The sequence below is a fragment of the Metabacillus arenae genome (assembly GCF_014773385.1).
Lineage (GTDB): Bacteria > Bacillota > Bacilli > Bacillales > Bacillaceae > Metabacillus_D > Metabacillus_D arenae.
Genome location: NZ_JACXAI010000004.1, coordinates 1 through 57,671, shown reverse-complemented (window position 1 = coordinate 57,671; position 57,671 = coordinate 1). Strand labels below are relative to the sequence as shown.

Annotated in this window: 42 protein-coding genes and 1 pseudogene (1 of these 43 running past the window's edge); 17 read left to right on the top strand and 26 right to left on the bottom strand. The window is 38.2% G+C overall.

The features are described from left to right. From IC621_RS04670 to IC621_RS04645, 6 genes are all read left to right on the top strand, one after another. On the top strand, nt 1–187 hold the final stretch of the coding sequence (locus IC621_RS04670; protein ID WP_191156246.1) for a transcriptional regulator GutM. Its footprint begins 239 nt before the window's first position; 187 of the gene's 426 nt are visible here — the last part of the coding sequence; its start codon lies off the left edge, out of view; the stop codon is at nt 185–187. Nucleotides 188–205: 18 nt separating this feature from the next. Continuing rightward, nucleotides 206–754, top strand: coding sequence for a PTS glucitol/sorbitol transporter subunit IIC (srlA, locus tag IC621_RS04665; RefSeq protein ID WP_191156244.1), 549 nt, complete (start codon nt 206–208; stop codon nt 752–754). 15 nt (nt 755–769) lie between these two features. Next, complete coding sequence (gene srlE / locus IC621_RS04660; protein ID WP_191156242.1) at nt 770–1,777, top strand: PTS glucitol/sorbitol transporter subunit IIB; 1,008 nt, start codon at nt 770–772, stop codon at nt 1,775–1,777. A gap of 35 nt (nt 1,778–1,812) precedes the next feature. Continuing rightward, nucleotides 1,813–2,178: a PTS glucitol/sorbitol transporter subunit IIA gene (locus tag IC621_RS04655; protein ID WP_191156240.1), complete on the top strand. Its 366-nt coding sequence runs from the start codon at nt 1,813–1,815 to the stop codon at nt 2,176–2,178. A gap of 17 nt (nt 2,179–2,195) precedes the next feature. Next, nucleotides 2,196–2,978, top strand: coding sequence for a sorbitol-6-phosphate dehydrogenase (gene srlD, locus IC621_RS04650; RefSeq protein WP_191156238.1), 783 nt, complete (start codon nt 2,196–2,198; stop codon nt 2,976–2,978). A gap of 178 nt (nt 2,979–3,156) precedes the next feature. Continuing rightward, complete coding sequence (locus IC621_RS04645) at nt 3,157–3,828, top strand: fructose-6-phosphate aldolase (protein ID WP_191156236.1); 672 nt, start codon at nt 3,157–3,159, stop codon at nt 3,826–3,828. A gap of 251 nt (nt 3,829–4,079) precedes the next feature. Here IC621_RS04645 and IC621_RS04640 read toward each other — a convergent pair whose 3' ends face one another. Beyond that, the gene (locus tag IC621_RS04640; protein WP_191156233.1) at nt 4,080–5,054 is read right to left on the bottom strand and encodes a Gfo/Idh/MocA family protein; all 975 of its coding nucleotides are present in this window, start codon (nt 5,052–5,054) and stop codon (nt 4,080–4,082) included. Next, nucleotides 5,051–6,076 carry a Gfo/Idh/MocA family protein gene (locus IC621_RS04635; RefSeq protein WP_191156231.1) on the bottom strand — a complete coding sequence of 342 codons (1,026 nt, stop codon included), beginning with the start codon at nt 6,074–6,076 and terminating at the stop codon, nt 5,051–5,053. Before IC621_RS04635 ends, IC621_RS04640 begins: the two co-directional genes overlap by 4 nt. Before the next feature lie 527 nt (nt 6,077–6,603). Here IC621_RS04635 and IC621_RS04630 point away from each other — a divergent pair. The 3 genes from IC621_RS04630 to IC621_RS04620 are packed head-to-tail and all read left to right on the top strand — an operon-like array spanning nt 6,604 to nt 7,516. Next, complete coding sequence (locus IC621_RS04630; protein ID WP_191156229.1) at nt 6,604–6,804, top strand: hypothetical protein; 201 nt, start codon at nt 6,604–6,606, stop codon at nt 6,802–6,804. Beyond that, nucleotides 6,805–7,005: a YwbE family protein gene (locus IC621_RS04625; RefSeq protein ID WP_191156227.1), complete on the top strand. Its 201-nt coding sequence runs from the start codon at nt 6,805–6,807 to the stop codon at nt 7,003–7,005. Between the two features lie 31 nt (nt 7,006–7,036). Beyond that, nucleotides 7,037–7,516, top strand: a complete 480-nt coding sequence (locus tag IC621_RS04620) for a hypothetical protein (protein ID WP_191156225.1) — start codon at nt 7,037–7,039, stop codon at nt 7,514–7,516. A 334-nt stretch (nt 7,517–7,850) separates the two neighbouring features. Here IC621_RS04620 and IC621_RS04615 read toward each other — a convergent pair whose 3' ends face one another. Next, nucleotides 7,851–8,303 (bottom strand): ASCH domain-containing protein, encoded by a 453-nt coding sequence (locus IC621_RS04615; RefSeq protein WP_191156223.1) that lies wholly within the window; start codon nt 8,301–8,303, stop codon nt 7,851–7,853. Between the two features lie 410 nt (nt 8,304–8,713). Between IC621_RS04615 and IC621_RS04610 the strand changes: the two genes are divergently transcribed. Continuing rightward, entirely contained in the window at nt 8,714–9,487 is a 774-nt protein-coding gene (locus tag IC621_RS04610; protein WP_191156221.1) for an SDR family oxidoreductase, read from the top strand. 593 nt (nt 9,488–10,080) lie between these two features. On the opposite strand, the gene IC621_RS04605 is transcribed toward IC621_RS04610, so the two are convergent. After that, nucleotides 10,081–13,122 (bottom strand): efflux RND transporter permease subunit, encoded by a 3,042-nt coding sequence (locus IC621_RS04605; protein ID WP_191156219.1) that lies wholly within the window; start codon nt 13,120–13,122, stop codon nt 10,081–10,083. A 129-nt stretch (nt 13,123–13,251) separates the two neighbouring features. Here IC621_RS04605 and IC621_RS04600 point away from each other — a divergent pair, with 129 nt between their 5' ends. Together IC621_RS04600 and IC621_RS04595 are read left to right on the top strand one after the other, a co-directional pair. Beyond that, nucleotides 13,252–13,593 carry a PadR family transcriptional regulator gene (locus IC621_RS04600; RefSeq protein WP_191156217.1) on the top strand — a complete coding sequence of 114 codons (342 nt, stop codon included), beginning with the start codon at nt 13,252–13,254 and terminating at the stop codon, nt 13,591–13,593. Nucleotides 13,594–13,600: 7 nt separating this feature from the next. After that, nucleotides 13,601–14,125, top strand: a complete 525-nt coding sequence (locus IC621_RS04595) for a hypothetical protein (protein ID WP_191156215.1) — start codon at nt 13,601–13,603, stop codon at nt 14,123–14,125. 69 nt (nt 14,126–14,194) lie between these two features. On the opposite strand, the gene IC621_RS04590 is transcribed toward IC621_RS04595, so the two are convergent. Genes IC621_RS04590 through IC621_RS04525 form a run of 14 tightly spaced genes read right to left on the bottom strand, consistent with a single transcriptional unit; the run spans nt 14,195 to nt 44,475 of the window. Further along, nucleotides 14,195–15,703, bottom strand: a complete 1,509-nt coding sequence (locus IC621_RS04590; RefSeq protein WP_224752319.1) for an aldehyde dehydrogenase family protein — start codon at nt 15,701–15,703, stop codon at nt 14,195–14,197. A 2-nt stretch (nt 15,704–15,705) separates the two neighbouring features. Further along, the gene (gabT, locus tag IC621_RS04585) at nt 15,706–17,073 is read right to left on the bottom strand and encodes a 4-aminobutyrate--2-oxoglutarate transaminase (RefSeq protein ID WP_191156213.1); all 1,368 of its coding nucleotides are present in this window, start codon (nt 17,071–17,073) and stop codon (nt 15,706–15,708) included. An 11-nt stretch (nt 17,074–17,084) separates the two neighbouring features. After that, on the bottom strand, nt 17,085–17,543 hold the full coding sequence (gene fabZ, locus IC621_RS04580) for a 3-hydroxyacyl-ACP dehydratase FabZ (RefSeq protein WP_191156211.1): 459 nt from the start codon (nt 17,541–17,543) through the stop codon (nt 17,085–17,087). A 22-nt stretch (nt 17,544–17,565) separates the two neighbouring features. Beyond that, nucleotides 17,566–18,792 carry a beta-ketoacyl synthase N-terminal-like domain-containing protein gene (locus tag IC621_RS04575; RefSeq protein ID WP_191156209.1) on the bottom strand — a complete coding sequence of 409 codons (1,227 nt, stop codon included), beginning with the start codon at nt 18,790–18,792 and terminating at the stop codon, nt 17,566–17,568. Next, on the bottom strand, nt 18,785–20,005 hold the full coding sequence (locus tag IC621_RS04570; protein WP_191156207.1) for a beta-ketoacyl-[acyl-carrier-protein] synthase family protein: 1,221 nt from the start codon (nt 20,003–20,005) through the stop codon (nt 18,785–18,787). The genes IC621_RS04575 and IC621_RS04570 overlap by 8 nt, the downstream gene beginning before the upstream one ends. Beyond that, on the bottom strand, nt 19,998–20,261 hold the full coding sequence (locus IC621_RS04565) for an acyl carrier protein (RefSeq protein WP_191156205.1): 264 nt from the start codon (nt 20,259–20,261) through the stop codon (nt 19,998–20,000). The genes IC621_RS04570 and IC621_RS04565 overlap by 8 nt, the downstream gene beginning before the upstream one ends. Nucleotides 20,262–20,315: 54 nt before the next feature. Beyond that, nucleotides 20,316–21,056 carry a 3-oxoacyl-ACP reductase FabG gene (gene fabG, locus IC621_RS04560; protein ID WP_191156203.1) on the bottom strand — a complete coding sequence of 247 codons (741 nt, stop codon included), beginning with the start codon at nt 21,054–21,056 and terminating at the stop codon, nt 20,316–20,318. A gap of 40 nt (nt 21,057–21,096) precedes the next feature. Continuing rightward, a complete protein-coding gene (locus IC621_RS04555; protein ID WP_191156200.1) occupies nt 21,097–21,312 on the bottom strand; it encodes an MbtH family protein in 216 nt (71 codons plus the stop codon). Between the two features lie 37 nt (nt 21,313–21,349). Further along, nucleotides 21,350–23,020, bottom strand: a complete 1,671-nt coding sequence (locus IC621_RS04550) for a cyclic peptide export ABC transporter (protein WP_191156193.1) — start codon at nt 23,018–23,020, stop codon at nt 21,350–21,352. Between the two features lie 55 nt (nt 23,021–23,075). After that, entirely contained in the window at nt 23,076–29,522 is a 6,447-nt protein-coding gene (locus IC621_RS04545; RefSeq protein ID WP_191156190.1) for a non-ribosomal peptide synthetase, read from the bottom strand. Nucleotides 29,523–29,536: 14 nt separating this feature from the next. Continuing rightward, complete coding sequence (locus tag IC621_RS04540; protein ID WP_191156189.1) at nt 29,537–32,707, bottom strand: amino acid adenylation domain-containing protein; 3,171 nt, start codon at nt 32,705–32,707, stop codon at nt 29,537–29,539. Nucleotides 32,708–32,727: 20 nt separating this feature from the next. After that, complete coding sequence (locus IC621_RS04535; RefSeq protein WP_191156187.1) at nt 32,728–33,750, bottom strand: TauD/TfdA family dioxygenase; 1,023 nt, start codon at nt 33,748–33,750, stop codon at nt 32,728–32,730. 18 nt (nt 33,751–33,768) lie between these two features. Beyond that, nucleotides 33,769–39,855 (bottom strand): non-ribosomal peptide synthetase, encoded by a 6,087-nt coding sequence (locus IC621_RS04530; protein ID WP_191156185.1) that lies wholly within the window; start codon nt 39,853–39,855, stop codon nt 33,769–33,771. A 15-nt stretch (nt 39,856–39,870) separates the two neighbouring features. Continuing rightward, nucleotides 39,871–44,475, bottom strand: coding sequence for a non-ribosomal peptide synthetase (locus IC621_RS04525; protein WP_191156183.1), 4,605 nt, complete (start codon nt 44,473–44,475; stop codon nt 39,871–39,873). Between the two features lie 435 nt (nt 44,476–44,910). Here IC621_RS04525 and IC621_RS04520 point away from each other — a divergent pair, with 435 nt between their 5' ends. Next, entirely contained in the window at nt 44,911–46,185 is a 1,275-nt protein-coding gene (locus IC621_RS04520; protein WP_191156181.1) for a tetratricopeptide repeat protein, read from the top strand. Nucleotides 46,186–46,544: 359 nt separating this feature from the next. Here IC621_RS04520 and IC621_RS04515 read toward each other — a convergent pair whose 3' ends face one another. Both IC621_RS04515 and IC621_RS04510 read right to left on the bottom strand, forming a co-directional pair. Beyond that, nucleotides 46,545–47,294, bottom strand: coding sequence for a thioesterase II family protein (locus tag IC621_RS04515; RefSeq protein WP_191156179.1), 750 nt, complete (start codon nt 47,292–47,294; stop codon nt 46,545–46,547). A 125-nt stretch (nt 47,295–47,419) separates the two neighbouring features. Continuing rightward, nucleotides 47,420–48,133 (bottom strand): 4'-phosphopantetheinyl transferase family protein, encoded by a 714-nt coding sequence (locus tag IC621_RS04510; protein WP_191156177.1) that lies wholly within the window; start codon nt 48,131–48,133, stop codon nt 47,420–47,422. 293 nt (nt 48,134–48,426) lie between these two features. Between IC621_RS04510 and IC621_RS04505 the strand changes: the two genes are divergently transcribed. The 3 genes from IC621_RS04505 to IC621_RS04495 all read left to right on the top strand — a co-directional run bounded on the left by IC621_RS04505 (nt 48,427) and on the right by IC621_RS04495 (nt 50,767). Beyond that, a complete protein-coding gene (locus tag IC621_RS04505; protein ID WP_191156175.1) occupies nt 48,427–48,621 on the top strand; it encodes a hypothetical protein in 195 nt (64 codons plus the stop codon). A gap of 45 nt (nt 48,622–48,666) precedes the next feature. Continuing rightward, on the top strand, nt 48,667–50,136 hold the full coding sequence (locus tag IC621_RS04500; RefSeq protein WP_191156173.1) for a phytoene desaturase family protein: 1,470 nt from the start codon (nt 48,667–48,669) through the stop codon (nt 50,134–50,136). A 304-nt stretch (nt 50,137–50,440) separates the two neighbouring features. After that, nucleotides 50,441–50,767: a DUF948 domain-containing protein gene (locus tag IC621_RS04495; RefSeq protein WP_191156172.1), complete on the top strand. Its 327-nt coding sequence runs from the start codon at nt 50,441–50,443 to the stop codon at nt 50,765–50,767. A gap of 44 nt (nt 50,768–50,811) precedes the next feature. On the opposite strand, the gene IC621_RS04490 is transcribed toward IC621_RS04495, so the two are convergent. From IC621_RS04490 to IC621_RS04465, 6 genes and pseudogenes are all read right to left on the bottom strand, one after another. After that, a complete protein-coding gene (locus IC621_RS04490; protein WP_396652972.1) occupies nt 50,812–50,946 on the bottom strand; it encodes an FbpB family small basic protein in 135 nt (44 codons plus the stop codon). Between the two features lie 330 nt (nt 50,947–51,276). Next, a complete protein-coding gene (gene gntK / locus IC621_RS04485) occupies nt 51,277–52,818 on the bottom strand; it encodes a gluconokinase (protein ID WP_191156546.1) in 1,542 nt (513 codons plus the stop codon). 180 nt (nt 52,819–52,998) lie between these two features. Further along, nucleotides 52,999–54,324: a GntP family permease gene (locus tag IC621_RS04480; RefSeq protein ID WP_191156170.1), complete on the bottom strand. Its 1,326-nt coding sequence runs from the start codon at nt 54,322–54,324 to the stop codon at nt 52,999–53,001. A gap of 496 nt (nt 54,325–54,820) precedes the next feature. Next, nucleotides 54,821–55,261, bottom strand: a pseudogene (locus IC621_RS04475) (transaldolase family protein); the annotation flags it as partial. Between the two features lie 52 nt (nt 55,262–55,313). Further along, nucleotides 55,314–56,207, bottom strand: coding sequence for a phosphogluconate dehydrogenase (NAD(+)-dependent, decarboxylating) (gene gnd / locus IC621_RS04470; RefSeq protein ID WP_191156169.1), 894 nt, complete (start codon nt 56,205–56,207; stop codon nt 55,314–55,316). Nucleotides 56,208–56,686: 479 nt separating this feature from the next. Beyond that, nucleotides 56,687–56,968, bottom strand: a complete 282-nt coding sequence (locus tag IC621_RS04465; RefSeq protein WP_191156168.1) for an amidohydrolase family protein — start codon at nt 56,966–56,968, stop codon at nt 56,687–56,689. 57 nt (nt 56,969–57,025) lie between these two features. Between IC621_RS04465 and IC621_RS04460 the strand changes: the two genes are divergently transcribed. After that, entirely contained in the window at nt 57,026–57,280 is a 255-nt protein-coding gene (locus IC621_RS04460; RefSeq protein WP_191156167.1) for an alpha/beta-type small acid-soluble spore protein, read from the top strand. Nucleotides 57,281–57,671: the final 391 nt, after the last annotated feature.

Sequence of the window (57,671 nt, the reverse complement as noted above, 5' to 3'; positions counted from 1 at the left end):
AAAGAAATTAAAAGGGTTTGAAGGCAAGAATTTGCTAAAGATCTCTGAAAATGAATTTAATAGGGTAGATAAGTTAACGAGTTTAGCTATTAAAGATGCGATGCGCAGCTACCACATTATTTCTCAAGGCGGGGAATTAAAACCAAAAAAGACCTGGATTGAAAGACTGATTCCTTCAAAGAATTAACAATTAGGGGTGAAAAAAATGGATACTATTATTCAGCTTGCTGAAGGTTTTATGAATTTGTTTCGCAGTGGCGGAGAAACATTCATGGGGTTTGTTACAGACATTATTCCCTTATTAATTATGTTACTTGTAGCCATGAACGCCATCACTCGACTAGTAGGTGAAAAACGAATCGAGAAGTTGGCAAAAAGTTCAGGGAAAAATCCGTTTACACGATATTTTATCCTCCCGGTCATTGGGACATTTGTGCTTGCCAATCCGATGACACTTTCATTGGGAAGATTCCTTCCTGAAAAGTATAAACCAAGTTATTATGCTGCAGCTTCCTATTCATGTCATACGCATAACGGGCTATTCCCCCATGTAAACCCAGGAGAACTATTTGTCTTCCTTGGAATCGCCTCAGGAATTACAGCATTAGGACTTGATTCTACGGAATTAGCACTAAGGTATTTTTTAGTTGGGATCGTAACAAATTTCTTTAGAGGCTGGATCACGGACTTCACAACTAGATATGTTGAGAAGCAACAAAAGGTGAAGTTAAGTGAAAATGTCAATCTTAAATAAAGGTGGTGAACTAAAATGAGTCAATCATTTCGTTCTGTAATTATTCATAAAGGCAGCGGGGGCTTTGGTGGTCCACTAGTCATTACTCCCACAGAGGAAAAAAATAAAATTGTTTATGTAACTGGAGGAAATAAGCCTGAATTTGCCGAAAGACTAGCGGAATTGACAGGTTGCGAGTTAGTTGATGGATTTAAAACTACAGTTCCCGAAAAAGAAATGGCCTGTGTCATTATCGATTGTGGAGGAACGCTGCGATGCGGTCTGTATCCACAAAAGAGAATTCCGACTATAAACATTATGCCTACTGGACAAAGCGGGCCGCTTGCAAAACATATTACAGAAGATATATATGTTTCTGGTGTAAAAGAAGAAAATATTAAACTTTATGAGGAGAAAGCGGAGAGCCAGCCTCAACAAGCAGATACCAAAAAAGAAATTGAAACGAAAAAACCTACTTACAGCACAACTGAAAAAATAAGTGAAACACGTAAACCACAAGGACTTATGGCCCGTATTGGTATGACGATGGGTTCGTTCGCAAATACCCTTTATCAAGCAGGACGTGACACAATTGATACCGTCATTAAAACAATTTTGCCTTTTATGGCCTTCGTAGCCATGTTAATAGGCGTTATAAATGAATCGGGAATCGGTGATCTTTTTGCAAAGATTTTATCACCTTTTGCTGGTTCAATATGGGGATTAATTTTAATCGCTTTAATTTGCTCTTTTCCACTGCTTTCTCCTTTCTTAGGACCTGGCGGCGTTATTGCCCAAGTAGTGGGAACATTGATTGGTGTTGAAATTGGCAAAGGAAATATCCCACCTAATCTAGCATTACCTGCACTGTTTGCAATTAATGCCCAAGCTGCTGCTGACTTTGTTCCAGTCGGATTGGGACTTGCAGAAGCGGAAGTTGAAACTGTAGAGGTAGGAGTACCATCCGTTCTTTATTCAAGATTTCTGACCGGAGCCCCGACCGTCTTTGTAGCATGGCTGGCAAGCTTCGGGCTATATGAGTAGCAAGACATAATCTAGTAAATAAGGAGATTTTACAAATGCAAACAATCTATGAAACGAAAGTTAATAAAATCGGTTCAATGGTGTCTGCTTTTCTTGAGGATAAAATGTTAATTTTATTTGGTGAAAATGCGCCGGCCGAATTAACAGACTATTGTCTGTCCATCAATGTCAAAGCCCTTGCTGATGATATTCACAATGGTGATGTATTAGTTTTAGGTGATAAAGAGTACAGAATTACGGCCGTTGGCAGTGCCGTGAAACAAAACCTTTCTTCACTTGGGCATATAACATTGAAGTTTGATGGGTCCGAATCACCCGAACTTCCAGGAACGTTATATTTAGAATCAAAAGACATTAAAGAAGTTGAAGAGGGAGATCTTCTACAAGTCGTTAGAAAATAAGAGAAAGGGTGTTAGAAATGACAGTTCAAGATAAAGTAGCGATCGTTGCAGGCGGAGGTCAAAGTTTAGGAGAGGCAATATCTCATCGACTTGCAGAAGAAGGATATCAAATTGTTGTAGTAGATATCAATCATGAAAGTGCAGATAAAGTTGCCAATGATGTAGAGAGTAAGTTCTCTAGAAAAACCCTGGCTGTGAAAGCAGATTTTACAAAAGAAGATGAAGTTGCAGAAATGGTTAAGAAAACGGTAGATAATTTTTCAAGAATCGACCTTCTTGTATATGTTGCAGGTGTAGCAAAGAGTACAAAAATCAATAATTTTGAATTGAAAGATTGGCAATTAACTATTGAAGTTAACCTTACTGGTTACTTCATAACAGCAAGAGAAGTTTCAAAAGTCATGATTGAGCAGGGAGAAGGCTCTATTATTCAAATTAACTCTAAGTCTGGAAAAGTTGGAAGTAAACATAACTCAGCATATTCTGCTTCTAAATTTGGCGGTGTTGGTCTAACTCAAAGTTTAGCACTTGATTTAGCAGAGCATAACATTCGCGTGAATTCTATCATGCCTGGTAATCTATTAAAATCACCTATGTTCCAAAGCTTAATACCGCAATATGCAAAAAAACTTAATATTCCTGAAGATCAAGTGGAACAAGTATACACAGATAAGGTGCCTTTAGGCCGTGGATGTACGTACGATGATATTGCAAATGCGGTGATTTTCTATGCTTCTGAAAAAGCATCGTACATGACTGGGCAATCCATCAACGTTACTGGCGGCCAGGTCATGCATTAATAAATGGAATCCATGTGAGATTTGCAGAAGCTATTCTCTCACATGGGTTATTTTACAGAAAACAATTATTTTTTTGTATTGCCCTTGATTATTCTAACTGACAAAAAGGTTGATGGGCTCGTCTTGCTTGTCACCGAAAGACAAGCGCCTTGTGCATTTCTTTTGAAGAGGTGAAAAAATGGAATTAATTATTGACTCTGCAAGTCTTGAAACGATAAAGAAACTCTGCAAGCAATTCCCCATTGATGGGGTAACAACAAATCCAAGTATCATTGTAAGAGAAGAAGGAAAACCATTCCTGCCTTTACTAAAAGAAATTCTTTCATTATTAGAGGATCATCAAACACTCCATGCTCAAGTTCTTGCAACGGATGTAGATGGAATCGTCGAGGAAGGTAAACTGATTAACCAAGAATTAGATGGTCGTGTGTTTGTTAAAGTACCCGCAACCGTTGATGGTATCCATGCAATAAAAGAATTAAAAAAACAAAAGATTAAAACAACAGCAACCACAGTTTATACACCATTACAAGCGTATATGGCAGCAAAAGCAGGTGCCTCCTATGTTGCTCCTTATGTAAACAGAATAGATAATTTAACCGGGAATGGTGTTGAAGTGGTCAAAAAGATTGCAGACTTATTTGAACGCCATCAAATAAATTGCAAAATCTTATCCGCAAGCTTTAAAAATATCCAACAAGTTCTCGATGTTGGCCTCATGGGGTCACACGCCATCACTGTCAGCCCGGATTTAATAGAATTGTTTGTACAGCACCCGGCAGCAGACAGGGCAGTAAATGATTTTAGAAATGCCTGGGAGAATGAATTTGGGAGTTTGTCGATTAAATAAATCATTTTATAAAGGCTGACTCATCTTGAGTCAGCCTTTATTTATACTATTAGGTCTTAATAATGGATAAATTCTTCACCCATGAGGTTCTAGAAAGGCAATAATACTTTTTCATCTCTCCTAATTGATAGAGTTTTTGAAATAATTGATGAGGTTTTTGAGATAATTGCAAGTGTTACTGAATTAATTGCTAGAGTTTTGAAAATAATTGCACATAACTATTTTGCTGCTTCGATCATTGACGAGAAACCTCACCTAATACGGACAGGTTCCTTTATAGTAGATGACTTATAAGCAGCCAATGCTACTTCTACCGCTTTCAGCCCATCATCCCCTGTTATAGATGGAGGTCTTTTCTGAATAACAGCATCAATAAAATCATCGATTAACCCCTTGTCCATATCGTCTCCCCAGTTAATATCATTGAGACCATTTGCATCTGAATAGACGTGGATATTTTGTTTAAAAACATCTACGTTTATCGTACCCTCTGTCCCAATAATATCCAGTGTTACATCTCCCCATGTAGGGTAATTTTTGTTCCTCGACCAACTGCAATCAAGGGTAGCATATACTCCATTATCAAATTCATATGTTAAAACCCCGGCATCATCTATATCATACTCAGAAAAATGCTGATCGATTTCGGCATATACTTCCACAATTTCTGATTGAAGATACCATCTCATGATGTCCACAACATGGACAGTATGATCCAAGACCGCACCTCCGCCTGACTTTTCTCGGTCGACAAACCAATCACCTGGGTTTCTTCCCCTGTTCGTACCGAGGATGGCTGCTATTCTGCCAATCGCTCCTTCATCTATTTTTTGTTTTGCACTTATTATCGCTGAATGAAACCTTACGGGGAACGCAGTTTGCAGGATTACGCCGTTTTCCTCTGCTTCCTCAATGATATTTCTGGCAGCTTCTATTGTAGTTGCAAGCGGTTTCTCACATAAAATGTGTTTCTTTGCTTTTGCTGAAGCAATAACATGTTCTTGATGCTTGTTATTTTCTGATGTCACAATAACTGCGTCAATATCCTGATTCAATAACTCCTCATAAGATGAAAAATAATCTGTTTGATATTGATGCGCTGCCTGCTTCCCTCTCGCCTGATTTTCATCTGCAATTCCAACAAGCGTTGCTTTTTTCGAATCCTTTACAGCTTGTGCATAGCTATGTGCATGCATATGAGCAAAGCTAATAATCCCTATTTTCATTGAATGCTCCCCCTCATCTCTTGTTTTTGAGCAGTATTCAAAGTAATGACCTTCCCTGTTTCAATTGATTTGAGTGCAGCAAGGGCAATTTCCATAGCCTTATAAGCATCATAACTGCTCACAATTGGTTCTTCGGACGTTTCAATGCAATGAATGAAATGGTTTAATTGCCTAAAATACGGAGTATTCTTTAATGGACTTTCTGGCACTTGGGCCTCTCCTGCTCTTTCCTTCACATTTCTTTTTACCGAGATAAGAGGCTGTTCTGCTAAACTGTCAAACTCAATAATTCCTTTAGATCCAGCTATTTCAAAAGATGTTTTAAAGCCCTCATGTGCCCAGCTGCCTTCAACATGGGCAATCACGCCGTTTTCAAATCTAAGCGTCACAACGGCATGATCTAATCGAGCCAATCCCCTGCCTAATAAGCTTTTAGCATACACACGCTTTACCTCTCCGAAGCACCACCTTAAATAATCGAAATCATGGATGATCATGTCCAAAACAAGTCCGCCGCTGTTTTGAAAGTCCGCGTACCAATCATTCACAGACAATGGAAATGCTCCTCCCCGAAACGTTCGGACAACTCCTGGCTTTCCGATATTACCATTCTCCAATACCTCTCTTGCTTTTTGATATTCTGGAAAAAAACGGACGACATGGGCAACAAACAGCATGACATTCTTTTCATTGCAGCAATCTATCATCTCTTTTGCGTCATCTAAGCTCCTTGACAGCGGCTTCTCGCAAATCACGTGCTTTCCGAGATTTGCAGCTTTTATAACAAACTCCTTATGTAAGCTAGTTGGAACGCAAACATCAACTACATCAATGGAACTTTCAGAATCCATCGCTTCCTCTAACGTTGGATATACCGGCAATCCCATTGGAGCTGCGATCAACTCTGCCGCATTTCTTTGGGCATCTACAATCCCAACAATTTTTACATTCTCCATCTCTTGATAAGCATTAGCATGAACCTTCCCCATTGTTCCTGCCCCAATCAATAAAACATGAATCATGATTGCTCTCCCCTTTGTTTCATTTTTCCGGATCATACCCTTTCACTTCTCAAAGCTTCATTCCGAATCGACTTAAACACATTAAATGAGAATCATAGGAAGGTGTTAAATTGTAAATTTCCATATCACTCCATTAACTGAGAAGTTAATGATAGATTAAAATACTTTTCAGAATATTACAAGTTTTAATCCTTTTAAAAAAATTAAAAAAACAAGCATATAACTAAAGGCAAAAGGCACTAGTTCCACGGGACAAGCGAAAGACGGGCCGAAAGTCTGTTCATCAATCATTTTAACGGATTTGCTTGTACCTCAGGCAGGCTGGGAGCTGAACAACCATAACACTCTTTTACACTTTAATTTGATTGAATTTTCTAGAAATCCGACTTTCTTATATCATTGTTTTTCTGATACCGCTAGTTCTACGCAATTATTTCCATGGCTTGATGTTTATTTAGTTTAATTCGACTATAATAAGGACTATATCGGTTCGATTAGTTACCTATAAAAAAAGGAGATCTAACAATATGTCTAATATAGAAAATAATAAGCAAGGCACTGAGCGGAAAAAAATCAGCTTACAAGAGGCCATTAAACAAAAGCTTGCAAGTAAACAGCAAAAGCAATCGACTGAAAAAGCATCTAACGATCTTGTAAAAACAACTAAAAGGCTAAAAAGCCAGCATACGAAAAAAACCAATAACCAACGGAAACGGACAGGCGTCTAAATGAATGGTCAGAATCGCGTTGATATTTCTCCCGGACTTAAGGTGAGAATTGTTTTAAAACAGGATCAAAAAACAGGCAAGCTAACAGCTGGTATTGTGAAAGATATTCTAACAAAATCAAGCTTCCATCCCCATGGCATTAAGGTAAGGCTTCAAGATGGGCAAGTAGGACGAGTCCAGGAAATCATTCAAAATCAATAAGAGTTCTATCAAATCAGAAAAGAGGCTGAAAATGTTAACGTTTGAAGAAAAGCTGCAAATTATAGAATCATTTCCTGAACTACAGCGTAAGGAAGTTTCCCTTGGAAGAGTCAACTTCCATTATGATGAAAGTATTTTTGACAAAAAAATCGTTGTCCAGCATCTTCACCCGAATGGCAACGGATTTGTCTATGCAGGCAACCTGCCAAGAATGGATAAAAACAATAAAGGATTTATTAATATTCGCGACTATTCAGAAGAAGCCCTTCGCTCCTTAATCAAGCAGGCCATTCATTCTCTCTCCCCACAATCAGATGCAGCTAAAGAGCTTGCTATTGTCGGCGATGGATATGAAGAACGCTGGATAAACGAAGAAAGGCAATCTCTCCTTCTCATTCATGAAGATGAGTGGTGGAATGTGTATGCAGGGTTGAACCTTGAAGAAGCATTCGGTTCTTATGACGAAGCAGAGGATTATTTGTTAGATGAGGGATTTACAAAACATAAGTAAAGCCTATGCTTTACGGAAAACAAGCATAAGCCAACCCGGCAAACGCTTTTGATGGATTGGCTTATGACATCTTGGCCCATTTTGCTATAGCTTGATAACGATACTGACTTTAATAAGTTAGTATTTTAAACTAGTATCTACCTATTAAAAAAGAAAGCCGAATCCCTTCTTTTTTAATAGGTAGATACTTTTTTATAATCTCCTGATCACGATCTAGCGTTGAAAAAATCTAAGTTATATTCAACAATAGCGCACAATTATGGAAGATCACTAGTTCCTCAATTAGCTGGTTTTGTTCATAATACTTTGGTATTTTCCATCTATAATCATTCATTTATTTCTTTACATCAATCAATTCAAATCGCTCACAAACTAACATCATATCCTCTGAAAATTCACGGCCTATTTTACTTAGCTCTGCCTTAAAATATTCTTCATGAACATTCTTCCAATAACGATATGTTCTATCTCCTTCTCCTTCTGCAATAGCAAAATCTTCAGGAACTTTGTTCATTGGCATTATTTCGACTTCTACGGTTTTAATGATTGCAACTGGCAGATCCTTGCTATTTAGAATGATGCTATATTCCCCAACAAACGGTACTTGTTCATTTTCCAACTCATAATTAATAAGTGATGAACATGTAGCTGTTTTTATACCATCAATCACTAATTGAGCTAAATAGTCAGGGTTAACTCCGAATTTCCAAGCACTGACAGACGTAGGCTTTTCTTTACTTTGATCCTCCCAATATTCGCCCCAATACCTTTTAGCTAACTGATTCATTATTTTGTCTCCTATACTTTTTAAACATATTGTAGCAAAAATTTATGAACTTCCTGAATAATCCACGCCATAAACGGTCAGATATTAACTAAAATTCACAATTACCGTTTTAATTATTATTTTTTGTAAAATTTCTCCTCCCTTGTTAAAATGAAAAGAGCGGAGATATTGAGAGGGGATAAAGATTCGAGATGTGGAAGAGCTTGTAATGATTAGAAATTGGATAGGCTAGTTTTTACTCTCATTTAAGAGGGTTTATTTGACTATCTATAATCATTCAAGGACTGCATTTTTGGATCAAAAACCCTTGTTAGAGGATGGATGTCTTTTTGTGTGTCTGTCTTTTTTGATGGGAATAATCATATCTCCTGTTGACCTATTTATGCGTCCTTCATTTGGAGGGATATTTAATGAACCAATTAAAAGAAAAAATTGCAATTATTACGGGTGTAAGCCGTCTTAAAGGTATTGGAGCAGCTATTTGTAAAGAGCTAGCAGAAACTGGATATCATATATTTTTTACATATTGGACTGAATATGATAAAAAAATGCCTTGGAGCATTGATTTAGATGAGCCAATAAAATTAAAAGAAGAATTAATACAAAAAGGTGTTAAGGTATCATGTATGGAGTTAGATTTAACCCATTTTGAAGCACCTGAACAGCTTTTAAATAAAGTAATTGAACAACTTGGTTATCCTGATATCTTAATTAATAACGCTGCATACTCAACTAACAACGATTTTTCTAATTTAACTGCTGAAGAATTAGATAAACATTACATGGTAAATGTTCGTGCAACAACACTATTAAGTAGTAAATTTGCTCAAAGATTTGATAAGAAATCTGGTGGCAGAATAGTCAATATTACTTCTGGTCAATTTCAAGGACCAATGCCTGGCGAATTAGCATATGCAACAACAAAGGGGGCAGTTGATGCTTTGACTATTACGCTATCAGCTGAACTTGCCCCTTTGGGAATAACGGTTAATAGCATAAATCCGGGACCAACTGATACAGGCTGGATGACAGAGAGCATCAAAAATGAATTAAAACCAATGTTTCCTTTTGGTAGAATAGGTGAACCGAAAGATGTTGCAAAAGCCATAAAATTTCTAGTGAGTGGTGAAGCAGATTGGATTACAGGCCAGATTATTCATTCAGAAGGTGGATTTAGAAGATAAAACAAGATGGGCTCTAGTTTTAGAGCCTTTTTTTGTTGTGAAACATTGTACTTAAAGTTACGGGTAGCGATCGTTCAATAAGAGCAAGCCGGCTTTAACAACCTTTTATCTCATAATGGATCTTCCGCAATCGGGAGCAACTATTGAAGAATTAGGAGGAGTAATATGGAAATTCGCACAGTGAAAGGCTCGGACTATAATGTGATATCGCCGCTTATCAAGGTACATGCCTGCCACTTTTAACCTACTCTAAGATATTAGCTGGTTACCAAGTTTATTGACCGGTTCCACCTAATTACTGTCCGTATCTCGAAATTTATTGTCCGATTCTTTAAATTTACTGTCCGATTCTTTAAATTTACTGTCCGATTCGGCAATTTTTCTGGCCGGATATAAAATTTATTTGCTTGGAGTTCCCTTTATTTGCCTGTTAGGGGCGTTATTGGCTTATTTATTTAAAATTGAAAAAAACGGTTGATGTTTCAGATTAAAGGTGAAAATGAGGTGTTGATGAGGGTGGATAATCAACAATCTTGCTTGTTCTGATCTTATAAAAAACCCCCTGTATAATCAAATATACAGGGGAGGATTTCTTATTCAAAAGTTGTAGTTTCATCCTCTGATAATGATTTATCTTTTTTACTGAACAATTTCTTAAACTTATTCGTTAGATCTTCAAACAATACATATACCACCGGCACAAATAACATTGTTACGAATACTGAGAACGAAAGCCCAAAAATAAGGGCGATTGCCATTGGTTTTTGGTACTGACCTGAATGTCCTGTAGTCAAAGCTAAAGGAATGGCCCCAAACACCGTTGTGATAAAAGTTATTAAAATTGGGCGAATACGTTCCTTACATGCAGTTTTAATTGCTTCATACCGAGGATGGTTTAATAACCTCAGCTGTTTAATACGGTCAATTAATAATATCCCATTGTTAACCACTATTCCAATTAGGATGAGCATTCCCATCGCAGATAGGAGGTTTAGCTCTGTTTGAGTGACAAACAGACCGATTAAGACTCCAGTTAAGGTTAAAGGGATGACGAACATGACAACCACTGGATGAATCAAGCTGTTAAATTGAATAGACATAATAGCAAACACGAGCAATAAAGCAATTAATAGAACGAGATACATCTCATTGGAATTGTTTTGCTGCTGTTCTACTTCTCCGCCTACATCAATTGTATAACCTGGCTGTAGTTCATATTCGTCAACCACTTTTTGAATTTCTCCGCTGACAGCACCCATATCACGGCCTTTAATATCTCCCAGTATCTGAACCGAACGCTCCCCGTTCTGATGTTTTATCTCATAAGGAGTCTTTTCATTTTCCACGACAGTATATTCACTTAATGGGGCGTTTCCATTGGCCGTATTGATGGTAAACTCGTCAAGAGTTGAAGGGTCTTGAATATTTGCCCCAAAGGATAGATGGATAGGCAATACTCCCTCTTGTGTATTAACGGCTCCAACTTCTTTATTCATAGAGAGCATTTCTAGTTCACTTTTAATATCAGAAGGTGAAAGTTCATCCCGCAATAAATTCTCTCTGTCTGCCGAGACAATTCTTTCTTCTTTACTATCATCCAGAGTACTGGTTATCCCTTGTACACCCTCTATATTCCTAAATTCATTGCTCAGATCTTGTCCGATTTCTTCAATTTGGTCAAAATCTTTTCCTTTTATTGACACCTGAATCGGATATGTTACAGATCCGGATGCCGTTACAGGATAATCCTCTGCCATGTTACTTAGGTTTTCATGAATCATTGCATTGATTTCATCCTGGGTCTTGGTAGCCTGATCCTCGCTCGTCATCTTGACATAAACGTACATACGGTTTCTATCGAGCTTCCGGACATTGTAGCCCTCTACATCTGGTGTTTCCTTAAGAAAGTCGGAAATCGCATTCGCAACATTCTCCCTGTCTTCCGGTGTCGTGTTCTGCTCCAGACCAACATAGAATTCAGCCTGACGATTATAAAAGTCAGGGATGAGCGAGACAGGTATTCCAAAAGTCAGCAAAAATGAGCTGCATGCAATCAGGATGAATAAAAAGAACACGCCTACTTTTCTTCGGGTCTTTTGGCTCATCCAGTCAATATACTGATTGTATTTATTAAATAATTTATTTGGTTTAGCTGTTTCCTTCCGCTTTTTCACCTTAAGCAGCTTTTCCGACATAACCGGAATAAAGGTAAAGGATATAAAAACAGATGTGATCTGGCTAAAAACAATAACGATTGATAAAACTTTAGCAAACTCCCCTACTTGACCGCTAATAAGCCCGATTGGCAAAAATACGATCATCGTCGTTAGTGTAGAAGCGAGGACAGGTGTAAATACCTCTTTCGTCCCCTGAACGGTAGCCGTCCTGTGATCAAGCCCCATTTCCTTCTTCCTGTAGATAGATTCCAGAATAACAATGGACGAGTCGACGATCATACCTAGAGCGATACCTAATGCTAAAATACTAATAAGGTTAATACTTAGGCCAAATACAGCCATCAGCATAAAGGTCAGCAGGACGGTTATAGGAATAGAGATCCCTATAATGGCAGTAGCTGCGACGTTCCGAAGAAGAACCAATAGGACAATCACAACCAATATACCACCGTAAACAACATTGGCTTGCAAGTCTCCAATTGAATCTGCGACAAAGTCAGACTGAACAATCGTTTCTTCTAGCTCAAAGCCCTCAATGTGTCCTTCATTTTTAATTTTGTCTATTTCAGCTCGGACAGCATTAGTCATTTCCGCTTGTGTTACATCGTTGGGACGAGCTACTGATACCCACACATAGTTACTGTTCCCGTCCCTCCATAATTCTTGGCTGTTCCGGCTCTCCTCTATCCGGATATCGGCAATGTTTTTTAGGTATACCACGCCTTTTCCAGTTGGAATGATAATATTTTCAATTTCCTCAACTGTGCTAAGCTCGGTATCCCAGCGTAGTGTGGGCTGATTAGTATCGGATTCAGCCTGCCCTAAAGCAACACTGGAATTTTGCTCTTGTAAGATATTTTCTATATCCTCGACATTTATTCCATTTTGATTAAGCTTATTATAATCCAAGTCGATCATAACGCTTCTTTCATTTTGCCCTATAATCCTCACTTCTCTTACTTCGTTGAGCGATTCTAATCTAGGTTTAAGAGTATTTTCAGTAAAGGAACTCATTTCATTAATTTCTCCGCCGTGTAAATCCATAAACATTTCATATTCCTGAGCAGTAGTACTGCGCAAGGTTTCTATTTCATCAATGCCGGAAACGTCACTTTCTATTTCAGACATAGCATCCTGCAGCTGAGCATAGGCTTCATCCCCGCTTTCTTCTTGGAATGTTACCGTTATCGAGCTCACGCCATCTGTTGATGAAGATTCATACGAATTAATGCCTTCGAGCCCAGATATCTTCTCTTCAATTGGGTTTGTTATATTTTCCTCTACATCCAGTGCAGCCATATTGTCTGCATTTGCAGTTACTGTAGCTGTGTCGTAATTTACTTCAGGGTAAAACTGATTTTCAAGCTTATCAACAAAAAGAATACTAACACCAATTAGCAAAACTAACGCAAAACCTACAATTAATTTTCTTTCCAGCAACATTTTAAGCCAGCCCATTTTTTACCTTCCTTTTCAATTTTTTTATTTTCTGATAACATCTTACACCACTTAAGTACTCAAAACAAATATATTTTTTAAAAAGTTATATATTTGACTTAAGTATATACCTTTTTGTATAATTATAGCATGGATAGAATAACGATAATTAAAGGCAGCTTAGAAATTTGCGTCTTAAGTATTTTGTATAAGAAAAGAAGCTATGGCTATGAAATTATGAAGGAACTTGAGCAATTCGATATTAAACTGAAAGGGGTAGGAAGTATTTATCCGATACTAACCAGAATTAAGGAAAAAAAGTTGGTTAACGTCAAGAAAGAATTTGCTGATGATGAGAGGCCGCGAATTTACTATGAATTAAATGAAAAAGGAATAGAGTTTTTAAAACAAGAATTAAAAGAGTGGTATGCGATTCAACATGATATTCACAGCCTATTGACCAATAATGCAAAGAACCTTAAGGAGGACTAGAGAGAAAATGAAATCTGGCTTAACCCCTAACGAACATCAGTACGTTAATCAAATTCTAGATATTTTAAAAGCAAGCGGTGTAAATCCAAGTTATAGAGAAGATGCAAAAATTCAGCTTGTTGAACATATTCAAGAAGCACGGCATCACAACGAAGACTTTAAAGCTGATTTAGGATCACCTGAGGATTTTGCACTCCATTTTATGGAATCTGTACTACCTAAAGATGAGCAGTTAGTTATTAAGCAAACCGATTCTGCTGCAAGCTCTAACCAAACTAAAAAATTATTTTCCTTTAAATCGCCAATTGTTTTTATCCTGCTGGCAGGCTTGTATTATGCAGGTTTGCAATTCGGGACAGTTTTACTGTTCACTCCCGTGCTTAACCCTGAATTAGGGCAAGAATTTCATCTTTTTATCATTTCCGATTTTTTATGGTGGAATCTGCTTGCGATAGCTATCAATGTCTCAATTGCACTTGTTTTGAGCGGCTTGACGATGTATTTACTTGGTAAACGATATCGGTTGTCATGATGAAAAAGCTATTTTAAGAGAGAAAAAATAAGGGGCGTCTCTTTCTTGACACCCCATCATAAAAAAGTTTTAATTCGTTTCATCTTGAATCAAATGACTAAATAATTGGTCTGTATCAATTTGAGCTCTTTGAAGCTGGTTGCTGTAATCCACATATACACTTTTCCATTCACTGAATGCATCTAAGGCAGCCTGGCCAGCTTCCCGCAGTCCATTTCCAGTGTCTTTTGTCCCACCAAAAGGCAGCTGGATTTCTGCACCCGTTGTTCCGTGATTGACATATACGATACCTGTGTCCATTTCACGGATTCCTTTAAAAGCATCATTTACATCCTTGGTAAACAACGCAGTAGACAACCCGTACCTACTGGCATTATTGATCTGCAAGGCATGATTAAAATCTTCTGCTTTGATCACACTTAAAATTGGACCGAAAATTTCTTCTTTCACTAATCTATTTTCTGAATCAACTGGTCCAATTATGGTAGGCTGGAAAAAATGTCCTTGCTTTTTCTGATATCTTTTGCCGCCATGAAGGATTTCTGAACCACTCTCCTTCGCGGAAGCAATATAGGACTCCATCTTTTGTACAGCATTCTCGTTGATCAGCGGTCCCACGTCTACTCCATCATTTCGGCCGTCACCGACTGTCAGGTTAGACGTCTTTTGGATCAGCTTTTCAATGAAGGCTTCATAAATTTCTTCTTCAACAATTACACGGCTTGCTGATGTACAGCGCTGTCCGCTTGTACCAAACGCTGCCCATACAACTCCATCAGCAGCCAATTCCAAATTTGCGTCTTTCAAAACGATTACAGCGTTCTTGCCGCCTAGTTCAAGAGAGACTCTTTTTAAATGACCGGCAGCTTGCTGGTAAACCTTTCTTCCGGTCTCTGTCGAACCTGTAAACGAAATGTGTACAACTCTAGGGTCTTCCACAATTGTCTGGCCAGCTTCCTGTCCACCCAGAATAAGATTTAATACTCCCGGCGGCAAGCCGCCTTCTTCAAAGCAACGCATGAATTCATTTGATATCGCTGACGTTTCCAATGAAGGCTTCCAAATGACTGTATTTCCTAAAATTAAAGAAGGGAATATTTTCCACGATGGGACTGCAACTGGAAAATTGAATGCACTGATAGCACCAATTACACCCACTGGTTCGCGGACCGACATAGCCCATTTATTCGGAAGTTCAGATGGAATCGTTTGGCCAAACATTCTTCTTCCTTCACCAGCCATGTAATAGGCCATATCAATAGCTTCCTGCACTTCTCCTTCTGCTTCTACCTTCGTCTTACCTATTTCCAGTGTTATCAACTCGGCTAATTTATGCTTTCTTTCCTTTAATACTTCACCAATCCTGTACAATATTTCCCCTCTATTGGGAGCAGGAATGCTTTTCCACTTATAAAAGGCCGCCTCAGCATGTTGAATGGCCTCCAGCACATCGTCTGCTGAAGATATGTTTGCTTCAGATACCTTCTCGAAGTTAACAGGATTCATATTTTCGATCACTTCTAAACTGCTGCCAGCCTTCCAATTTCCACCTATAAAGTTCTTGCAATTAATAGCCATTCTTACCTCCCTGATCCGACCATGATGCGTGATTCATTTTCTTTTGTTACTTCCATAATACATTCTTCAATTATGTCTAGTGCTTCAAGAAGTTCCTCCTCTGAAATGACAAGCGGAACTAGGAACCGCAGTACATTATTATAGAGACCCGCTTTGAACAGAATAACTCCTTTATGCATGCAGCGCTGTATGATTTCCATCGTTTCTTTGTCAGCTGGTTCTAAGGTAGAATGATCCCGTACCAATTCAAAAGCCATCATGGCCCCTGCCCCTCTAATTTCCCCAATTAGTGCTGACTTTTTCTTTAAAGAATAGATTTTTTGTTCAATGAGAAGACCAATCTGCTTTGCCTTCTCTCCTAAGTTTTCTTCTTCATAAATATCTAAAACCGCAAGGCCCGCTGCGCAGGAAATAGGGTTCCCCACAAAGGTGCCGCCGACCGCTCCATCACCTGCGCTGTCCATAATGCTTTCTTTGCCAATAACAGCTGATAACGGAAGTCCTCCTGCAATAGACTTTCCGAGAGTGATGATATCCGGTTCAATACCGAAATAGTCAGATGCCAGGAATTCACCAGTTCGCCCGTAACCGGTTTGCACTTCATCGGTGATAAAAATAATGCCATGCTCATTACAAATTTTTTGCACTTCTCTCAGATAGTTTTGCGGCGGTGTAATGAAGCCCGCTTCACCCTGGATCGGTTCGACGATTAGAGCAGCGACTTCACTAGGAGGAATCTGGGTCATAAATAGATTATTTAAACTTTCAAGAGCTTGTTCTGACACAATCTCCGGATTGCTGGTTCCATTCCAGCGATACACATTTGGAAAAGGCACACGATAAATGTCATTGAAAAAAGGGCCCATATTTTCTTTATAAGGATTCACTTTACTTGTTAGTGATAGAGAAAGCATGGTTCTCCCATGGAATGCACCATCAAAACAAATAATTCCTCTTTTACCGGTCGCTTTCCGGGCAATTTTTATTGCATTTTCAACTGCTTCTGTACCTGAATTAAAGAAAGCTGCCTTTTTGGTTTCCTTACCAGGAACCTTACTGCATAGTCGCTCTGCAAGTTTAATGTAGGATTCATAAGGAATAACGGTAAAATCTGTATGTGTAAATCGTTCTGCCTCCCGCTTGATTGTTTCTACCACTTTCGGGTGACTATGGCCGACATTCAGACTACCCACTCCGCCTGCTAAATCTAAAAACACATTTCCATCAATATCCCAAACCCTCGCCCCTTTTGCATAATCAATAATAGAAGGAACAAAGGTCCCAAAGGCACGTGCAACCGCGTGTTTATTTTCAAGTATCCTGTTAGATTTCGGTCCTGGTAACTCCGTTCTAATATTTGCAAAAGCCATTTTACCTCTCCTTAAACTAGTATTTTTTCTTTGCTGGAAATCGCAAATGTAAGATCCGCCTTCGCAATTTCTACATCTTCGACCCACGCAGAAGAACTTACTATTCCTCCTAGTTTCGTGCTTTTGATTAATTCTGTTTTAAACCTGATCTGATCACCAGGAAAAGCTGGATGAATAAATCTGCTTTTGGTACCTGCAAGCAGGAAGGCTTGCTCTTCATCATTTTCTTCACCAAGACTTATTTTACTTAGCAATATGGCAGATTGAGCCATCGCCTCTATAATTAAAACTCCTGGGAAAACGGCATTCTCTGGAAAGTGCCCCTGAAAAAAGGATTCATTTCCAGTAAGGTTTTTAATACAAACAATCCTTTTATCCGGTTCAACCTCTATAACTTGATCTATGAAAATAAATGGATATTTTTGCGGCAGCATATTTTTTACTTGGTCATAGTTTAGATAAGGTCTCACGCCTTCACCCCTAAATAATCAATTAGACATTTCGAACAAGGACAGCACTCATTTCCCCTGAATAATTCTGGGATGTTAAGAGAATACGGTCTGGATTGTTCTGGAATGATCTTTCAAGACTTCCTCCAGCTGTAGTTGAGACAGGCTGCAAATGAACTTCCCTAAGGTTTGTGTCTGCTGGAAGCTTTTGTTTTGCCAATACCCCTAGTCCTGCTATAAGCTGAAGCAATCCGCTTGCTCCGAAGGACTCGCCTATGATCCTTTTGACAGGGTAGATAGATGTCTTTTCGCTATCAAACATTTCTCCTAATACATCTCTTTCAATCTCGTCCATCTCAACATATCCATTTGCTCCTGATATAATGAGATCAACTTCATTCGGGGAAAGTGTTGCACTTGTTAGAAGCCTGGTTAATGTTCTTTTCAGTGTTTTTGTACGATGCCCGCTCTTTCGGTTCAAAGAAAATCCGCTTTCCCAGTTTGCAACCTCTCCCCAAATAGCTGCTCCTCTAGCTAAGGCGCTCGATCGTCTTTCAAGTACCACCACACCTGCTCCTTCACTAGCAATCAAACCTGCTGATTCGGAGGAAAAAGGGATGCCCTGCTTGTCACTATAAACTGACGGCAACAATTTGGATTGTTCATACAGCCAAACGATATTTTCATTCAGGTGTTCGACTCCGCCAACAATGACATAATTCGCTCTTTTCTTTTGAATTAAATTAATACCGTATCCAAGTGCATCGAGTCCTGCACACTTTCCTGTAGCAAGCGTCGTATTACTCGCCTGGGCATTGAATTTGATTCCCATCTGCGAGGCAGGGGAATTGCCCAAAGCATTAGGGGCTTGCATTGGACTGACAAATTTAGGGCCATCGGATATGGTGGTCTGGTCATAATCGATTGCTGATTCCATCCCAGTAAAGTTACACCCCACCACGATTCCAAGTTCTTTGGGGGCAGGCATAGAATCCAAAAGCTGAGCATGTTTTAAAGCAAGCTTCGTTGCGCCCATAAGATACTTGGTAGCGGGAACCATAAACCTCAACCCTCGCTGTCCTAATAATTCCTTAGGATTCCAGTTATCTCCTACCATAAAGGTTTTTTGCCGGCGAAGTTCTTGTAATTTAGACAAAACGAGTTTGTCTGTTTCTTCTTCAAACATAACGTCCCAAAACTGTTCGACATCACAGCCAAGGTGCGTTACTTTCCCAATACCTGTGACGACTATCGGATCATTTTCATGCATGGGTACACCTTCCCAGGATAATATTGGATATATTTCCTCCAAATGCAAAGGAATTACTTAAAGCATAATCAACTGTGGCAAGCAGCTTTTTATTCGGTACTACGTTCTGAACACAGTCAGGGTCAGGTTCCTCATAATTCATTGTTGGAGGAATAACAGATTCGTAAATGGCTAATGTGCAGCAAACTGCTTCTATAGCACTCGCCGCTCCCATCGTATGGCCAAGCATGGATTTGATGGAACTTACCGGGATCGTTTCAGCCTTGTCCCCAAAAACAGTCTTAATCGCAATGGATTCGGTATGGTCGTTCGCTCGCGTACCTGTTCCATGGGCATTAATATAAGAAATATCATCTAAAGAGAGCCTTGCATCCCGTAACGCTTCTTGGATAGCATGTACGGCACCTTCCCCTTCAGGATGGGGGGCTGTGGGATGATGTGCATCACAAGCGAGGCCATACCCTTTCAGCTCAGCATATATTCGGGCACCTCTTTTCATGGCATGCTCGTATTCCTCTAAAATCAACATGCCTGCTCCTTCACTTACATTGATTCCGTTACGATTTTTATCAAAAGGCTTGGAGGCATCCTCTGATAATGCTCCTAAGCGATGGAACGTTGTATAAATAACCCGTGACATCGCATCAGCGCCGCCTACAATTGCGATTTTAGCCTTTTCATCTTCCAGCAGGTCTTTCCCTAATCCAATGGCATAGTTTCCTGCTGCACAAGCTGTCGGAATAACCATGCATGTTCCTTCGCATTCTAATTCCTCGGCAACAGCTGCTGATATCATATTTAAAGGATAATGGGATATAAATTTAGGATCAGCAGGTTTATTTTCTTGCTCTAGTAAATTATGATGGCTTTCAATAACAGAGTTGTTGCCCATTGTTGTTCCAATGCATACAGCTGCTTCTTCAGATAGTTCGCTTATGTCGATTTCTGCATCCTGAAGGGCCATTTTAGCTGCTGCTACTGCTAATTGAGTCGTTCTTCCAAATTCATTGGGATTCAGATGCTCAAAAAATGGGTTGGGATCAAAATCTTTTACTTCTCCGCCAATATGCACATCAAACTTTTCTGTATTAAAGGCTTGGACATCCTGTTTTGTCCCAACCTTTCCTTCGCATAAATTGTTCCAAAACTCGCCTTTAGTAGAACCGATTGGAGAAAGCACGCCAATTCCAGTTACTACTATTCTTTTAGGCATTTACTTGTTCTTCCTTTGCACCTTTAGATTCAAGCAATTCGACGACCAATTCATGTACCTCGTTTAAGGATCTGATTCTTGTCACATATTCTTCACTAACTGTGATATTATAGTTTTGTTCAATTTGAGCGATGATTTCAAGTGCCATCATAGAATCTACCCCAAGATTCATTACAAAATCATCTGTATCTGCAAACTCCTCATCCTCGATCACATCTGCAATAATATTTCTTAGTTCTTCTTTTAAATTTGTCATGAGTATAAGCCTCCATTTTTTTAGTAAAATTATAAATTTCCATTTACTGTTAGTCTAGGAGCTAAGTCCGCCATCCATAACCAATACGCTTCCTGTCATATAACCTGCATACGGAGAAAGCAAAAATTTAATCGTTTCAGAGATCTCTTCAAGTGAACCCGGTCTGCCTAGCGGAATTTCTTTCAAAAGCTCTTCTCGTTTCACTTGATCAATTGAATGCCACATATCCGTTTCTATAAATCCGGGTGCAATTGCATTCACATTAATGTTATACCTGGCAACTTCCTTAGACAAAGACCGTACAAAACCGATTTGCGCCGCCTTGGAGGAAGAGTAATTCGTCTGACCGGGAATGCCTTTTATTCCGCTTACAGATGTGATGCATACGATCTTTCCACGTTTTTGCCTCATCATTTCATAAATGACTGATTTGGCAAAATTGAATGTACCGCCTAAGTTAGTGGAGATTACATTATCCCAATCTTCCTCCTTCATCATTAGAAGAGGCGTGTCTTTGTTTACCCCTGCATTTATGACTAGCGAATCAAGACCGCCGAGGAATTCTTTCATCTCTTTCACTGCTTCTTTTGTCTCTATTAGGGATTTCGCATTGGCCTGAAATCCCCTTACCTGCCCTTTAAAACCCCTTGTTGCTTCATACACTTCTTCTGCTGCTTGGTGGTTACTGTAATAAGTAAAAGCAACATGAGCTCCATCTTTTGCTAAAGCCTCTACTGTCGCTCTGCCTATTCCCCTCGAACCACCAGTCACAATTATTTTTTGACCTTTAAACATGACTGTCCCCCCAAATACACTTCCTTGTAGTAAACAAACATTAAACTCTATTAATCTCAGGGGATTTCAAATGCTCGCGTAAACTGAGCGGCCTCATATCTGTCCAAACTTTTTCGATATGCTTTAAGCACTCTTCTTTTTCTCCTACTGTGCCTTCTTCAGTCCACCCAGCAGGCACTGCCTTATGGGCTGGCCATATGGAATATTGTTCCTCATGATTAAATACCACCCTGTATAAGATCTTGGATTGACTCATTTTCTCACCTCCTTTAAAGGAAGAATTCTTCTAATCTCTAATACTCGCTAACCAGTTCCTTCAATGCCCTATTATTCTCCCCGTTATCTTCGCCGGTTTTAGTATCGCTGATGATTTGACCATAATCTACTTTGATAATTCTTTCTGCCAAATCGAAATATTGGTCATCGTGGGTTATTACAAGAACTGTTTTCCCTCTGCTTTTTAGGTCAGGAAGAAGCTTCGTATAAAAAATTTCTTTGAATATCGGATCTTGATCTGCAGCCCATTCGTCGAACACATAAAAGGAGCGGTCTTCCAAATATGCTGTTAACAAAGCCAATCTTTTTCTCTGTCCTTGTGATAATTCGGTTGTCGAGAATCTTCCATTTTCCAGCTTAACCTTATGATTTAACTGAAGCAGGTCCAAATAATTCTGTGCCTCTTCTTCTTGTTTTGAAGAATCTATGCCCAACAAGTTGTTAAAAAGATAAAAATCACTGAAAACGACTGAAAACAGCTGACGATACTTGTCTATATTGCTGCTCGTAATTTCCTGTCCATCTACATATATTGAGCCTGTTTCCGGCAAATACAGGCCGGTAATCATCTTGGCAATGGTTGTTTTGCCGCTGCCGTTCCCCCCGACTAAATATACAATCTCGCCCGGAGTAAAAACCAAATTTTCAATATTTAAGGTGAAGTTGAGATCTTCCTTTTCCCGGTAATACTGATGAGTCAATTTATTAACCTTAAGTATTTGAAAGCTAGTTTCAATAGGATCTGCTTCCTCGATTAACGACTTATCCTCTAATGACAATCCAAGGCTCTCTATCTTTTTCAATGAGATATTTGCTCTACCGAAATTCGGCAGGACATTCAGGATTGTAACTAAAGGTGTAATCATGTACAAAATAGCTAATGTGTAGCCAATTAAAACTTCAGAAGTTACCGTATTCAGGCTCGGGCCTACAAATATGACGATGCCAATAAAGAAAAGGAAAAGTAATTGCCCCCAATTCCCGGCTGCTGTATAGATCGTCATTCCTTTTACAGTACTCCGATACACGCCTTTAATAGTTGGAATTAACTCCTCATTGAAGAAAGCAATCCTGCGTTTTTTGTTCGTTTTTAACTCTTTAGTACCTCTGGTTAAGGCATTAAAATGATCAAAAAGCTCGTCCTGCTCCTCCCGTGCCTGAAGTAAAGATTTATTGGCGAATTTCATAAGAACCTGGTAGCTGATAAACGCAATTCCCATAAAAGCGAGCCCAATCGCTAGGACAGGAAGCGAAAGCCACCCCATATATCCAAAACACCCTAGAACAATAACTAAATTAATAACAAGCATCGGGCTTACAGTAATGGCATTCATGATCGACATAACGTCATCCGTCAAAACAGCAAGCAAACGATGAGAACCTTGTTCTTCTAATTTCCGCAAAGGAGTTGATAGAATTCTTTTGCTGAGGTTCAGTCTTAACTGGATAATGGAACCTTGAGCAAGACGAATAAGCAAGTAACCTGATAATAAACTGCTAAAAAGCGTCATTAAACATAAACCAATAAACCCTATAATCAGTGGAAAACTGCTAGTTCCCTCTGTATTTAGCACATTATTAATAAGGGCGATTACACCAGTGCTGCACCCGCCGCTCACAATTCCTGCTAAAAGGGCAAAAATGATATTTTTTCTAGAATGACTAAATAAAAATTGAAAGATTTTCATTCCGCCTTATCTCACCTCATCTTTCTTTGTTCCAGCCAACATCATACTTATATCCTCAAGATGAGGGTTTTTCATTTACCTTTTCAAGGAGCTGACTAATAGTAGGGTTATCAAAAATAATATCCAACGGCACTTTTTGTCCTAGTATTTTCTCGATATGATTCATTAAGTGAACGACTGTTAAAGAATTGCCCCCTAATTCAAAGAAGTCGTCATTTAGCCCTACCCTATCTACGTTAAGAACCTTTTCATATAAAACAGCCAGTTGTTTCTCTATTGGTGTCACAGGCGGACTGTACTCACTATCGGCTCCTTCTCTTACCATGGAAGGTTTAGGCAAAGCTTTACGGTCCAGCTTCCCATTAGGATTAACTGGAAATGCGTCTAATAAAACCATACGCTCTGGAATCATAAACCTCGGCAAGCTGCCTTTCAAAAGGTTCTTTACCTCTTGTTCTGTTAAAGACACTCCTGATTCGGGAATAACATACCCAATAAGCAGTCCTTGAGGTGATTCTTTATCTTTTTTATAGAGGACAATCCCATCTTTCAAGAGATGATGCCCCCTGATTGCCGATTCAATCTCACTTAATTCAATTCTGATTCCACGTAATTTTATTTGGCTGTCTTTCCTGCCGACGTATTCTATTTCTCCATCCGGAGTATATTTGGCCAGATCACCTGTTTTGTATAAACGGTCCCCTTCCTTACTTGAAAAAGGATTAGGTATAAAATTCTCAGCAGTTAAGCTTGGGTTCTGGTTATATCCAGTCGCAAGCCCTGCCCCCCCAATATATAATTCTCCAATGACCCCAATCCCGACTGGCTGAAGGTCATCATTCAGTAGATAGAGTTGAACGTTCGCCATCGGTTTACCGATACGGACAGCAGGGACGCTTTCGTCACACTTAAAGGATGTCACTTCTACAGAAGCCTCTGTTGGGCCGTATTGATTGTAAAGATCCCCGTCCAGCTTGTTAAAAAAGTTCTCCTTTATTTGCGGGGTAAGGGGCTCACCGCTGCATAACACTCTCTTAATGGATGTGCAGGATTCTACATCAGGGACATTTAAAAATTCCTGCAGCATAGTAGGGACAAAGTAAAGGGTTGTAATATCATGATCTTTGATTAACTTAGCAAGATACCCGCTATCCTTATGCCCATCTGGTTTAGCAAGAATCAATGCAGCTCCTGTACAAAGAGCACTAAAGATTTCAAAAACAGAGTAATCAAAGCTGAGCGGTGTTTTGTGCAACCCTCGTTCTGACTTTATTTCACCATAATTCTTTTGCATCCATAAAATCCGATTGACTACCCCTTTATGCGGTACCTTGACTCCCTTTGGCTGACCCGTTGAGCCTGACGTATAGATCATATATGCGAGCTGATGTTCAGCCTTTTGGGCAGAAGGCGCTTTATGCTTCATATGATTTTCCCTAAGAATATCTTTAACCATATAGCATTCAGCAAGCCCCTCTAAATCCCGGCCTCTTTCATGTGAAGTTAATATACACTCTACTCTTGAATCCTTTACCATGTACTGAATTCTTTCTGATGGGTAAGAGGTATCAAGTGGGACATAGGCACAGCCGGCCTTTAGAATCCCTACCAACCCAATCATCATTTCGAACGAGCGATCCATATAAATTCCGATAAAGGAATTTTCAGATAACCCTTTTTTCTTTAGGAAGGATGCTATTTTATCCCCTTCGTTGTTTAGTGTTTCGTAAGTTACTTCTTCATCGTTATAAACAAGCGCCACTGAGTGAGGTGATTTTATTGCTTGTTCTTCTATCAGTTCATGAAGCAAAAGGGATTCAGCAGGAAACTCCTCTTTATTTTCATTCCATAAATGAACAATTTTTTCGTATTCGTTTTCTGGTAAATATGACATTTGATCATGATAAGATAACGGGTCAGACGAAATAGACTTCAAAATATTATGATAAATTTCTACGATTGTATCCATTTGTTCTTCAGTAAACGTGCTCTCGTCATAAGCAAGCGTCAATCTGATTTCATAATCAGGCGGATGATTAGAGAAGGTCACCATTAATTTAAAGTGTGTATCATTAGCTGAATTGCTATTAAAACCTAAAAATTCCATTTTATCTGATGTTAATAGCGGCTCCATTGAATGGAAATATACATAATTAAATGCTGTTTCAAATAAAGGTGCCTGATTTACATGTCGCTGGATTTCAGGTAAAGGCAGTCTTCTGTACGGCATAATAGTTTGCTCTAATTCGAAGGTTCTGTTTATTAAGCCAACCCAGTCGCTGATTTCTACCTTTTGTCTGAATGGCAAAGTATTAATGAATAGCCCCTTAACCTTCTCGCCGTCTTTTTTCTCCATTCTTCCATTTGAAACCATTCCAGTAACGATATCCGATTGTCCGCTCATTGATTGCAATGCTTTAATATGGGACGCAAGCAAGATGCTTTTCACCGGAACATGGCAGCTTTCAGATAATTTTTTCAGCTGATGGGATGTTTCTTTGGAAAGCTCCAAAATTCTTCTCTGGACCTTAAATGCCTGATTGGACAATTTTTTAGATTCATATATAGGGAGCTTGAGCGTTTGGCAATCCGATAAGAAGTCTTTCCAAAATTCAATGTGCTCATTACTCTCAATCGCTTGTCGTTCCAAATTGACAAAGTCCCTAAAATCGATTGACAATTTCAGTCTTTTTCTTGCCGTCTCTCCCTCGAGAAGCTGAAAGTACAATTGGAATATTTCAGCAAGTGTCGAGGTTAAACTCCAGCCGTCAAATATTAAATGACATTCTGTGAGGCTGAATTGGAACGTATCATCACTTCTTTGATGAATAAAAAATCTCAGCAGGCTTGGCTTTGTCAGGTCAAAAGTATTTTTCTTCTCTTGCTCAACATACTGATCAATCATATGTTCCTGTTCATTGTGTGAAAAATTCCTTATATCCAAATAGCCAACAGGAAGCGAAGCCGTTTTATGAACTAGCTGCATAGGGATTTGGAATGTTTTTAGATCAAAGGAAGTGCGCAGCATGACATTTTCTGATACGATTTCCTGAACGGCTTTCATAAACAGCTCATAATGAAATTGACCCTTTAGGAGGACACTGTCGATATTATGGTATAAGGGCTCGTCAGGGTACTGCTCCATATGGAAAAACATACCTTCCTGTGCTCTGGTCAATGGATAGGCATCTTCTATCCCCTCTTTTATAAAGGAACGTTCGGCTTCTGAAATTAAAGCAAAGGGACTTAAGGTACCTTCTTCATTCTCCTGAAAATCTTTTTGACTCAGCAGCTGCACAAGTTCCTCAATCGTCTGGTTTTGAAATAACTCTTCGATCGTGAAGAGGTAGCCTTTTTCTTCTGCTTCCGATATGACTTTTAAGCTGCGGATAGAATCTCCGCCAAGCGAAAAGAAGTTATCTTCTAAATGGACTTCTTCCTTATTCAATACATGCTTCCATATTTCGATTAAATCCTTTTCCACTTTTGTTTCAGGCTTGCGCTGAACTCCCTGTCTCGTATTCTCACAAAGCTTTAACAGAGAGTCTTTGTCTACTTTCCCATTCGTCGTAACCGGGATGCTTTCTATCATCAAAAGGTGAGAGGGGAACATATATTTTGGCAAACCATCTATAAGTGTTTTTCGTAAATCGCGCAAAAGGTCTTCAGTAACATCGGGCTTATTGAATACTACAAAGGCTGCTAATTCTTTTTCATTTTTTTCATTGGTTCGTACTAATACACTGCAGTCCTTTACCTGTCTGCAATCTGCAATGAAGCTCTTGATCTCCCCAAGCTCGATTCGATGGCCCTTGATTTTTACTTGGTCATCCATTCTTCCAACATATTCAATATCTCCGTCTGGAGTATATCTACCAATATCTCCCGTCTTATAAAGCCTTCCTCCATTTAAAGATAGCGGATTCGGAATGAACCGTTCTGCAGTTAGAGCAAACCTTTCACTATAACCCCGCGCCAGCCCTTCTCCACTCACATACATTTCTCCAGGCACACCAATAGGGGCTGGGTTTAACTCATCATTCAGCACATATACCTTCAAATCTTCAAGAGGCCGGCCAATCAAGCTGCCAGCAGCTTTCTTTGTATCTTCTTGATTCACTTCTCGCCATGTGACATGGACAGTCGTCTCTGTAATGCCATACATATTAATAAGTGAGGTTTGATTCCCATATTGCTCAAACCAAGGTGCAAGATCTTGAAAATTCAAAGCTTCTCCGCCGAATACGATATATCTAAGATGCTCTAAAGAATGCGAATGCCTTTCTTGATTCATAACATTTAGCAGCTCTTTGAATGCTGACGGTGTTTGATTTAGGACCGTGATTCCTTCCTCGTGAAGTAAACGATAAAATTTTTCTGGCGTTCGCCTCATTTCAGACGAGATAATGTGCAACCTTCCTCCATGAAAAAGGGCTCCCCATATTTCCCACACAGTAAAATCAAAAGCTGTCGAATGGAATAATGTCCAAGAATCTTTTTCAGTAAACTGAAAGAGTTTCCTTGTACTGTCAAATAAACGGAGAACATTATGATGGGTGTTCAGTACCCCTTTCGGTTTCCCAGTCGATCCAGAAGTATAAATGATATATGCTACCTGATCGGAATTCACTGGTATATTCAATGGAAGGCAGCTCTCTTCCATCCACTCCCTGTCTTCATATTGAATAACCAAACAGTTAATATGATCATCAAATAATTTCTTATACATTGCCTTGGTCAGAAGAATTTCACATTTTGAGTCTTCAATAATGTATCTCAACCGGCTTGACGGCTGGTCTGGATCCATCGGTATATATGTACCGCCCGCCTTTAAGACCGCTAAAATGCTAACGATATAATCGATTGACCGATCCATATTAACCGCCACTTTTGTTTCTGACCCTACTCCTTTTCTTTGCAGATAACGGGCTAATTGATTGGATTGCTGATCGAGCTCAGTATAGGTCATTTGATGGCCCTGGCTTGCTAGTGCGACAGCACTTGGGAACTTTTGCACTTGCTCCTCAAAGCGGTGATGAATGGATCCTGATTTTTCATAGGTCATCATGTCTAATGAACCAAGGACTACCTGTTTTTCTGCTTGTGACATACCAGAAATCTCGGATACTAATTTATTAGGTTCATAGACGATCTCTTCTAAAATGTTGATATAGTTAGCAACCATTCTGTTAATAGTTTCGGGTTTAAAGAGCTTGTCACAGTATTCTATAAAACCTTCGATTCCATCTTCCGTCTCCATAATGGATAGCGACAAATCAAACTTACTTGTTTTCGTTTCCACTTCATAAGGAGTTAACAAGCTGCTGCCCAATTTCAGGCTTGAATGATGCTGATGCTGAAAGACAAACATCGACTGAAATACAGGACTGTATGACAGCGTTCGATTAATATCTAACTCATCCACCAATTTATCAAAAGGCAATTCCTGATGATCTTGTGCTTCGCGTGTTGCTATACTTACCTGTTCAATGAAATTACTTATAGGATGATGAGTTTGGATATTCCCTTTTACGGGAATCGTATTAGCAATACAGCCTATAAGCGGCTCAATATCAAGTTGCTGGCGATTCGATATAGGTACACCTAATATGATTTCCTTTTGGCCCGTATATTTGTATAAAAAGAGATAGTAAGCTGACAAAAGGATGACAAATGGAGATGTTCGATACTCCTTGCTTGCATCTATGATGGAACTGATTAAGCTTCTGTTTAAAGTAAACCTCTTGATGTCACCATCAAAAGACTGTCCTTTTTGTCTTGGATAATCGTAAGGAAGCTGCAGTTCCGGCGGATTGGAACCAATTTTTCCTTTCCAATAATCCACCTGATTTTGATATTCTCCATTCGACAATTTGTCCCGTTGCCACTCAGCATAGTCCGCATATTGAATCGTTAGGTCAGTAGAGGATTCTTCTCCACTATGATAGGATTCAATGATTTCATTCATTAAAACCCCTGTGGACCATCCGTCAAAAATAACATGGTGTAAAACCAGCAGCAAAATATGCTCATTTTCCGATAACTTATACAAGGTGATATTAAATAACCAATCTGAATCCAAGGCTATCGGCGAAGCTGCTCTCTCATTGACCAATTTTTTTACATGCTTTTTCTGATCGATCCCATCTTCTCCCGAAACCTCTACAACCTGGATGGCTGCTTTTTTAAATGGACTAATATGCTGAACAGGCACTCCTCTTTCATTCGTAAACCTCGCCCGCAGAACCTCATGCCTTTGTAAGACAAAGTTAAAGGACTGTTCCAATTGGTTAATATTTATATACCCTTCGATTCTCATCGCAAGAGGTATATTATAGGCAGCACTATTCGGATCAAGCTGGCTCGTAAACCACATTCTTTCCTGTGCAAATGACAATGGGTATTCGCCAAGGTTCTTTCGTTTTGGTATCCCGTCCAATGACTTAATTCCCATCTCTTTTTTCAAACGTTCGAGTATTTCTAATTCTTTTCCCAAGCTCATATTTGACCCTCCTTTCACTGCTTCTGCATGGACTCTTCATTTGCCATTTTCTGAGCCTCAAGATAAGCCTTCGATACCATAGATATGTACTCAATTTGCTCAGGATAAAAAGAATACATTTCCGCACATAACTTCTCAGTTGTCTCTGTTTCAAACAGCAGGCTTACAGGTATTTCAAGCTGATATATTTTCCGGATTCTTGAAATAATTTGGGTGGCATTTAAAGAATGGCCGCCCAGCTCGAAAAAGTTGTCTGTTATTCCAACCTGTTTTCTCTTTAGAACACCTTTCCAAATTCCTGCAATGACTTCTTCAAAATCGTTTCGAGGTGCAACATATGTCTCTTCTTTAAACTGTTCATATAAATCGCATAGAGCTCTTTTGTCTGTTTTCCCATTTGCATTTAGCGGTATTTCAGTCAGGCTGATGAATTTTACAGGTACCATATATTGAGGGAGCCATTTCCTTGAAAACGCCTTTAGCTCGTCATCACTTATTTCTACAGAAGGGACACAAAAGGCAATCAACGATAATCCCTGACTATTATCGATCGAAAGAACAACAGCGTCTTTTACACCTGGATGCTGCATAATGACAGCTTCAATTTCATTTAGGTCGACCCGCTTGCCATTCACTTTTATCTGCTCATCTACACGGCCAATGAATTCTAATTGTCCGTTGGCCATTAACCTGACATGGTCTCCTGTTTTGTAAAGTCTTTTTCCAGGTAATTTTGAAAAAGGATGAGGAACAAAATGTGCTGCTGTTTGAGCTGTCTTTCCCAAATAACCGCGGGCGAGTCCCGTTCCACCGATGTAAAGCTCACCAATTTCTCCTGCAGAAGTTCGTTTCATCTCTTCATCTAATACATAAGCCTCCGCATTTTTCACAGGCGAACCGATTGGAACAAACCTTTCGTTTTTTACGATTGCAAATGTAGCATTCGAAGTTATCTCCGTTGGCCCGTAGAGGTTTACTACCTGCAAATGCGGAAACAAATCCCAAGTTCGAATAAGGAGAGAGGTGCTTATCTTTTCTCCTCCCACAAATAACACTCTTAATTGATTTCGCAAACTCGCTGCCAGTTCTTCATCTTTTTGGATTTCAACTATAATACTTGCCCATAAAGAAGGGACACAATTTAAAGCATTTAATTGCTTGTCCAAAAAACCTCTTATAAACCTTTGAGGATTCAATATCTCATCCTCTGAAAATAGAGTAATTTGCTCCCCAATCATCAGCGGATAAAAAACTTGTTTTAAAAATGCGTCAAATCCTAATTCTGAAATAAATGGCAGTCTGATCCTCTCATTTAAAAATTGTTGATCAAACCACTCTAGATAATTCAATAGACTTCCATGCTGAATCCCGACTCCTTTTGGAAGGCCGGTTGATCCAGAAGTATACAGGACATAAGCCAGCTGCTGGGGTGCCAGGGGAGTATAAGGCGAGCTTTCATCCTGCTCCTTGATCAGCTCACTTTCTTCTTCTAAATCAACACATTTTACAGCCAGTTCCTTTAGCTCACTCAAAAGATTTTGCTGATTGGAGATTAATAGTTTGGCACCACTGTCTCCTACAACATAGTTAATCCTGTTGATAGGCCATTTGATATCTACAGGGACGAAGCTGGCTCCTGTTTTTAAAACAGCCAGCATGGAAATAATTGCTTCCACGGATCTTGGTAAACATAATACGACACGGTCTTCCGGCTGCAGGAAACGATGTAAATACCGGGCAAGCTGGTTAGCTTTTTTATTTAATTCCTGATACGTAATAGATTGAGCTCCATCGATAATTGCCAAAAGCTCACCATTTGCTTGGACTTTATCCTCGATATACTCGATAACATTTCTGTTTGACTGAAAGGAATCCAATCCATGGGTCAAATAGGATTCATGATTTAACCTATTAAAAAGGTTCTCATCCTCTTCTTTTGAAAGGTAGGAAATAGATGCTACTTGCTCTGAGTGTCTATCCACACATTGTTCAAGGAAATAAAGATACTGACTAAACAGCTTTTCAGCATCTATCTCTGAAAACATGCATGCATTAAACTGCAGGAACAGTTCAAAATCTTCCTTTGCAGGCAATACGGACAGCAAGAGCTTATATTTTTCGTCCTCTGTTACTAAATCTATAATCTTTAGTTTTATTTCCTCTTGTTTTGCTGGTTCATGATCTAAGAATCGAAATTGGTAAGGTATATAGTTTTCTGGTGATTCAAGCAGGTTTGAAAGATTGAGATATTCAACATTTTCCATCAAACCGGTTATTTCGTTTTGAATGATATCGTTATATTCTATAAAGGTTCCCTGATCATATTTAGCCTGAATAGGAACTACCTTCTCAAACTGTCCAATGCTTTGTTTCAATTCTTCATAGGTACGGCCATCTATTACCATTCCTACTTGAATGTCATGACATGCTACTTTTGATAGAAAAGCCTTCCAGCCAGTATAGAAGACTGTTGATATGGAAGTATTATGCTGTTTTGCTAATTCTTTTATCTTTCCAGACAGTTTCTTAGATACTTTTAATCGCAAGGACTGTTGATCGCTTTCTGTTGAAGACTCGGTAAGCATTTCATACGGGAGTACATTTTTAGATAATTGGAATTTTTCATAGGAAATTAGGTGCTCATTTTCAAAAAGGTCATTTTGCCACTGGCTAAAATCGACATATTGAATGATTTCTTGTTGAGGGACTGTATTCTTGGAAGTATAAAGTTCAAAAACCTGCTTCACAATGAGTTGGAGTGATTTAAAATCAGTACATAAGGCAATACCATACAAATCTAGTTTATACTCGTGATCATTCACTTTTTTAAGTTCTATTTGTATGGTTTTTCCTCTTTCCATTTGTAATTTGTTTGTCACGATTTCCTTTGGATTTTGCTGGTTATCTTCTTCTGAAGAAGTATTTTCCGAATAGGAAAAGCCGGCCATAGCTTTTTCAGAAATGATTTGGATCGGGTAATCTATTCCATCAAAATCCTGAAAGCTTGATCGCAAAATTTCATGCTGGTTGATTACATTCAAAAAACAATTTGTCAATTCAGGAATTGAAAGATTCCCTTCTATTTTCATAGATAAATAGTTATATAACAGAGAATTAAACGTAGTTTGCAAATCCCAAATTCGTTTCTGCTGGCTTGATAAAGAATATCCTTCTAACGTGTTCACGTGTGGTACCCCCTGATTTATTATTTCCAGCTATTCGACTCCGTCATGCCTACTAATATTTTTCTATCTCCTTTGTACGGTGTTCTTCCATGGGCAACCATCATGTTGTCAAGCATTAGGATGTCACCCTTTTGCCAGGTGAATTTTACTGTTTCTTCTTCATACACTCTTCTGATTTCTTCCAATACTTCTGGCTCAATAGTTGTGCCATCCCCGTAAAAGGAGGTTTTAGGTACATTTTGTTCATCATATTGATGAAGGATTTCCTCCCTTATTTCACTCTCAAGTGTTGTAATATTAAATGCAGTAATCTGATTGAACCAAATGTTCTCCCCTGTAACCGGGTGTACGGAAATCGCAGGCCTAACCTGCTGTATCCTTAAGTGATCTGCAGTTTTCCAGATACATTCCATCCCATTTTTTCTGCATTGTTCTTCTACAAAATCTTTGTCATCCGTTTGGAAAACGTCCTGCCATTTCATACCTAATGGAAGACCTAGGTTTCTAACGTACATGACATTCTTTTTTGTAAACTTCTCTACAATTGATGAATCCATTTTTTCGTAGATCCGTCTGCTATCTGCAATCGGTGTCTCACCACCGGATAAGGCTGGAGTGTCGCAGTAAAAGAAGATCTTCATCGGCCACTCGTGACTATAGGCCATCTCGTTATGCAATTCTATCGATTGATCAGCAGCAAAATCTGTAGATGTATAGATTTGATTTTTCACAGCGCTCCTCGGAGTGACATTGTCTTTATATTCCAACAACTCGCCGGAAACTTGATTGATAAAAAAGTGGAAATCCTTCGTATTCGTAACGTTAAAGCCCCTGAAGAGAATACCTCCATTTTTATAAAGGGACTCATTTACCTCCTCTTGGTTTGCTTTTACCCATTCATATAGGTTTACCCCGTCTGTATTGGGTTCCATGACAAGCGGCAAGGTTTTTCCATCCTCTAAATATCTTGAACTGACAAGCTTTTGGTTTACTTGGATCGTCTGCCGACCCTTGAACCTATTCATATTAAGTGATTTAACCAATTTTCATACCTCCTCTTTTTAATTAAGAACATTAACCGCTATTCGTTTCCTTTGATTAAGCTGATCCCTATTCATCTTTTTTTGTTTACTTATTAAATTCTCATTTCTTTTAGATATGGTGCTTTCCAGACTTTTGTATACCTCATCTAAAGGCTGCTGAAGGGAAAGTGTAACTTCGGTTATAATTTTTTCAAGAATTTCAAAATACAATTCAATCGTTTCCCTATTAAAAGAAGAGCAATTGTAATTGATATCTAAAGACAGCTCGTCATTAGGCACAATAGACAAGGTTAAAGGAAAGTTTGTCTGTTCCTCTACCTCTACATTCGAAACAGTGACTCCTTCTAATATCGCTTGGCTTTCCTCTGCTGATATTAGGTTAGGAAAGTTAGCAAAAATTAAGCACGTATCAAAAAGCGACTCTTTGGAGTTGTACCCAATCCATTCTTTAATGTTGATAAGGGGAGTATTTTCAAACTCCATTATTCTCATTTGGAGTGTATTCATCTCGTTAAGCAATTCCCCAATCTCTTTTTGCCTGGAGACTTTAAGTCCTATAGGCAGAGTATTTATAAACATCCCTACCATTTCATCGATCCCCGTAACTGATGCCGGCCGGCCTGATAAAACTGAACCAAAAACGACATTTTCTTTTTCACATATAAAATTCAGGAAAACAGCCCAACAAGTTTGAATCACCGTATTAAGTGTGGTTTTTTCCTTCATTGCCACTTGTTTCAATTTGCTTGTCAGGGCTTTAGGAAGTTTTCGCTTTATTTCGGCGTTAGCGTTTTCTGCCTTCATCATCTGGTTTTGGCTGCCGCTCTCCGAACTTCCAATCCTTCCTTTTGTTTCATTGAGTAACAAGGTCCGGTTTTGGAATTGGTATCCATCAAAAGCTCCCTTCCAAAATGATTCAGCCTCTGAAAGGTCCTGATCAAGCTGCCAGCTGATAAAATCCCTAAATGGCCGCGCGGAAGGGACAGCCGGAATTCTTTTATTTAGTAAATCTGAATACGTTTTAGACAATTGATTTAAAATCATCGGCATCGACCAGCCATCAAGCAGCAAATGGTGATAACTCCAAATAAAGTAATAGGTCTCCTTATCTATCATGACGAGGGTTAATTTCATGAGTGTGTCTTTTTCTAAATGAAACCCATTTAACCTCTGAGAACTGCATAGCGCTTCTATCTCTTGTTTAATTTCTTCCTTTGAGCCAAAAAGCCGGCTCGTCCAGTCCAGTATTTTTAAATCCACTTTGCCCTGCTGATTAATGATATGGATCGGTTTTGCAAAACCTTCCCACAAGAAGTTCGCTCTTAAAATGCTGTTTTGATCCACTACATGCTGCCACGCCTCTTTAAGGAGATCTATGTGCAGCTCCCCTTTTATTTCAAAGGACATTTGTTCCACATAAATTCCTGTTCCGGGGTGAAGCAAGGTATGAAACAGCATCCCTTCCTGGACAGGTGAAAGCGGGTAAATGTCTTCAATGCCTGATGTCTGTTGATTGACTATATTCCATTCACTCTCGCTTAAAATAGCTGTTGAAAAATCTTTAGGCACATATTTTTGCTCCTCAAACCTCTCACACAGCTTAATAATTGATTTCACAGTTGTCGTAAATTCAGCTGTCAATTTCCTGACGGTTTCATCCTTATGAATATGCCTGCAGTACATCCAATCCAGGGAAAGCTCTCCATTATAAATGGCGCCTTCTACATCCAGCAGATAAGCTCGCAAAGCCCTTGGATCCCTAATAGGCTCCACACTATCATTAGACATTTCAAATATGGTGTTTTTATTTGCAGAAGTATTAATTTGGCCAAGATAATTAAAACTCACCTGAGAAGGACTGCCCGCAAATTGTATATCCTTCATATACTTGAGAATGCCATACCCAAGTCCATTATTTGGAATAGCTCGAAGCTTCTTTACTACCAACTGTAAATCCTCAAGGATAGAGGAGCTTTCTTGCAGCTTGATTGAAAAAGGAAATAACGTTGTAAACCATCCTATTGTTCTACTTAAATTCAATCCTTTTCTTACTTCCTCTCTCCCGTGCCCTTCTATATCGATTTTGATATGGTGATTATTTGACCATTTTTTTATCACTAAGACGAGAGCAGCAATAAGGATTTCCTGGATTTTTGCGTCCATCGTCCGGTTTACCCTATTAAGCAATGAGGCTGTTTCCTCTTTTGAAAAGCTCACAGTCATTTTCTTAAGTGATTCTTCTGTATTAACCAAATCAGCCATCTCTTTGTCTGTCGGGATGTTTGCCTCTATTCTGCTTATCTTTTGCCAATAATCCAGCTCTCTGAGAACAATTTCACCCTCTGCATACTGATTCAATGTATATGCCCATTCTTTAAATGTTGTTGTTTTGGCTGGCAGCTTTGTTGGCTGTTTTAGAGTGGCTTGATGATACAACATTTGCAAATCTTCTAATAACACCCTCCAAGAAACACCATCTACGATTAAATGATGAATCGTTAAAAACAACTGATTTTCCCCTTCATTTTGACTGCTAATGTAAACTGCCCTAAGTAAAGGACCGGATTCAATGTGAAGAGAGGTTTGAGCCCGAACAATTGCTTTTCTCTTCATATCTTCATATTGGTGAAGATTAGTTCTATCTAGTTCTATAACATCTACTTCAAATGGATTTTTCTGTTTTTCTTTTTGGATCCACTTCCCATCACTTCGGCTAAAGGAATAGGAGAAAATATCATGATGCTCTGCCAACTTCTTTATAGCTTCCCTTAATAACGTCACATTTAAATCCTCATGCACCTCAAGCAAGATGGATTGGTTCCAGTGATGAGGATTTTTAAATTCTTTTTCAAAAAACCAACGCTGAATAGGTGTGAAAGGAATCCATTCCATTGCTTCTAAATCGATCTTTGATATAGATAAATCATGGTCAGGTGTCACAGATAAGAATGACTCCTCAACCCTTTCAATCGTCTGATGCTCAAATAAATCCTTGGTAGTGATTTCAATAGAATTTTCTTTGCATTTGGCTATAATTTGCAAAGCTAAAATAGAATCGCCGCCAAGTTCGAAAAAGTTATCTTGTATTCCTACACGTTCTATTTGCAAGACTTCTTCCCAAATTTCGGTCATGATTTGCTGGTTGCGGCTTGATGGAGGACGATAGGAAGAATGATCGGACTCCAAATACTTGGCTTCAATTTTTGGTAATGCCTTTCGATCTACCTTCCCATTTGTCAATAAAGGGAACTCGTCGATAAAAATGATGAATTTCGGAATCATGTAGTCTGATAACTTGCTCTCTAGTGCTGATTTTATTTTTGCTTGTGATGTTTCCGAACCAACAGTTATATACGCAGCTAAGTTCTTTATTCCAGCAGAAGTATCAACCAGAACCAATACGTCCTTTACCTCTGGAAGTGACAGAATCGCTTTTTCAATTTCACCTATTTCTACACGGAAACCGCGGATTTTAAACTGATCATCCTGTCTGCCCAGGAACTGAAACTCTCCTGAAGACGAATAACTTACAAAATCCCCTGTTTTGTACATCCTTGCTCCTGGCTCATCACTGAATGGATCAGGGAGAAAGCTATCAGCCGTTAGTCCCGGCTGATTTAAATAGCCCAAGGCAAGCATTTGCCCTCCTATGTAAAGCTCCCCTTTCCTTCCGGAAGGCACAGGCCTTCCCATGGAATCCAAAACATACATCCTTCTATTTATCAGGGGGTTTCCAATAGGAATCGAAGCTTGCTCATGCTGCTTTGGTCCATTACCAGCCGGCACCTTGTAAAAGGTACAGGTCGTGATGATTTCTGTTGGACCATAAAAGTTGAAAAGATCGGCTTCCCCTTTATGAACGGTGTTCCACATGTCTACATGTGCAGGAGAGAGCTTATCTCCTCCGACAGCCAAAACACGCAAGCTTTTCATATTGATAGACTGCCGAGTGGCGCTGAAATGGCTTGCAATTTCATTCCAATAAGGCGTAGGGAGATTGGCGACTGTTATCCCATATTTATTAACTTTTTCAACAAATTCTTCTGAATCCCATACATCATCTCCTCTAATAAAAACTTCTCCCCCGCTGCACAAAGTTGGAAAAACCTGCTCAAGGGACGGATCAAATGTTGTTGTTCCGAATTGAAGAACTTTATCGGCTTTGTTGATGTTAAATTGCTCTTTAAAAGAAAGATAGTGCAGCAAAGAAGCTTCATGGGTAACGACTACTCCTTTTGGAATACCAGTAGATCCCGATGTATACATGATATAGGCTCCCTGTTTAGCATGAAAAACAGGATCGTGGTTTCGATTGTGAACATCAGCTTTTCCTATATGATGGATATCGATTTGCTGGATATTGTGAAAAGAATACCTATCTATCAATTGGTTTTCTGAAATGATAAACCTTGCAGCTGAATCGGTCAGGATAAACTGTATCCGCTCCTTTGGCATATGGAGGTCGAGAGGAACATACACACCTCCAGCTTTCAAAATACCCAGCATAGCAATCATCATATCTGGTGATCTAGTCATGAATACCGCTGTACTCTCTTCCTGCTGCAGGCCTTGTGAAAGTAAATATCTTGCGACTTGATCTGCTTTGTCATTTACCTCCTTATAGGTATAAGCAAAATGTTCAGAACTGACCGCAATCTTGTCAGGGCTTTTTTCAACTTGCATCTCAAACATCTGATGTAATAAAGGGGGAGGGGATGAGCTTTCAGGTAATAGAGTCCTTGCATCCCTCCCGCCTATCATTTCATCCAATTCCTTTTGGTTTAAAGACTGCAAGGCATCAACCCTTTGGCTAATGTCGCGTTTAACTGCTTCAATAAACATTGACATTGTATCCAGCATCTTCTCTATTTCATCTTGTGAAAAGATGGATGAATCATAATGCAGCCTTAAGACAAGCGAATTCTCATAAGGTATAATCGCAATGCTTAAAGGGAAATTCGATTTTTCTTCCACATTAAAATCCTTTATTGAAAAGCCCAGCTCTTCAGAAGAAAAAATATCAGAATTAAATGGATAGTTCTCAAATACAATAATGCTGTCAAAAAGAGATTTATCTGGTTCCAGCTCACTTACTTTTTGAACTTCAAATAAAGGGGTGTATTCATATAGAGAAAGCTCTGACTGTTCTTTTTGCACTCTTTTAATGATAGATTCTACTGTATCACTGGCTTGAAGGGTTACTCTGATAGGAAGCGTATTAATGAACGGTCCTACAATATTTTCCGAGCCTTTGAGCTCAGGCTGACGACCTGACATAACACTGCCAATAACAATATCCTTTTGATCTGTATAACTGTTTATGAGTAATACCCAGAGTCCCTGAAGAATCGAAAATAGTGTTACATCCTGATTCCGGGCCATTTCTTCCAGGCATTTTCGATCCTTTTCCTGAATAATTAAATCGGTATGCTGATCCTGCAAGGATTGTCTTGAATTGTTCGTTTCATTTCCACTTAAATAGCTGGGTTCTTGAAATCCAATTAACTTCTCTTTAAAAAAATGCTTCGCCTTATCCAAATCCTGCTTGTCCAGCCATGATATATATTCATTAAATTGGGGAGCATCAGGAAGAAACATGGGCTCGTTATTTTTGATTGATTGATAGGAATGCATGACATCTTTTAACACAATAGGCATAGACCAACCATCCATCAATAGATGATGAAAGGTCCAAATAAACTGATAACAGTCTTTCAATTGGATTAAATGAAATTTCATTAACGGACCTTTCGAAACGTCGATCCCTTCATTTTTTATGTCTTCCGCATATTGAAGGATTTGTAAGCCTGCATCTAGAGACGACTGGTCCCATTGCTGACAATTTATAACGCCTTCCACGTTTTTGTGAACAACCTGCAACAGCTTTTCGGATTCTTTCCAGTGAAACGTCGTTCTGAGTGCCGCGTGGCGGTTTATTGTATGTTCCCATGCCTTTTGGAACGAATTTATTTCCAGATATCCATAGATTTTAAAGCTTATTTGCTCCACATATAAACTGGTATCAGGCTGATGGATTGTATGAAATAACATTCCTTTTTGGATAGGAGAACATTCATAAATATTTTCGATATTTTTAATATCCATATAGGCAGCCCCTTATTAACTGTGTTTTATGGTTGATAGAAATTTTTCAAGTTCCTTTTGATCCAATTTAGCCTCTGGAAAATCTGTCGTCACAAAACCAACTTCCTGCGTTTGACAACAGAATGAAATGAGTTTGCGGATGTTTTCTACGATTTCCTCTGCGAGGACACTTATTGCCATTTCTGAAAATGACGTCTTGCTGTATACAACGCGCAAACAGAACTGATCTTCAAAAATATAAGGCTCAAAATCTAGTAAATAGAGCCTCTTTTCATGCTGGTCTTTAACTGTTTCGCTAAGATAACTATGAAAAGTAAATGCTTTTGATTTAAAAAAGGCTTGATCGATTTTTCCTAAATAGTTATAGCTGAACATTGCCGTAGGATACTGCGCCGAATCTCTTGAAACGATAGAGTTTTCATGCTTTAACCATCGTTTTACTCCATATCCGATTCCTTCATTCGGTACTTCCCGCATTGTATTTTTTACATATTTTAACAAATCTCCGTTCGGTGAATTTAGGTCTGGAATATTAAAATACAGCGGATGTATAGAAGTAAACCAGCCGACCGTTCTGGAAAGATCTAATTCATTATTCAATGGTTTACGACCATGGGTTTCAATATCGATTAAAACATTGTCATCTTTAGAAAATTGCTTCAGCGACAAGATGATCGCAGACAATACTAGCTCATTTACCTGTGTGCCATAGTATTTCGGAACCTCTCTCAAAAGACTTTTGGTATCTTCTTTTCCCAGCAAACACTCTATTTTCTCACTGCTTGCTTCGGTCCCTTTATCAATTTTGATTAATGGGCTGGAATTTTTCACATCACTTAAACGACTCCAATATTTCGACTCGTTATCTGAACCAGCCTCTAAACTTGATAAATAGTCCGCCCATTCCTTATAGGAAGTTTCCTCAAACGGTAAATGCAGCTTTTGTCCTGCCATAATTTGGTCAATAAGCATATCCAGATCTTGTAAGACTATCTGCCAGGAAACCATATCAATCACTAAATGATGAGCGATGATGATAACCTCGTTTTCATTCTGAGTATGTACGCCGCGGTTAACATATGCTGCATAAATTAAAGGGCCTTCTGAGATGTTCAAAGATTTTTGCAGCTTTTCGGTATACTCCAGAATGCGTTCATCAGGGTTCTGCTGATCGCTTATATCAACATAAGAGATGGCCAAATTGTGCTTGTCATTAAAAAACTTTTGGGTCCAGCCCTTTTCATTTTCAACAAACCTTAATCGAAGAGAATCGTGCGTTTCGATCAAAAATTCAACAGCTTGCTTGAACATATAAAAGGTTAGATGCTCGTGGACCTTTAAACGGATGGCTTGATTCCAATGATTAGGGTATGAAAATTTCTGTTCAAAAAACCAATGCTGAATAGGAGTTAAAGCGACTTCATCTCCATGATTCAGCTGCTTGCGCTGATTGTATGCCGCTTTCTCCTCCATGGATTGGGCGATTTTTTCAATCGTTTTTTTATCAAAGATATCTTTTGGCTTTAACAGCCAACCCTTTTCATTCGCTTTTGAAGATATTTGAATCGCCAGGATCGAGTCACCGCCGATCTCAAAAAAACTGTCACTAATACTTATATTTTCTGCGCCCAGTACTTCTTGAAAAATAGCGACTAGCTCCTTTTCACGATCATTTCTAGGATCTATTATGTCAGGGACTTGATTTTCTATTTTTATTTCCTGCAGCCTCTTTGTATCGACCTTGCCATTTTGAGTTAAGGGAAATTCTGGCAGAACGATGTATTGGTGCGGAATCATATAATGGGGCAGCCTGTTTGATAGATATGTCCGCAGTTCATCTAAAGAGAATTCAGGTAAAGAAGCTGCAACATAAGCGATAAGTTGGGCTGACCGCTTATCCTCTTTCCTGACCATTACAATTGACTTAAGTACATGATGATGCTCCTCAAGTACAGCTTCTATTTCCGCTACCTCAATTCGAAAACCGTTAACCTTTATTTGTCCGTCTATTCTCCCCAGAAACTGGACGCTGCCATCCTCGTTATACTTAGCTAAATCTCCTGTACGATACAGCCTGTCCCCAATTCCGAAAGGATTCGGGATATATCGCTCTGCCGTTAAAGCTGGTTGGTTGTTGTAACCACGCGTTACACCTTGTCCGCCAATGAAAATTTCTCCTGTTGTCCCTTTAGGCACAAAGTTCATGGCCTCATCGAGAATGTAAAGGTAAGCGTGATCGGTCGGGAAACCTATTGGGACCACGGAGTGTTCGCAATCTTCTAACCGATAATAACTGGACCACACCGTTCCTTCTGTAGGCCCATACTCATTAAATAGGACAATATGAGGAAAATTCTTTTTCTGATAGATAGCTAAACTTTTTGGAAACTGTTCTCCTGCAACAATGACAGCTTGCAGACTATTCATTTTTTCAGGTTCAGCATCCTTCAATATCAACTGGACCAAAGATGGTACACTTAATAAATGCGTTACATTATGCTTTTCAATGGTAGTAATGAGTTCAGGAACGCTCAGCTGCTCACTTACATCAGATAAAATAATTTTCCCGCCAACAGACAAGGTCCAAAAGATTCCAACTAGAGAACTATCAAATGAAATAGATGAAAGTAATAGAAAATGACAGTATTCTCTAGTTGCATAAACACTTTTTCTAGCCATCGTTGAATAGTAAATATTTTCGTGGCTGACCATCACTCCTTTTGGTCTTCCCGTAGACCCGGAGGTATATAAAATATAGGCCAGCTGGCTTGGATGAACGGCTAAATGAACTGCTGTATCATCCTCTTTGAACATATCCTCCAGCCTTAATATTTGGGCTTTTGACTGGATTAGCTCTAAATGACTATCCGTTAGAATGTATGATATATCTGCATCTTTGATCATATATTCAAGTCGGTCTATCGGATAATTGAGATCAAGCGGAACATAAACAGCACCTGCTTTTAAGATCCCTAAGATACCTGGAATCATCTCGACACTCCGAGTGACGGCAAGTCCAACTCTTTCCTCCGGCAAGACACCGAGTTTAATCAAATTTGCCGCAAGCTGGTTTGATTTTTCGGAAAGCTCAGCATATGTTAGTGTCCGGTTATCCATCATAACTGCTGCAGCATGCGGAGTGCTCTCAGCCATGTGTTCAATTTCACTCACGATTGAACATTTAGTATTTTCTTTAAGTAAATGACTATGGTTCAACTCTTTTAGCTGTGCTTCTACCTCATTTTCAAGGAGCAGTGAATATTCTTTTATTCTTTTTTGATCATTTTTAATAACTTCTTTTAACAACTGTTCATAATGGGCAGAGAACCTTTCCATGACCTGGTGTTGATATTTTTCAGGATCATAGAGCATCCGAAAATGCAATTCTTTGTTAAATTCAACACCCTCTATCTCTATTTCAAATTGTGTAATTTTTCGATTAACCGGATAAACCTCAAATTCTAAAGAGCCTACTTTTCCTTTCGCTCCTCCTATCCCAAGAAAAGCAGCCCCCAAATTATTTTTAGTTATACTTCTTAGATTCTGAAAATTAAACAAGACATTGGCATGATTCTGTTCATTATTTAGGCGATTTTTATGCATGATCTCTGAAAGCTGAGAATAAGATATATCCTTATGCTTTGTGGAACCTTGAATTTTCTTAGAAATTTGTTGTAAGAATTCAAAAAGAGAGTAGTTTTCCTTAAAATCCCCATCTATGTATAGGGTATTTGCATAAAAACCAACATTATCAAGTATTTTGGTATTTCTTCTTGCAAAAGGGGTGGCAATCCAAATGTTATTTTGACCGCTGTATTTGTGTAAAAGAAGATTAAAAACAGATAAAAGCAATGTGTATAGTGTAATGTTATTCCTTTTTGCAAATTCCCTCAGTTCACTAGCTACACCCTCGTTAACTGCAAAAAATAAGCTTTCACCTTTGAAAGAGTGGTTGTTATTATTCTTAGAAGGAAGGTTTACAGGATGGATACCCTCACCTTGTATTAACCTGTCTGACCAATAGCTGAGTGATTCATTTTCTGCCCCCGCAGCTTCACTTTTTTGCCGTTCTTCCTGCACAAACGATAAATAATTGCGGGCAGGTGCCTTACTATTTGGGGAAAGTCCTTTTATCAGCTCATCATACAATCGTCCAACCGCATTCACCATCACCATAATAGACCAGCCATCAATAGCTAAATGATGTACGTTGAAAAGAAGAATCTTTTCGTTTTGATTATTTAAATAGAGATTTATCTTAAATATTGGCCCGTTCTCCAGTTGGAAGGGAAGATGTGCTTCTTTACTTAAAACTTTATTAAACTCTTCTTTATTTAATTGGGAAAGATCATGAAACTCAAAATGGACAGGATAATCGTTATGGACACATTGAACCGGCTGTCCGTTCTCAAACTTGTAATTGGTACGAAGGGTTTCATATTTGCTAGTAATTCCTTGAAATGCTTCTTTTAAAGCTTGTACATTTACATCATCCTGCAATTTCCAAGCTGCAAACATATTTAAGTGATTATGATTTGGTGACAGATAATGAGACCGCCATATATCCTCTTGATTAGGTGATAAAGGATAGAAGGTATAATTGGATTTTTTAACAAACATTACTATCTCTCCTATAAACGGTTTTATTCAATTTATTAGGGCATCTTTCATTAGTTGTCGGGAATTTCCTATACCAGATTTGGTCATACAATAAACCTCATGACTTTTTTCACCATAATTAACAGTTTAAATATTTAGGTAATTGCAGCTCTGCTCATTACCTTTCCATAATAAAGGCACATTTTACCATCATTTTATCTTTATTTTCCCATTTCTAGTAAAGAGGTATCATTAACTACTATCATAGTTCTGTGAACATTTTCACTTTTAATATTAATCGTATTGTAATAGATTGACTATTGAAAAAATCGTAGTCTAAGATATAGAAAGAGTGGTAAATTTTGTGATCACTTTCTCAACCTGGAAAATTCATTTTTAAAACTAAATTAACGAATAATTAACAATTTTTATATAAAATACTAACAGGAGGCAATCATGCAAATCCAAAACTCTGAAATTGATTATGGAAAGTTGGTGTTTTATTCAAGAACAAACAAGCAAATGACGCAGCAAGAATTATCAATTGGTATTTGCTCCATAACCTATTTAAGTAAGCTTGAGAATTCAAAAATAACTCCGAACATGGAAACTCTTGCCTTACTTTTGGAAAGATTGGATATTGATATCAATGAGATCGATAGAAACAAATTCTTTATCATTAACAACCTTGAAGAGTGGTACAAATCTATCATTCAACGGGATGAGCCATCTGTGATTGATCATCTAAAGGAAAAAATCGACCTCCAGATCAAGAACGCACATTCTACTAATCTAATCTACTATTATCATCTAGTAAGTCTTCGATACAGTATCCATAAGAAAAACAAAAAAGATGCTGAAGAAATAATGGAAATCTTAATAAAAGGGAAGGATAAGTTCGGTGCCCATCAAAAAGCATATTTTGAATATTTCTTGGGATTGTATTATTGCACGATAAAAGCAGACTCTCCACGGGGGTTAGTACACTTCGAGAACATCATCTATTTTTTTAATGACCCCACTCATGTGGATCCAGAATTTTTCTTTCATTTATCTTTAACCTACACAAATACCTATAATACGCCAATGGCAGTAACCTATGCAGAAAAAGCTTTGAATATTTTCAATAGTAAATTGTGGTTTAAAAGAAGCCTGGAATGCCAACTCCTGTTAGGGGTTAATTATGGACGGTTAAAAGAGTACTCAAGAGCAATCGAAATTTTAAATAAGATAATAAATGTATCAAAAGGATTTGAAGATAAGGTCATTTTCGCAAAAGCTCTACATAATCTTGGGTTTATTCACAGCAAACTACATAATTATGAGGAAGCGATTAAGTATTATCTTCATGCCCTGGATTACATTGATACTCCCTCCAAAATTTATCTAAATGTAGTGATTGAGCTAGCCAGTGTGTTAATAAAAAATAATCAAAAACAAGAAGCTTTAGCTTGGGTGAACAAAACTTTGAGTGAATCTAATAAGTATCAATGGCCTTCAACCAAGTTAGTAGAATTAGAGATCATTAAATATCAGCTCATTAACACAGATTCCGAGCTTATAAGCTACCTTGAAAACACCGCAATTCCAAAATTTGTTCAATCAAATGACTTCGGATTAATGTCTCAGTATTACGAAACATTAGGCAAAAGTTATAAAAAGCTTCACCAATATAAGAAAAGCAGTCACTATTATGAGTTATGTTTAAAACTTTTAAAAAAGATGTCTTAGGAGGCATACCACATGAAAAAGTTTTTGGACAAATCGATTCTTTCTTCTTCGATGGAGTATAGTGTGGGATCATTAAGCAATATTGATTTCCATGATGTGAAATTATACGGTGAAGAACTACCTGAGTATTAATAACCACTCTATTACAAACAATAACATTCATTTTCTGCAAATGAGCGCCCGCCTGCCGGCGGTAAGCACAAGCTAATTTTGCCCGGAGCTTAACGATGACCGCACTCTTTAATACGTTAATATTTTAATTAACTAAATTTCCTGAACTTTCAAAATAATAATAAATCCGGCCCCATTTAAAATGGCGCCGGATTTTCTCTTGTCATCTTATTTGGTATCCTTTTTATTTACCTTACCTTTTCCAATGGAAGAGATTTATCCATAGGTTTCTCTGTTGATAAAATTTCCTCTATTTTTTCAAGGACTTGTTCCTCGCTCTGTCGAATAAAAAAATGTCCTCCTTCAAATACAAAATCCTGAAATTTCCCAATCGTATGGATCATCCATTCTTTTCTTTGGTGATAGACTTTATAATCCTCCTTTCCGGTAAAGGCATATAAATCTGTATTTAGAACGGTTGCTTTAGGTTTATATTGATAACTAAAAACCAATTTATAGTCTGCATGTAAAATTGGAATAAACAGATTGTACAAATCACGGTCTTCAAAAATAGATGGTGGGACATTTCCACTTTTTTTAATAACTTCTGCAAATTCATCCAAGGGCAGCTGGTGAAGGTTTCCTTCAATTTTTTTATCTGGTGGATGAAATCCCGAAACGATTAAACATGTTGGGGCAGGCAGACCTAGTTCTTGAATCTTATTACACAATTCATATGCAAGAAGCCCACCCATACTATGTCCGAATATAGCATAAGGCCTTGAGTCATCCTGTAAGACCGGCAGAGACTTTTGAATCAGGTCATCCACCATCTCATTTACAGACGTGCATAATGGCTCTCTAAGCCGTTTTCCCCTTCCAGCCAGTTCAAGAGGCAGTACTTCAATCTTTTCCTTTAATTTTCTTTTCCAAGATAAATAAATAGAAGCAGCCGAACCCCCTGCATACGGTAAACATAACAGCCTCATTTTTTCCATTCTCTCTCACCTTTCCTGCAACATTTTTATATTATTTCATGTTAAAGTATTTTTTCAGGCAAAAAGCTTAAAGTTTCATACAACACTGCTTTCCATCATTTTTATAGAATAATAATAAGGACAGCTTATTTACTCGTAGTATGATTTGATAATTCCGTATACAAATAATAAAGATTTTCATTCGTTATTTTAACGATTTTTTCAGTAAAATCATTTTCAAATGAACAAACAGCCATTTTATGATTGCTGTCAATGTAATAGCTTTGTAGGTAAACCTTGTTATTGGATGTGGAAGATACATATTGATTGGCATCTGTGGATTGAATCAAAAAGGAGTTCAGCGGTATGGATAAGCCTTCGCCTATAGCCTTAATATAACTTTCTTTTAATGTCCACAGATGATAAAAATAATCTATTCGCTCCTTTTCAGAAAGCTCCAAAAGGGCAGCGTATTCTTCATGTGAAAAAAAGCGTTGTGCAACGTTCATGTCGATATCCTCTATTTTTTGGATATCGATCCCATTTTCGACCTCACCCAAAACACATACCACCCAACTGCCTGAGTGTGACAAATTAAAATAAACAGACAGTCTATCACTAGTCATTATAAAGGGCTTCCCAAATTTATTTGTTTCAAAGCTTATTTTATCTGGAGAAAATTTCAAGTAATGAATCAGCATATATCTGGTTAGTATATCTCCTATTAATGTTCTTTGGGCATCCTTATAATGAAAAAATGATTGAATCCTATGACGTTTATCGTTATCCAACCAGAGAAGAAGATCATTGAACTGGTGATTCACAAGATCCTTATCTATATTAACTGCATAGATTTTCAAACACTGCTCCACCTCCTAAAAATCAGTAGTCACTTTCACAAGCACGAAATGAGCAAAGCCCCGGTCTAAACGATAGTATATTATTCGTCTTTGAAACATCAAATTCCCCCTTACCCGACTTGAGAAATCTTTATATGATACCGCTGTTTACTTCTTGTCGGAATATGTAATTTTCTCAATAGGTAAATGGAAAATAGTGTGATAATTTATTACTAGATTACAATCTAACAATTTTGAAGATAATATATATTTTTTAGGATATCTATTAAAAGAAATGAGTAGGAATGCTCTGAATGAAAATTGTTATTTCTATAAAACAATTTTCGTTTTTTCTACGTTTTGCTTATCTATTATTTTTTGGAAGCGTAATATTTAAATTCATATCTCAATACTATGTTCATGATTTAGGACAGCCAATAGATGATGGCAGGTGTTCGAAGCAATTGCTTGCGATGGTCAGTGAGCTTTCTAGTGAAAATGAGAATTGATGTGTCTCGAAAAGTATCATTACTACGAAGGTGGAGGCTATTAAAATGTACGATGTGATAGTTATTGGGTCAGGTCTTGGTGGATTAGTCGCGGCAAGTAAACTTTCATTAGCAAAAAAGAAAGTTCTTGTTTTAGAAAAACATTTCATTGCGGGTGGATTTGCCACTTCATTTAAGAGAAGAAAGTGGCAATTCGATGTATCTTTACATTGCTTAAGTGGTTTGGCAGAAGGCGGGAGAGTTAGAGAGATATTCCAAGAGATTGGCTTATATAATCGTGTTGAATTTCAACAAGCTGACCAGCTTTATAGTGTCATACTTCCGGATCATGAAATTTCTGTTGATGGGCGAGTAGATGAATATCAAAAAACTTTAATTGAATTATTTCCTCAAGAAAAAAAGGGAATCTCTGAATTATTTCATTTATTTGTGACAATTCGTAACGAAATGTTGAATATCAGTTCAGGGATTTCTAACTTTCTTAAATATCAGAATCATAGTTTGCAGCAAATGATCGATGAATTCATTCAATCACCTAAATTAAAGTCAGTTATTTGTCAGCTATGGATCTACTTCGGTTTACCCCCTTCCAAGCTATCTGCTAATTACTTTGCTTATGCTTGGACAGATTATCATCATTACGGCGGTTACTATCCTGAAGGACGTTCAGAATCCTTATCCAACCAATTGAAATCGATTATTGAAGAAAATGGGGGAGAAGTGAGGACAAAGCAAGAAGTAACTGAAATTTTAGTTAATGATGGAAAAGCTTGTGGAGTGATTACAAAAAAAGAGGGAGAATTCCTTTGTAATCACCTTATTTCTAATATGGATCCTAAAAAAATGCTGAATATGATACCGGAAAAGGAAAAACTTCCAAACCGATTTAAGATGAAAGTAGAAAATGTAAAGCCGAGCTACTCCTGCGTTCAGGCTTACATCATATTGGATGGAGTATTTTCTAATTTGTATAATGAAAAAAATCATGAGGTTTTTGTGTGTGATTATCACGACCTTAATAAGGTAGAACAGGATATTCTCTTAGGGAATTATGAAGAAATGCCGTACTGCGTCACTATCTATGAAAATATTATCCCTAACTATCAGAGTTCAAGTGAAAGCACCTTAACTATGATGCAAATCGCCAGTCACAAAGATTGGGAAAACTTGACTAAAGAAGAGTATAACCAAAAGAAAAAAGATGTAGAAAAAATATACATCAATCGATTGGAAAAAATTTATCCGAACATAAGTAAAAAAATAAAACACATTGAACTTGCTACTCCTATGACAGTAAAACGGTATACTGGGCACTCTGAAGGAGCCATTTACGGGGCAGCACAATCAGTGGAGCAATCTCTCCACCGTAATTTACCTCAAATAACTCCCATTAAGCATTTATATCTAGCAGGTGCTTGGACAAGACCAGGTGCAGGCTATGCTGGAGTAATTTCCAGCGGCTACAATCTAGCTACAACGATATTGGCAAGAGAGAAAAGAGAGGTTCTTGCATAATAGTAATTCAAAATTGAATAAAGAATTTAGTAGAATTAAAAGTGATGACTAATTTTACCTTGATGTTTAAATAAAACGCTTGTGTCGTAAATGACTCAAGCGTTTGTTTTTTTACTTTTGTATTAAGGTCTCCTACTCCACTTTTGGTGAGCGGCAGCTCCTTTTCCAAATGACGGATATTGTCAAAAGCAACAAAGTATGTGAAGCTGCCTTTCTAAAACATACTTTTTCTCCCTGTTTGCTGATTGACATAAAGGGTATAGGACAAAAAAAGAAGGTAAAGCTAAAGCATAGGAGGAAAAACATGCTTATTATTTATTTTAGTATTGGACTAATTGCCATTTCACTTATTTTCCTTGGAATCCAGGCGTTTAAGATTTTTAAACAAACAAAACCGATTGTGGACAACATGTCAAGGGCAGCCGCCAGAATTCAGGAAAAAACAGAAAAAATAAAGGCTCAAACAAATAAGCTTTCCCATACTCAACAAGAAATTATGGAGGACATTGATTTTAAAAAACAAGCAATTAACTTGCCAATTAGTGAAGCAAAACAAACTCCAGCCCTTGTAAGGAAAGTAGTGGCAGTGAAGCATGATGCCTTTGTTGAGAGGAAGCGAATTAACAAATAGTTTCAGCAAAAAACGATTCTCTTTTCACCGAGGAAGCCAGCTTATTAAGCCAGCTTGTCACGGCGTTTCTCTAAACGTTTTTCAATTCTATCCAGTGCTTGTTTATCATTAAGTAACTCTTGAATATTTTCTTTCACTAGTTGTTCAAACGATTTTTTATCTTTACGCGGCTTTAGCAAGATCATGCTCCTCTCTGTATAAACCTGCAATTAGGTTTAGATTAACTAACTATCTAAACAATAAAACAATTCTGTTAATTTAAAGTTAAGATAAATCAACAATTTTGTGAAATATTCTTACATATTAGAAAGATTATCGTGTTACCTAGGGCCGAAAGCTCTGTTTAACAGATAAACACTATAATCAGGTTAAGCTTCCTGACGCTACATAGAAACGCTATTCTTCTTGTATATTTCTACAAAAAGAATAGCGCTTTTATTTGGACAAATTTATTTTTCATAGTCGCAATGATTAATTGACGTCTTGTATCGTTATATTAATCTGTAAATCTAAATGCTTTTTCTTTGAAAAGCAGCAATGCTCTCATACTCTTTTCCCATTAGCCTGGAAAGCCGAATATAAATTGGGATTAATTCTTTATATATTTCTACATTCTCTTTATTTTGAACATGATGATGAGTAGCCCCTACCATATCGGAAACGACATTTAATGACTTGATTTCTCCTAATCCATATAAGCCCAGGATAGCTGCACCTAAGCAAGAGCTTTCAAAGCTTTCCGGAACAAACACCTCTTGGTTAAAAATATCCGTCATCATTTGTCTCCAGAGCTCAGACCTTGCAAAACCTCCAGTTGCTTGAATTTTCTTCGGTTCCCCAATTAATTCCTCTAAGGCAAGAAGAACAGTATACAGATTAAAAATGACTCCTTCTAACACAGCTCGAATAAGATGTTCTTTCTTATGGTGCAGCCCGAGTCCAATGAATGAGCCTCGTGCGTTGGAATCCCATAAAGGAGCTCTCTCTCCTGCTAAATAGGGGTGAAAAATTAACCCATCAGAACCAGGATTAACCCTTTTTGCTATGTCAGTAAGCACTTCATATGAATCTTTTCCTAAACGCTTAGCCGTTTCGACCTCTGAAGAACCCAGCTGGTCACGGGCCCATCGAAAAATCATTCCTCCGTTATTCACCGGCCCCCCGATTACCCAATGATCTTCTGTTAAAGCATAACAAAAAATTCTTCCCTTTGGGTCTGTCACGGGCTTATTTGTTACTGCACGAATCGCACCGCTTGTCCCAATTGTGACAGCAACCACTCCGGGATCTATCGCATTCACACCTAAATTAGATAAAACTCCATCACTGGCTCCAACTACAAAAGGTGTTGAAGACAGCAAGTTCATTTCCCTTGCCATTGCTTCGTCAAGTCCTAATAAATGATAGGTTGTTGGTACTGGCTTGGAAAGCTGATCTTTTGAAACCCCTGCAACATGAAGAGCTTCCTCGTCCCATTGTAAGGAATTCAGGTTAAACATACCTGTTGCTGAAGCGATCGAATAATCAATAACATATTCTTTAAATAACTTATAGAAAATATATTCTTTTATAGAAATGAACTTGTAGGTGCTTGCAAATAGCTCTTGATGCTCATTTCGCAGCCAAGTCAACTTTGAAAGAGGCGACATCGGATGAATAGGTGTCCCGGTACGAAGATAAATTTCGTGTCCATTCATTTCCTTTTTTATTTTTTCAGCCCACTTAGAGCTTCTATTATCTGCCCAAGTGATACAGTTTGTTAACGGCTTGCCCTCTTTATCTACAGCTATAACACTATGCATAGCCGAACTAAATGATACACAGAGAATATCACTTGGCATAACATTACTTGCTTGTATAGTCTTCTTAATGGTTTTTATTACAGCCGTAAACAGCTCTTCTGGATCTTGTTCCGCTGTTTCAGGTTCAGGTGAAAATAAAGGATACTCAATTCCATGGCTGGAAATAACAGCTCCATCAACTGAAAAAAGTACTGATTTTGTACTTGTTGTTCCAATATCTACCCCAATAACATATTTTGAACTCACGATTTCTTCCTCCTTACGAAAGCTGTCAGCATAAAAAATTATTTAATGAAAGAAACTTAAGCTTATCTTCTTTCTTATTCGTTTTTTTTTCGCGAAACACCCTCTTTTTTCTTGATAGACGCTTTTTCTTGTCGAAATCTCATCAAGCATTCACAAGCCAAATGTGGAAACTTCTTGTACACTTTAAACAAACATACTGAGAATTAATGTACCTCCGAAAGCTACAAAGGAAAGGATTGTCTCTAATACCGTCCAAGTTTGAAATGTTTCTTTCACAGTCAATCCCAAGTATTCTTTTACCATCCAGAAACCAGCATCATTTACGTGTGAAAACATTAATGATCCTGCCCCTGTTGCAATTACCAGCAATTCCAAATTCACACCTGACATGTGCTCAATAATAGGTGAAACAATGCCAGCAGCAGTTGTTAATGCAACTGTAGCTGAACCTGTCGCAATTCGAATTAGCCCGGCAATCATAAACGCCAAAACAATCGGGGAAAGGGATAAATTCTCAGACATTTGAGCAATTGATGTTCCCACACCACTATCGATTAGGATTTGTTTAAACCCGCCGCCTGCACCAATAATTAATACAATAGATCCAACAGGTAATAGGCATTCCTCTGTTAATTTCTTAATGACGTTTTTATCCATTCCTTGGCGAAGTCCAAGAAAGTAAAAGGCAGCAAAACAAGCAATCAATAGTGCCATCAATGGACTTCCAATTAAAGCAAAAAATTTAGTCAAACCATCAGGCAGCCCCAAATACGGTGCTGCAGTTGATAAAACCATTAAAATAACGGGTAATAAAATAATAAAGAAAGAAACTCCTGTACTTGGTAATTTATGTTCCAGTTTTTTAATACGAATTAACTCTGGCTCTCCTTCAGGGATAACCCGTTTATGAATCCATTTTGCAAATAATGGTCCTGCGATAATGCCAGCTGGAATCGCAATAATTAGTGAATAAAGAAGCACTTTTCCAAGATTAGCGTTATAAATGCTAATTGCTGCCATTGCTCCTGGGTGGGGCGGCACTAGACCGTGTACAATCGATAAACCAGCAATGACAGGCAGCGCGATTAATAAAATGTTTTGCTTTGAAGTTTTGTGAATTGAAATAACTAAAGGTAATAAAATCAAAATTCCAACTTCAAAGAAAACGGGTATTCCGATAATAAAGCCTGAAAGTAACATAGCCCATGGCAATTTTTTCACACCAAAAAATCGAACAAAGAAATCTGCGACTTGCATTCCTGCTCCTGATTCAGCCATCAGCTTTCCTAAGATCGTCCCTAATGCTAAAATTCCAACTAAGTGACCTAATACACTTCCCACGCCGATTTCGTAGGCACCAATTATTTTATCCATTGATAATCCTGACATAATGGCTAAAAACACACTCGCAACTGTTAAACTGATAAACGCGTGCCACTTCAGCCATGAAACCCCTACAACCACGATCACAATAGCTATCAATGTCATCAGCAATAAATAGATATCCATACTTCATTCCTCTCTTTCATTCTGCAAGTTACATAACCAGCAGCATTTCACAGCATTGAAATATTCACTGAACTTCTAATTGAAGTGAATTGTAATGTTTACATTACTATTTAATATAACCTAATGCACTTTCACAAAATAATATAAAAAAGCTCAAGGTCGATGGCGGATTGAGCTAGACATCAATTTTCACCTATTTTTCAAGTCCCCAACATAAAGAATCTAACAGTATAAAAGAAAACCCTTACACGAGTGAAGTCAACTAGACTCATAGTTAAGGGTATTTTTCTATGGCTAATACAATAGGTTTTTTAAATGAAGTAAAGCTTCATAAGTTTGTGCTTTTTTCAACCTCGTCTACTTGCAGAAAGAGCGCAACTATTCATACTAAACGCTAATCCCCTGATTCTGCTAACAAGTAACGAAAAAAAGACCAATCCCACCATTATTCTCAAAAGTGAACCCTTTCCCCAAGGTAGCGAACCAAGTTTTCAGTACCATCTTCAGAAATATCATCCAAACGACCTAAAAATGGAGAGACATAAGTGGCACCCGCTCGAGCAGCTAACAGTGCTTGGTTCACGGTAAATATTAGGGTAACATTGGTTTTCACGCCTTTGTTAGCGAGATAGCGAGTAGCCTCTAAACCAGCTAGCGTCATAGGGAGTTTGATGGTTACTTTCTTATCTCCGCCATTAATTTTTATAAGCTCCTCTGCTTGTGCGATCATTTCTTCAGCCGTCTCAGCATCAGGGGTTACTTCTGCAGAAACAGATTCAGCTTCAGGTACAGTTTGGCAAATCTCTGCAATCCGATCTTCAAATTTAATGCCTTCTTTCGCAACAAGGGAAGGATTTGTTGTTACACCAGATAAAACCCCAATTTTATATGCTTTTTTAATATCCTCTAAATTTGCTGTATCAATAAAAAATTTCACGATAACATACCTCCGAAGTATTAAATAGATTTTCTTTATTTCATTTATTTTCTTATTTCTTCTCTACAGCATGTCCGCCAAATTCGTTACGAAGAGCAGCCACCACTTTGCCTGTAAATGTATCATTATCCATTGATCTGTAGCGCATTAATAGGGACATCGCGATAACAGGCGTTGCCGCTTGAAGGTCCATAGCGGTTTCAACTGTCCATTTTCCTTCGCCGGAAGAATGCATAACGCCTTTAATTTCATCAAGACGCGCATCTTTTGAAAAGGCGTTTTCTGTTAATTCCATGAGCCATGAGCGAATAACTGAACCGTTATTCCAAACTCTCGCCACTTTCTCATAGTCATATTCAAATTCACTTTTCTCTAATACCTCAAATCCTTCCCCAATCGCAGCCATCATGCCATACTCAATTCCGTTATGAACCATTTTCAGAAAGTGACCGCCGCCCGCTTTTCCCGTATAGATATACCCATTTTCTACAGATGTATCTCGAAAAATTGGTTCTACAATGGCCCATGCATCAGGATCCCCTCCGACCATGTAATTTGCGCCATGACGAGCCCCTTCCATACCCCCGGAAGTTCCTGCATCCATGAAGCTGACTCCAAGTTCCTTAAGCTGACTGTACCTGCGTATGGATTCTTTATAATGAGAGTTACCGGCTTCGATTACAATATCTCCTGATTTCAAGAAAGGTGTAACTTCATTAATAACGGAATCCACGACAGCATGAGGAACCATTATCATAAGAACTCTTGATTGTCCTAATGATTGAACAAGCGCTTCCAAGCTGGATACACCTTCAGCTCCATAGCTTTTTATTTCTTCCACTGCATCGGGATTTACATCAAACGCTGTAACTTCATAGTTATGATCTAGTAAATTTTGGCCTAAATTTAATCCCATCTTCCCTAACCCGATTAATCCGACTTTCATATCGATTGCCTCCTTAAGATATTCTCTTCACAAAAGAAGTTTGCAATTCAAATCTTTCCATTTGTCCTATGAAATCTTAACCTTTATAAATAAGCAGAACTAACCGCTTACATTTGTTATCTTCATTAATCATACGAAATATTTTTTCTTTATGCAATGATTTTAAAAAATATTTTTTCATTGAATAATAAATTGCTATATTTTATGAAAGAAAATTTCAAGGGGAACTAATAGTTATGAAAGAGAATTACTTAGATATGATTATCGGAAAATCCTCTGCTATTTTTTCTTTGTACACAGAATAAAATAGCAGAGGATTGGATTTGGAGGTTGCAACTATGAATACACTCAATATTTTGAAAACTGCTAATGAAGATGGATAATTCTTCCGTATTCCTGTTAAAATAAGATCAAAAAAGACCTCAAAATGAATATTTTATATACTCGACAGCAACTGATTTTTTCTTTCAACCAAACGGTCAAAATGCTCGAATAAGATGCTGTCCCAAAGACAAGTGATTAATTGCTTCAATTGTAGATAAAACCGTTCGATTTCTTCTAACATATTTTTTGGCGTTTTCTTCAAGCAAGGACAGGGAATGATAGATCGTTGTGATCCCTTTACCAATCAGCTTTTTCTCTAATTCATAAAAGGAAACTTCAATTGGAAATGTACTGCTTGGCCTTGGCTCCATCTCCATTTCAATGGCATCACTATGAGAATCAACCAAGCCTGGGAGCAGCCAGCTTAGCCTTTCCATGTCATTTTTCATAATTATTAAAAAAATAGGGAACCTAACGTAAAAGGAGTGATTAAGATGGCAAGGAAAAATAAATTGCTAGTGCCGGGCGCCCGGAACGAAGTTGATCAGCTGAAAGCAAAGGTTGCAGGGACTCCAAATCCAGCACAAGCAAAATACGAAGCTGCAAAAGAAGTAGGAGTCTCCATGCAAAATTCAAGCAATGGAGAGCTTACCTCAAGACAAGCAGGAAAAATTGGTGGCCAGCTTGGTGGAAATATGGTTAGGGAAATGGTGAAAATGGCAGAGGAAAATTTGAAAAATAAACAATGAGAAAAGTAAAGGCTTATCCCATTAGCATTTTAATAAGGAATTAAAACGAAAGCACAGAGCAACCTCATATCGGAGACAAGCACAATTCGAGCCGTCAAGAAGGTTGTTTTGACGGCTTGAATTATGACCTAGGGGCTGACGGTGCTCGGAGCTGGACAATGATATTCCTCTTTAACAGCATGTTAATACTTTCATTAACTTTAACATTCAAGAACTGAAAATAAAGAGCATGCAAAAAGCAACTTACGCTGCCTTTTGCTAACGGGTTTACTTTAGAGGTGCAAACATTGTAAAGCACATAGGAAAACGCACTTGAATTCACAATATAATTCACAGTGCGTTTGGCGAATTTTCATCGCTTATCATTTCCTAATTCACATAGGAAATCACA

Bases quoted from the DNA above. Each gene is read 5' to 3' on its own strand.
- IC621_RS04575 (WP_191156209.1), bottom strand. From the start codon at position 18,792: ATGCATGAAAATGATCCGATAGTCGTCACAGGTATTGGGAAAGTAACG.
- fabG (WP_191156203.1), bottom strand. From the start codon at position 21,056: ATGTTTAAAGGTCAAAAAATAATTGTGACTGGTGGTTCGAGGGGAATA.
- srlE (WP_191156242.1), top strand. From the start codon at position 770: ATGAGTCAATCATTTCGTTCTGTAATTATTCATAAAGGCAGCGGGGGC.
- IC621_RS04645 (WP_191156236.1), top strand. From the start codon at position 3,157: ATGGAATTAATTATTGACTCTGCAAGTCTTGAAACGATAAAGAAACTC.
- IC621_RS04545 (WP_191156190.1), bottom strand. From the start codon at position 29,522: ATGAGCTTGGGAAAAGAATTAGAAATACTCGAACGTTTGAAAAAAGAG.
- IC621_RS04565 (WP_191156205.1), bottom strand. From the start codon at position 20,261: ATGACAAATTTAAAAGAAGAACTAAGAAATATTATTGCAGATGTGATC.
- IC621_RS04495 (WP_191156172.1), top strand. From the start codon at position 50,441: ATGCTTATTATTTATTTTAGTATTGGACTAATTGCCATTTCACTTATT.
- IC621_RS04505 (WP_191156175.1), top strand. From the start codon at position 48,427: ATGAAAATTGTTATTTCTATAAAACAATTTTCGTTTTTTCTACGTTTT.
- IC621_RS04590 (WP_224752319.1), bottom strand. From the start codon at position 15,703: ATGGCTATTAATTGCAAGAACTTTATAGGTGGAAATTGGAAGGCTGGC.
- IC621_RS04595 (WP_191156215.1), top strand. From the start codon at position 13,601: ATGAAATCTGGCTTAACCCCTAACGAACATCAGTACGTTAATCAAATT.
- IC621_RS04610 (WP_191156221.1), top strand. From the start codon at position 8,714: ATGAACCAATTAAAAGAAAAAATTGCAATTATTACGGGTGTAAGCCGT.
- srlD (WP_191156238.1), top strand. From the start codon at position 2,196: ATGACAGTTCAAGATAAAGTAGCGATCGTTGCAGGCGGAGGTCAAAGT.
- IC621_RS04620 (WP_191156225.1), top strand. From the start codon at position 7,037: ATGTTAACGTTTGAAGAAAAGCTGCAAATTATAGAATCATTTCCTGAA.
- IC621_RS04625 (WP_191156227.1), top strand. From the start codon at position 6,805: ATGAATGGTCAGAATCGCGTTGATATTTCTCCCGGACTTAAGGTGAGA.
- IC621_RS04640 (WP_191156233.1), bottom strand. From the start codon at position 5,054: ATGAAAATAGGGATTATTAGCTTTGCTCATATGCATGCACATAGCTAT.
- IC621_RS04615 (WP_191156223.1), bottom strand. From the start codon at position 8,303: ATGAATCAGTTAGCTAAAAGGTATTGGGGCGAATATTGGGAGGATCAA.
- IC621_RS04460 (WP_191156167.1), top strand. From the start codon at position 57,026: ATGGCAAGGAAAAATAAATTGCTAGTGCCGGGCGCCCGGAACGAAGTT.
- IC621_RS04570 (WP_191156207.1), bottom strand. From the start codon at position 20,005: ATGCCTAAAAGAATAGTAGTAACTGGAATTGGCGTGCTTTCTCCAATC.
- IC621_RS04550 (WP_191156193.1), bottom strand. From the start codon at position 23,020: ATGAAAATCTTTCAATTTTTATTTAGTCATTCTAGAAAAAATATCATT.
- IC621_RS04600 (WP_191156217.1), top strand. From the start codon at position 13,252: ATGGATAGAATAACGATAATTAAAGGCAGCTTAGAAATTTGCGTCTTA.
- IC621_RS04480 (WP_191156170.1), bottom strand. From the start codon at position 54,324: ATGGATATCTATTTATTGCTGATGACATTGATAGCTATTGTGATCGTG.
- gabT (WP_191156213.1), bottom strand. From the start codon at position 17,073: ATGGCTTTTGCAAATATTAGAACGGAGTTACCAGGACCGAAATCTAAC.
- IC621_RS04525 (WP_191156183.1), bottom strand. From the start codon at position 44,475: ATGTTTGTTAAAAAATCCAATTATACCTTCTATCCTTTATCACCTAAT.
- gnd (WP_191156169.1), bottom strand. From the start codon at position 56,207: ATGAAAGTCGGATTAATCGGGTTAGGGAAGATGGGATTAAATTTAGGC.
- IC621_RS04500 (WP_191156173.1), top strand. From the start codon at position 48,667: ATGTACGATGTGATAGTTATTGGGTCAGGTCTTGGTGGATTAGTCGCG.
- srlA (WP_191156244.1), top strand. From the start codon at position 206: ATGGATACTATTATTCAGCTTGCTGAAGGTTTTATGAATTTGTTTCGC.
- IC621_RS04630 (WP_191156229.1), top strand. From the start codon at position 6,604: ATGTCTAATATAGAAAATAATAAGCAAGGCACTGAGCGGAAAAAAATC.
- IC621_RS04635 (WP_191156231.1), bottom strand. From the start codon at position 6,076: ATGATTCATGTTTTATTGATTGGGGCAGGAACAATGGGGAAGGTTCAT.
- IC621_RS04655 (WP_191156240.1), top strand. From the start codon at position 1,813: ATGCAAACAATCTATGAAACGAAAGTTAATAAAATCGGTTCAATGGTG.
- IC621_RS04605 (WP_191156219.1), bottom strand. From the start codon at position 13,122: ATGGGCTGGCTTAAAATGTTGCTGGAAAGAAAATTAATTGTAGGTTTT.
- IC621_RS04515 (WP_191156179.1), bottom strand. From the start codon at position 47,294: ATGGAAAAAATGAGGCTGTTATGTTTACCGTATGCAGGGGGTTCGGCT.
- IC621_RS04465 (WP_191156168.1), bottom strand. From the start codon at position 56,968: ATGGAAAGGCTAAGCTGGCTGCTCCCAGGCTTGGTTGATTCTCATAGT.
- IC621_RS04520 (WP_191156181.1), top strand. From the start codon at position 44,911: ATGCAAATCCAAAACTCTGAAATTGATTATGGAAAGTTGGTGTTTTAT.
- IC621_RS04555 (WP_191156200.1), bottom strand. From the start codon at position 21,312: ATGAGTCAATCCAAGATCTTATACAGGGTGGTATTTAATCATGAGGAA.
- IC621_RS04530 (WP_191156185.1), bottom strand. From the start codon at position 39,855: ATGGATATTAAAAATATCGAAAATATTTATGAATGTTCTCCTATCCAA.